Source organism: Streptococcus sp. HMSC073A12, from assembly GCF_001812815.1.
In the GTDB taxonomy this organism is placed as follows: Bacteria; Bacillota; Bacilli; order Lactobacillales; family Streptococcaceae; genus Streptococcus; species Streptococcus vaginalis.
Map to the genome: position 1 here is coordinate 3,877 of NZ_KV810564.1, position 57,671 is coordinate 61,547.

At 38.1% G+C, this 57,671-nt stretch carries 58 protein-coding genes, 1 tRNA gene, 2 pseudogenes and 1 riboswitch (1 of these 62 running past the window's edge); of the genes and pseudogenes, 12 read left to right on the top strand and 49 right to left on the bottom strand.

Translation table 11 applies throughout. The features are described from left to right. Positions 1-63: 63 nt before the first annotated feature. Entirely contained in the window at positions 64-1,959 is a 1,896-nt protein-coding gene (locus tag HMPREF2876_RS08540) for a M13 family metallopeptidase (RefSeq protein ID WP_070584688.1), read from the bottom strand. A gap of 176 nt (positions 1,960-2,135) precedes the next feature. On the opposite strand from HMPREF2876_RS08540, the gene HMPREF2876_RS08545 reads away from it, so the two are divergent. The 4 genes from HMPREF2876_RS08545 to HMPREF2876_RS08560 all read left to right on the top strand — a co-directional run bounded on the left by HMPREF2876_RS08545 (position 2,136) and on the right by HMPREF2876_RS08560 (position 5,492). Beyond that, entirely contained in the window at positions 2,136-2,855 is a 720-nt protein-coding gene (locus HMPREF2876_RS08545) for a metal ABC transporter ATP-binding protein (RefSeq protein WP_070584691.1), read from the top strand. A gap of 1 nt (position 2,856) precedes the next feature. Beyond that, positions 2,857-3,705, top strand: coding sequence for a metal ABC transporter permease (locus HMPREF2876_RS08550; RefSeq protein WP_024052641.1), 849 nt, complete (start codon positions 2,857-2,859; stop codon positions 3,703-3,705). Between the two features lie 34 nt (positions 3,706-3,739). After that, positions 3,740-4,672 carry a metal ABC transporter substrate-binding protein gene (locus HMPREF2876_RS08555; protein ID WP_024052640.1) on the top strand — a complete coding sequence of 311 codons (933 nt, stop codon included), beginning with the start codon at positions 3,740-3,742 and terminating at the stop codon, positions 4,670-4,672. A 154-nt stretch (positions 4,673-4,826) separates the two neighbouring features. Beyond that, positions 4,827-5,492 carry a metal-dependent transcriptional regulator gene (locus tag HMPREF2876_RS08560; protein ID WP_024052639.1) on the top strand — a complete coding sequence of 222 codons (666 nt, stop codon included), beginning with the start codon at positions 4,827-4,829 and terminating at the stop codon, positions 5,490-5,492. 105 nt (positions 5,493-5,597) lie between these two features. Here the strand turns inward: HMPREF2876_RS08560 and dtd are convergent, their stop codons facing one another. From dtd to HMPREF2876_RS08595, 8 genes are all read right to left on the bottom strand, one after another. After that, on the bottom strand, positions 5,598-6,041 hold the full coding sequence (dtd, locus tag HMPREF2876_RS08565; protein WP_024052638.1) for a D-aminoacyl-tRNA deacylase: 444 nt from the start codon (positions 6,039-6,041) through the stop codon (positions 5,598-5,600). Positions 6,042-6,129: 88 nt separating this feature from the next. Further along, positions 6,130-8,346, bottom strand: a complete 2,217-nt coding sequence (locus HMPREF2876_RS08570; protein WP_070584693.1) for a RelA/SpoT family protein — start codon at positions 8,344-8,346, stop codon at positions 6,130-6,132. Between the two features lie 173 nt (positions 8,347-8,519). Next, positions 8,520-8,666 carry a hypothetical protein gene (locus tag HMPREF2876_RS10675; protein WP_003070706.1) on the bottom strand — a complete coding sequence of 49 codons (147 nt, stop codon included), beginning with the start codon at positions 8,664-8,666 and terminating at the stop codon, positions 8,520-8,522. A gap of 164 nt (positions 8,667-8,830) precedes the next feature. After that, positions 8,831-9,574, bottom strand: coding sequence for a 16S rRNA (uracil(1498)-N(3))-methyltransferase (locus HMPREF2876_RS08575; RefSeq protein WP_024052636.1), 744 nt, complete (start codon positions 9,572-9,574; stop codon positions 8,831-8,833). After that, positions 9,575-10,528: a 50S ribosomal protein L11 methyltransferase gene (gene prmA, locus HMPREF2876_RS08580; protein ID WP_024052635.1), complete on the bottom strand. Its 954-nt coding sequence runs from the start codon at positions 10,526-10,528 to the stop codon at positions 9,575-9,577. It lies immediately after the preceding gene. A 3-nt stretch (positions 10,529-10,531) separates the two neighbouring features. After that, positions 10,532-11,011 carry a GNAT family N-acetyltransferase gene (locus HMPREF2876_RS08585; protein ID WP_024052634.1) on the bottom strand — a complete coding sequence of 160 codons (480 nt, stop codon included), beginning with the start codon at positions 11,009-11,011 and terminating at the stop codon, positions 10,532-10,534. Continuing rightward, entirely contained in the window at positions 11,008-11,451 is a 444-nt protein-coding gene (locus HMPREF2876_RS08590; protein ID WP_024052633.1) for an NUDIX hydrolase, read from the bottom strand. The genes HMPREF2876_RS08585 and HMPREF2876_RS08590 overlap by 4 nt, the downstream gene beginning before the upstream one ends. A gap of 50 nt (positions 11,452-11,501) precedes the next feature. Beyond that, entirely contained in the window at positions 11,502-11,972 is a 471-nt protein-coding gene (locus HMPREF2876_RS08595) for a DUF3013 family protein (RefSeq protein WP_070241525.1), read from the bottom strand. 101 nt (positions 11,973-12,073) lie between these two features. Between HMPREF2876_RS08595 and HMPREF2876_RS08600 the strand changes: the two genes are divergently transcribed. After that, the gene (locus HMPREF2876_RS08600; protein ID WP_070241524.1) at positions 12,074-13,345 is read left to right on the top strand and encodes a replication-associated recombination protein A; all 1,272 of its coding nucleotides are present in this window, start codon (positions 12,074-12,076) and stop codon (positions 13,343-13,345) included. Between the two features lie 272 nt (positions 13,346-13,617). Continuing rightward, positions 13,618-13,690, top strand: a tRNA-Lys gene (locus HMPREF2876_RS08605). A gap of 86 nt (positions 13,691-13,776) precedes the next feature. Here HMPREF2876_RS08605 and HMPREF2876_RS08610 read toward each other — a convergent pair. The 4 genes from HMPREF2876_RS08610 to HMPREF2876_RS10680 are packed head-to-tail and all read right to left on the bottom strand — an operon-like array spanning position 13,777 to position 16,323. Further along, a complete protein-coding gene (locus tag HMPREF2876_RS08610) occupies positions 13,777-14,916 on the bottom strand; it encodes a site-specific integrase (RefSeq protein ID WP_024052630.1) in 1,140 nt (379 codons plus the stop codon). 1 nt (position 14,917) lies between these two features. Beyond that, positions 14,918-15,106, bottom strand: coding sequence for a DUF3173 domain-containing protein (locus HMPREF2876_RS08615; protein WP_000369785.1), 189 nt, complete (start codon positions 15,104-15,106; stop codon positions 14,918-14,920). Between the two features lie 11 nt (positions 15,107-15,117). Continuing rightward, positions 15,118-16,095, bottom strand: coding sequence for a replication initiator protein (locus HMPREF2876_RS08620; protein ID WP_024052629.1), 978 nt, complete (start codon positions 16,093-16,095; stop codon positions 15,118-15,120). A gap of 45 nt (positions 16,096-16,140) precedes the next feature. Beyond that, the gene (locus HMPREF2876_RS10680; RefSeq protein ID WP_082901105.1) at positions 16,141-16,323 is read right to left on the bottom strand and encodes a hypothetical protein; all 183 of its coding nucleotides are present in this window, start codon (positions 16,321-16,323) and stop codon (positions 16,141-16,143) included. A gap of 207 nt (positions 16,324-16,530) precedes the next feature. Between HMPREF2876_RS10680 and HMPREF2876_RS08625 the strand changes: the two genes are divergently transcribed. From HMPREF2876_RS08625 to HMPREF2876_RS10970, 3 genes and pseudogenes are all read left to right on the top strand, one after another. Next, positions 16,531-17,040, top strand: coding sequence for a helix-turn-helix domain-containing protein (locus HMPREF2876_RS08625; protein WP_005591592.1), 510 nt, complete (start codon positions 16,531-16,533; stop codon positions 17,038-17,040). 312 nt (positions 17,041-17,352) lie between these two features. After that, positions 17,353-18,498, top strand: coding sequence for a low temperature requirement protein A (locus tag HMPREF2876_RS08635; RefSeq protein WP_070241521.1), 1,146 nt, complete (start codon positions 17,353-17,355; stop codon positions 18,496-18,498). Between the two features lie 686 nt (positions 18,499-19,184). Next, positions 19,185-19,693 (top strand): annotated as a pseudogene (locus HMPREF2876_RS10970) (DUF308 domain-containing protein). A gap of 71 nt (positions 19,694-19,764) precedes the next feature. Here HMPREF2876_RS10970 and HMPREF2876_RS08645 read toward each other — a convergent pair. The 3 genes from HMPREF2876_RS08645 to HMPREF2876_RS08655 all read right to left on the bottom strand — a co-directional run bounded on the left by HMPREF2876_RS08645 (position 19,765) and on the right by HMPREF2876_RS08655 (position 22,079). Next, positions 19,765-20,424, bottom strand: coding sequence for an HD domain-containing protein (locus HMPREF2876_RS08645; protein ID WP_024052625.1), 660 nt, complete (start codon positions 20,422-20,424; stop codon positions 19,765-19,767). Between the two features lie 64 nt (positions 20,425-20,488). Beyond that, on the bottom strand, positions 20,489-21,127 hold the full coding sequence (locus HMPREF2876_RS08650) for a deoxynucleoside kinase (protein ID WP_024052624.1): 639 nt from the start codon (positions 21,125-21,127) through the stop codon (positions 20,489-20,491). Positions 21,128-21,311: 184 nt separating this feature from the next. Then, positions 21,312-22,079: an epoxyqueuosine reductase QueH gene (locus HMPREF2876_RS08655; protein ID WP_024052623.1), complete on the bottom strand. Its 768-nt coding sequence runs from the start codon at positions 22,077-22,079 to the stop codon at positions 21,312-21,314. A 462-nt stretch (positions 22,080-22,541) separates the two neighbouring features. On the opposite strand from HMPREF2876_RS08655, the pseudogene HMPREF2876_RS10975 reads away from it, so the two are divergent. Further along, positions 22,542-22,711: pseudogene (locus HMPREF2876_RS10975) on the top strand (site-specific integrase); the annotation flags it as partial. 89 nt (positions 22,712-22,800) lie between these two features. Here the strand turns inward: HMPREF2876_RS10975 and groL are convergent. The 16 genes from groL to HMPREF2876_RS08740 form a co-directional block, all read right to left on the bottom strand. Then, a complete protein-coding gene (gene groL, locus HMPREF2876_RS08665; protein WP_024052620.1) occupies positions 22,801-24,423 on the bottom strand; it encodes a chaperonin GroEL in 1,623 nt (540 codons plus the stop codon). 31 nt (positions 24,424-24,454) lie between these two features. Beyond that, the gene (gene groES, locus HMPREF2876_RS08670) at positions 24,455-24,736 is read right to left on the bottom strand and encodes a co-chaperone GroES (protein WP_024052619.1); all 282 of its coding nucleotides are present in this window, start codon (positions 24,734-24,736) and stop codon (positions 24,455-24,457) included. 144 nt (positions 24,737-24,880) lie between these two features. Next, positions 24,881-25,171, bottom strand: coding sequence for a hypothetical protein (locus tag HMPREF2876_RS08675; RefSeq protein WP_024052618.1), 291 nt, complete (start codon positions 25,169-25,171; stop codon positions 24,881-24,883). 13 nt (positions 25,172-25,184) lie between these two features. After that, positions 25,185-26,015 carry a PTS system mannose/fructose/sorbose family transporter subunit IID gene (locus HMPREF2876_RS08680; protein WP_022525277.1) on the bottom strand — a complete coding sequence of 277 codons (831 nt, stop codon included), beginning with the start codon at positions 26,013-26,015 and terminating at the stop codon, positions 25,185-25,187. A 1-nt stretch (position 26,016) separates the two neighbouring features. Next, entirely contained in the window at positions 26,017-26,865 is an 849-nt protein-coding gene (locus tag HMPREF2876_RS08685) for a PTS mannose/fructose/sorbose/N-acetylgalactosamine transporter subunit IIC (protein WP_070584695.1), read from the bottom strand. A 32-nt stretch (positions 26,866-26,897) separates the two neighbouring features. After that, complete coding sequence (locus tag HMPREF2876_RS08690) at positions 26,898-27,392, bottom strand: PTS sugar transporter subunit IIB (RefSeq protein ID WP_070241519.1); 495 nt, start codon at positions 27,390-27,392, stop codon at positions 26,898-26,900. A 25-nt stretch (positions 27,393-27,417) separates the two neighbouring features. Next, positions 27,418-27,852 carry a PTS sugar transporter subunit IIA gene (locus HMPREF2876_RS08695; RefSeq protein WP_042754111.1) on the bottom strand — a complete coding sequence of 145 codons (435 nt, stop codon included), beginning with the start codon at positions 27,850-27,852 and terminating at the stop codon, positions 27,418-27,420. A gap of 200 nt (positions 27,853-28,052) precedes the next feature. Then, on the bottom strand, positions 28,053-29,339 hold the full coding sequence (locus HMPREF2876_RS08700) for an ABC transporter substrate-binding protein (protein WP_070584697.1): 1,287 nt from the start codon (positions 29,337-29,339) through the stop codon (positions 28,053-28,055). Continuing rightward, positions 29,336-30,019 (bottom strand): response regulator transcription factor, encoded by a 684-nt coding sequence (locus HMPREF2876_RS08705; protein WP_070584699.1) that lies wholly within the window; start codon positions 30,017-30,019, stop codon positions 29,336-29,338. Before HMPREF2876_RS08705 ends, HMPREF2876_RS08700 begins: the two co-directional genes overlap by 4 nt. Continuing rightward, positions 30,012-31,325 (bottom strand): sensor histidine kinase, encoded by a 1,314-nt coding sequence (locus tag HMPREF2876_RS08710; RefSeq protein ID WP_024052612.1) that lies wholly within the window; start codon positions 31,323-31,325, stop codon positions 30,012-30,014. The genes HMPREF2876_RS08705 and HMPREF2876_RS08710 overlap by 8 nt, the downstream gene beginning before the upstream one ends. Next, positions 31,325-32,311 carry a substrate-binding domain-containing protein gene (locus HMPREF2876_RS08715; RefSeq protein ID WP_070241517.1) on the bottom strand — a complete coding sequence of 329 codons (987 nt, stop codon included), beginning with the start codon at positions 32,309-32,311 and terminating at the stop codon, positions 31,325-31,327. Before HMPREF2876_RS08715 ends, HMPREF2876_RS08710 begins: the two co-directional genes overlap by 1 nt. Before the next feature lie 474 nt (positions 32,312-32,785). Further along, entirely contained in the window at positions 32,786-34,012 is a 1,227-nt protein-coding gene (locus tag HMPREF2876_RS11150; protein WP_083307006.1) for a carbohydrate-binding module family 20 domain-containing protein, read from the bottom strand. Positions 34,013-34,080: 68 nt separating this feature from the next. After that, complete coding sequence (locus HMPREF2876_RS08725; protein WP_070241515.1) at positions 34,081-34,908, bottom strand: sugar ABC transporter permease; 828 nt, start codon at positions 34,906-34,908, stop codon at positions 34,081-34,083. Beyond that, a complete protein-coding gene (locus HMPREF2876_RS08730) occupies positions 34,905-36,215 on the bottom strand; it encodes a carbohydrate ABC transporter permease (RefSeq protein ID WP_024052608.1) in 1,311 nt (436 codons plus the stop codon). Before HMPREF2876_RS08730 ends, HMPREF2876_RS08725 begins: the two co-directional genes overlap by 4 nt. A 9-nt stretch (positions 36,216-36,224) precedes the next feature. Then, a complete protein-coding gene (locus tag HMPREF2876_RS08735; RefSeq protein ID WP_070584704.1) occupies positions 36,225-37,670 on the bottom strand; it encodes a sugar ABC transporter substrate-binding protein in 1,446 nt (481 codons plus the stop codon). A 9-nt stretch (positions 37,671-37,679) separates the two neighbouring features. Next, positions 37,680-39,383, bottom strand: coding sequence for a glycoside hydrolase family 13 protein (locus HMPREF2876_RS08740; protein WP_024052606.1), 1,704 nt, complete (start codon positions 39,381-39,383; stop codon positions 37,680-37,682). 61 nt (positions 39,384-39,444) lie between these two features. On the opposite strand from HMPREF2876_RS08740, the gene HMPREF2876_RS08745 reads away from it, so the two are divergent. Continuing rightward, positions 39,445-40,245, top strand: coding sequence for a LacI family DNA-binding transcriptional regulator (locus HMPREF2876_RS08745; RefSeq protein ID WP_024052605.1), 801 nt, complete (start codon positions 39,445-39,447; stop codon positions 40,243-40,245). Between the two features lie 37 nt (positions 40,246-40,282). On the opposite strand, the gene HMPREF2876_RS08750 is transcribed toward HMPREF2876_RS08745, so the two are convergent. The 5 genes from HMPREF2876_RS08750 to HMPREF2876_RS08770 form a co-directional block, all read right to left on the bottom strand. Continuing rightward, the gene (locus HMPREF2876_RS08750) at positions 40,283-41,062 is read right to left on the bottom strand and encodes an InlB B-repeat-containing protein (RefSeq protein WP_024052604.1); all 780 of its coding nucleotides are present in this window, start codon (positions 41,060-41,062) and stop codon (positions 40,283-40,285) included. A 416-nt stretch (positions 41,063-41,478) separates the two neighbouring features. Continuing rightward, the gene (locus HMPREF2876_RS08755) at positions 41,479-41,874 is read right to left on the bottom strand and encodes a single-stranded DNA-binding protein (RefSeq protein ID WP_003070740.1); all 396 of its coding nucleotides are present in this window, start codon (positions 41,872-41,874) and stop codon (positions 41,479-41,481) included. A 71-nt stretch (positions 41,875-41,945) separates the two neighbouring features. Then, positions 41,946-42,572 carry a YtpR family tRNA-binding protein gene (ytpR, locus tag HMPREF2876_RS08760; protein WP_024052603.1) on the bottom strand — a complete coding sequence of 209 codons (627 nt, stop codon included), beginning with the start codon at positions 42,570-42,572 and terminating at the stop codon, positions 41,946-41,948. A 16-nt stretch (positions 42,573-42,588) separates the two neighbouring features. Then, entirely contained in the window at positions 42,589-42,906 is a 318-nt protein-coding gene (locus HMPREF2876_RS08765) for a thioredoxin family protein (protein WP_024052602.1), read from the bottom strand. Continuing rightward, positions 42,903-43,190, bottom strand: a complete 288-nt coding sequence (locus HMPREF2876_RS08770; protein ID WP_024052601.1) for a DUF4651 domain-containing protein — start codon at positions 43,188-43,190, stop codon at positions 42,903-42,905. The genes HMPREF2876_RS08765 and HMPREF2876_RS08770 overlap by 4 nt, the downstream gene beginning before the upstream one ends. Before the next feature lie 119 nt (positions 43,191-43,309). On the opposite strand from HMPREF2876_RS08770, the gene pepA reads away from it, so the two are divergent. After that, complete coding sequence (pepA, locus tag HMPREF2876_RS08775) at positions 43,310-44,374, top strand: glutamyl aminopeptidase (RefSeq protein ID WP_042754108.1); 1,065 nt, start codon at positions 43,310-43,312, stop codon at positions 44,372-44,374. A 62-nt stretch (positions 44,375-44,436) separates the two neighbouring features. Here pepA and HMPREF2876_RS08780 read toward each other — a convergent pair whose 3' ends face one another. The 12 genes from HMPREF2876_RS08780 to HMPREF2876_RS08835 all read right to left on the bottom strand — a co-directional run. After that, positions 44,437-44,997 (bottom strand): folate family ECF transporter S component, encoded by a 561-nt coding sequence (locus HMPREF2876_RS08780; protein WP_024052599.1) that lies wholly within the window; start codon positions 44,995-44,997, stop codon positions 44,437-44,439. 33 nt (positions 44,998-45,030) lie between these two features. Continuing rightward, a riboswitch (THF riboswitch) is annotated at positions 45,031-45,120 on the bottom strand. 54 nt (positions 45,121-45,174) lie between these two features. Beyond that, on the bottom strand, positions 45,175-46,479 hold the full coding sequence (locus HMPREF2876_RS08785) for a bifunctional folylpolyglutamate synthase/dihydrofolate synthase (RefSeq protein ID WP_024052598.1): 1,305 nt from the start codon (positions 46,477-46,479) through the stop codon (positions 45,175-45,177). A gap of 66 nt (positions 46,480-46,545) precedes the next feature. Next, positions 46,546-47,184: a hypothetical protein gene (locus tag HMPREF2876_RS08790; RefSeq protein ID WP_024052597.1), complete on the bottom strand. Its 639-nt coding sequence runs from the start codon at positions 47,182-47,184 to the stop codon at positions 46,546-46,548. Positions 47,185-47,449: 265 nt separating this feature from the next. After that, complete coding sequence (locus HMPREF2876_RS08795) at positions 47,450-49,309, bottom strand: proline--tRNA ligase (RefSeq protein WP_024052596.1); 1,860 nt, start codon at positions 49,307-49,309, stop codon at positions 47,450-47,452. Between the two features lie 37 nt (positions 49,310-49,346). Next, positions 49,347-50,618 (bottom strand): M50 family metallopeptidase, encoded by a 1,272-nt coding sequence (locus HMPREF2876_RS08800; RefSeq protein ID WP_070241512.1) that lies wholly within the window; start codon positions 50,616-50,618, stop codon positions 49,347-49,349. Between the two features lie 438 nt (positions 50,619-51,056). Further along, entirely contained in the window at positions 51,057-51,860 is an 804-nt protein-coding gene (locus HMPREF2876_RS08805; RefSeq protein ID WP_024052594.1) for a phosphatidate cytidylyltransferase, read from the bottom strand. Positions 51,861-51,868: 8 nt separating this feature from the next. Beyond that, a complete protein-coding gene (locus HMPREF2876_RS08810) occupies positions 51,869-52,618 on the bottom strand; it encodes an isoprenyl transferase (protein ID WP_024052593.1) in 750 nt (249 codons plus the stop codon). 342 nt (positions 52,619-52,960) lie between these two features. Continuing rightward, a complete protein-coding gene (gene yajC, locus HMPREF2876_RS08815; RefSeq protein ID WP_003026971.1) occupies positions 52,961-53,299 on the bottom strand; it encodes a preprotein translocase subunit YajC in 339 nt (112 codons plus the stop codon). 108 nt (positions 53,300-53,407) lie between these two features. Continuing rightward, positions 53,408-53,896: a prolyl-tRNA synthetase associated domain-containing protein gene (locus HMPREF2876_RS08820; protein ID WP_070584706.1), complete on the bottom strand. Its 489-nt coding sequence runs from the start codon at positions 53,894-53,896 to the stop codon at positions 53,408-53,410. 95 nt (positions 53,897-53,991) lie between these two features. Beyond that, positions 53,992-55,968, bottom strand: coding sequence for a transketolase (tkt, locus tag HMPREF2876_RS08825; RefSeq protein WP_024052590.1), 1,977 nt, complete (start codon positions 55,966-55,968; stop codon positions 53,992-53,994). 110 nt (positions 55,969-56,078) lie between these two features. Next, on the bottom strand, positions 56,079-57,170 hold the full coding sequence (gene ulaG / locus HMPREF2876_RS08830; protein WP_024052589.1) for an L-ascorbate 6-phosphate lactonase: 1,092 nt from the start codon (positions 57,168-57,170) through the stop codon (positions 56,079-56,081). Positions 57,171-57,331: 161 nt separating this feature from the next. Beyond that, a protein-coding gene (locus HMPREF2876_RS08835; RefSeq protein ID WP_070584709.1) for a BglG family transcription antiterminator crosses the window boundary here: on the bottom strand, positions 57,332-57,671 show its 3' portion. Its footprint extends 1,331 nt past the window's final position; 340 of the gene's 1,671 nt are visible here — the last part of the coding sequence; its start codon lies off the right edge, out of view — the gene reads right to left on this strand; it ends in the stop codon at positions 57,332-57,334.

Below are 57,671 nucleotides of genomic sequence, written 5' to 3' on the forward strand. Positions count from 1 at the left end.
TTTTTCTTGTGTCTCATTTTATGGGGCTAGTGCCTTCCAACTGGTTTTAAGTAAAGTGAACCATTACCAAATAATCACGCGGTCTTCTGGTTTGCGCCACATGCCATCGCCTTCTTTAACATCAAAAGTCGTAAAGAAATCATCAAAGTTTGGCAATTGAACATTTGCCCGAAGTTTTCCAGGAGCATGCACGTCCACGCTGGCTAGCATCTGCATGAACTCTGGCCGAGCTTTCATGCGCCAGATACGGGCAAAGTTAGTAAAGAATTCTTCTGCAGAGAAGTCTGCTTCTTTCTTAGCGGCTTCCAGTGCTGCCGCAATACCACCAAGGTCTGCAATATTTTCTGAAACAGTTAGTTTCCCATTGACTTTAGCACCGTAAGAATCCTGTCCGTCAAATTGCTCAATCACCTTTTGAGTACGTGCTTGAAAGGCCTCGTAATCTTCTGACTTCCACCAATTGTTCAAACTTCCGTGTTCGTCAAATGAAGCTCCATTTGAGTCAAAGGCATGAGAAATTTCATGAGCAATCACCGCACCGATTCCACCATAGTTAGCTGATGAAGATTGATGTAAATCATAAAATGGCGCTTGGAGAATGGCTGCTGGGAACACAATTTGATTTTGCTGTGGGTCATAATACGCGTTGACCATATGGGCTGGCATGTGCCATTCACTGCGATCCACTTCCTTGTTCCACTTGCTCCATGTATGCGCAATAGAAATTTTTGCTAAATTTTGAGCATTCTCCACCAAACTCAAATTCTCATCAATCACTTTTTTCGCATAGGTTTCTGGCAATTTCTCTGGATAGCCGATATGCGGTGTGATGACATTGAGTTTGACAATCGCTTTGTCACGTGTTTCCTTAGCGAGCCAATCCGCCTTTTCCAGACGCGACTTATAAACATCAATCATAGCAGCAACTTTGTGCTCTACATCTGCTTTTGCTTCAGGTGAGAATTTTTCTCGCGCATACCACAAACCAAGTGCTTGGTTATACGGACCTTGCGCTAGCTGGTAAGCTGCCTTTTCTTTTGGACGTGGTTCTGGGACACCTGAGATAGCGCGTGCATAGGTACCTGAAAGGACACGAATTTCTTCAGTGAGCAAAGAAGTCCATGCTCCAGTAGAGAATAACTTCAGTGCCGCATGCAAATGCTCCCAATTCTTTTCTGAATAACATTCTGCTGCAAAGTCTTTCCAGAAACGCTCTTGAGGAACAATCACTTTGTCTGGGACTTGTCCCAAAATCTCTGTAAAAATCGCGTCAAGCGGCAATTCTGGAGCTAGCTTCGTAAAATCTGCCCAATCGTAAGGATGATACAATTTCACATATTCTGAACTTTCTTCATTTGACAGGACATACTTGGCTAATTTAGCATCCAATTCCAGATATTTATCCAAAATATCTTTTGTTTCCTCTGCCGAAAAGCCAAATTTAGTCAACAATTCTTCCTGCATTTTCCGCCAGATTGCCAGCAATTCCTTGCCTTTTTCATTTCCTTCTTCATAGTAGGTTGTATCTGGCAAAATGATTCCAGGCGCATCGGCCCAGAGAACATTCATTTGCGCATTCATAAAGTCTGGAGCAACATCAAAAGTAAAGAAATTTGGCTTTCCAGCCATTTCATATTCAGCAATCTTATCTGCAAATTCCTTAAAAGAGCCAAGCGCTTTATATTCTTCCACAAGCGGCATCGCTGGAGCAACTCCTGCTTGTTCCCGTCCGTCAAAATCTGCCACCAAACGATGGTATTTCACAAAATTTTGCAAAATTGGATCATCCGGCACATCTTGACCTGCTAACCATTTATCAGTTGTAGCCAGCATCAATTTTTCAATATCTTGATCCAGATCCATAAATCCACCTGTCACAGGCTTATCATCAGGAATAACTGCTGTTTTTTCCCATTCACCATTGACATAGTCAAAAAAATCATCTTGTAAACGTGTCATCTTGTTCTCGCTTTCATTGTTTTATCTTAATCCTATCAAAAAAGTTCTGAATAATCAAACTTTAATCAAAAGAGATTTTCTGTCAAACTTTACTTCTGATTTTTCTTAAAAATTCTAAAAATTAACTTGACTTAATTTTTATTTTAATGTATATTAACAGCAGAGGGGGTATAAAAATGATACGTATCGAAAATTTAAGTGTCTCTTATCAGGAAACACTTGCTCTCAATCAGATTTCTTTGGAAATCCAAGACCCAACTATCATGGGAGTTATTGGCCCCAACGGAGCTGGTAAATCCACTCTTTTAAAAGGAATGTTGGGTATCATTGACCACGCTGGACAAACTTATCTTGATGATAAAGAATTCTCAAAAGTGCTCAGTCACGTAGCTTATGTGGAACAAAAAATTCACATTGACTACAACTTTCCTATCAAAGTAAAAGAATGTGTATCGCTTGGACTGTATCCAAAAGTGAAATTGTTTCACAGACTAAAAAGCACAGACTGGGACAAGGTGACAAATGCGCTGCGCATTGTCGGCTTAGAGGATTATGCTGAACGCCAAATCAGCCAGTTGTCAGGAGGGCAATTTCAACGGGTCTTGATTGCGCGCTGTCTGGTACAAGAAGCAGACTGTATCTTTCTGGACGAACCGTTTGTCGGGATTGATTCGATCAGCGAAGAAATTATCATGACAACGCTACGCAATCTAAAAGAACAAGGAAAAACGATTCTCATCGTCCACCATGACTTAGGAAAAGTCCCGCATTATTTTGATCAAGTTTTAATTTTGAATAAAGAACTCATTGCCATTGGGGAAACTTCATCAACTTTCACAGAAGAAAACTTGAAAAAAGCTTACGGCTCTCAGCTTTTTGTGAATGGAGGTCTTTAATATGTTTTCAGAATTTCTTGATGGACTACAAAATTTCCATTTTTTACAAAATGCACTGATTACGGCCATTGTCATCGGGATTGTTGCTGGAGCAGTTGGTTGCTTCATTATCCTAAGAGGCATGTCCTTGATGGGCGATGCCATTTCACACGCAGTCTTGCCAGGAGTTGCACTCTCCTTTATTTTAGGAATCAACTTCTTTATCGGAGCCATTGTTTTTGGGCTTTTAGCTTCGGTCATTATTACTTATATTAAAGGAAATTCAATTATCAAAAGTGATACTGCCATTGGAATAACTTTTAGTTCCTTTTTAGCTCTTGGAGTCATTTTGATTGGAGTTGCGAATAGTTCAACCGACCTTTTCCATATTCTTTTTGGAAATATCTTAGCTGTGCAAGACATTGATATGTGGATTACAATTGGTGTAGGAATCGCTGTTCTAATTATTATTGGACTATTCTTCAAAGAATTATTGATTACATCTTTCGATCCACTTCTGGCAAAAGCGATGGGGATGCCAGTCAATTTTTATCATTATCTCTTGATGATTCTCTTGACGCTAGTTGCAGTTACAGCTATGCAAAGCGTGGGAACGATTTTGATTGTTGCCATGCTGATTACACCTGCTGCTACTGCTTATCTTCACGCTAACAGTCTTAAAACGATGATTATCTTGTCTTCTAGCTTGGGGGCAATTGCATCTGTCTTAGGACTTTTCATTGGCTATACCTTTAATGTTGCGGCTGGCTCAAGCATTGTACTGACATCCGCCATTATCTTTGCCATTAGTTTCTTTATCGCTCCAAAACAACGATTTAACAAACTAAAAAATAAACCCAAGCTAAAATAAAATTAGTATTTCATTTATTAAAGGAGAACCTTATATGAAAAAATTAGGTTTTATCGCCGTTCTGTTTTTAGCCATCATCGGGCTTGCTGCCTGCGCTGGTCAAAAAGGAACTTCTGCCAACAAATCTTCAAAATTGAATGTTGTTGCTACCAACTCGATCATCGCTGATATTACCAAAAATATCGCTGGTGATAAAATCAATCTGCACAGTATCGTTCCTGTCGGAAAAGATCCACATGAATACGAACCATTACCAGAGGATGTGAAAAAAACATCAAAAGCTGATTTGATTTTCTACAATGGTATCAATTTGGAAACCGGCGGAAATGCTTGGTTTACAAAATTGGTCAAAAATGCGAAAAAGACTGAGAACAAAGATTACTATGCTGTAAGTAACGGAGTGGATGTTATCTATCTGGAAGGTCAAAATGAAAAAGGGAAAGAAGATCCTCATGCTTGGCTCAATCTAGAAAACGGAATTATTTATGCTAAAAACATTGCAAAACGTTTGATTGAAAAAGATCCTAAAAACAAAGAAACTTATGAAAAGAATCTGAAAGCTTATACTGCAAAACTTGAAACATTGGACAAGGAAGCAAAAGCAAAATTCAATAATATTCCTGCTGAAAAGAAAATGATTGTTACAAGCGAAGGTTGCTTCAAGTACTTCTCTAAAGCTTATGGTGTCCCATCTGCTTATATTTGGGAAATCAACACTGAAGAAGAAGGAACTCCAGATCAAATCAAAACATTGGTTGAAAAACTTCGTAAAACAAAAGTACCATCACTCTTTGTTGAAAGTAGTGTTGATGACCGTCCAATGAAGACTGTTTCAAAAGATACAAAAATTCCAATTTATGCCAAGATTTTCACTGATTCAATCGCTGAAAAAGGAGAAAAAGGCGATAGCTACTACGACATGATGAAATGGAATTTAGATAAAATTGCCGAAGGTCTTAGTAAATAAGAAATATAAAAGGAGCCGGAAATGATTACCAGTTCCTTTTTACTTGAAATCCTTCTTGAATAAATAAGCCTTTCATTCTCTGAAACAAGCGGTTATCGGCTGTATTCTTAAGTTATTTTTGATATACTAGTATGATAAGGAGTAAAAGGACAATATGACCCCAAACAAAGAAGATTACCTCAAATGTATTTATGAGATTGGTACGCATACTAAAAAAATTACAAATAAAGAAATTGCCGCCCAGATGCAGGTGTCTCCCCCAGCTGTCACAGAAATGATTAAAAAGATGAAAGCCGAAAAATTGATTGTAAAAGATAAAACAAGCGGTTATTTACTGACAGATCTTGGTTTACATCTTGTTTCTGAGCTATATCGCAAGCACCGTTTAATCGAGGCTTTCCTCGTACATGATTTGGGATATACGACTGATCAAATCCATGAAGAAGCGGAAGTCTTAGAACACACCGTTTCAGAATTATTTGTCGAGCGCTTAGAAAAAATGCTGGATTTCCCAGAAACCTGTCCCCACGGCGGAACCATTCCTGCAAAAGGTGAATTATTGGTCGAAAAATACCAATTGACTTTAGATCAAGTTGAAAATGCTGGGACCTATCGTTTAACACGAGTTCACGATGAATTTGAATTATTAAAATATTTGGAAAAACACGATTTACATCTGGGAGATACGCTGATTCTGGAGCAATACGATCCTTACGCTCAACTGTATGCGCTCAAGGTCAATGGAAAAGAGCTGCAAGTCAACTCTGCTATCGCTCAACAGCTTTATGTGGAAAAAAATATAAAAGGAAGTCGAAACTGATAACATTAACACATTGGAGACTGCTCAATGCGTATTGAGTTTTATCCTAGAAAGCAAACAAGTCTGGAACAGTTTTGTCCAGACTCGTTTTTATTTATCATTTTCTCAACGATTCTTCGTATCTAACACAATCGTCACCGGTCCGTCATTGACTAACTCAACCTGCATATCAGCTGCGAAAACACCTGTTTTAACAGGTATTTCTCGACCTAGCAATTCGTTAAAATCATCATACAATTGACTAGCCAAGTCTGGTTGAGCAGCGCCTATAAAAGCTGGGCGATTACCTTTTTTTGTATCTGCGTAAAGGGTAAATTGAGAAATAGAAAGAATTTCTCCATTTACGTCTTTGACGGACAAGTTCATCTTGTCTTCATCATCTGAAAAAATCCGCATATTGGCAATTTTTCTCGCTGCATATGCCACATCTTCTTGAGCATCATCTGGAGCAACACCGACTAGCAACAGTAGTCCTTGCTGAATTTGATTATAAAGTTCGTTATCAATCGATACCGAAGCTCGCTTCACACGCTGAATCACTATTTTCATTGTTGAACTTCCTAATTTTCGTTACATTTTGTGAATTAATTCACAAAAACGCAATTTTAGCAAAACATTTCCGCTCTGCTGTCCTCACCTAGCCATTTGTCCGTTTGACAGAATAAACTTCTGGCACGCTCTTAATCTTATCTACAACTGTTGTGAGCATGGATAAATTAGCGATTCCGAAAGAAACATGAATGTTGGCAAATTTCATATCCTTAGTTGGTTGTGCATTCACAGTGGAGATATTTTTTGTTGTATTAGACAAAACTTGCAGCACATCGTTCAAAAGACCTGCTCGATTCAAACCATAAATATCAATGTGCGCTGTGTATTCTTTCGTAGAGGTATTTTCTTCCCATTCGACCTCAATCAAGCGCTGCTCATAATTTTCCTGCGCTCGTAGATTCATACAGTCCTTACGATGAATGGCAACCCCGCGCCCCTTTGTAATGTACCCGACAATCTCATCACCAGGAACTGGATTACAACATTTGGCAATCCGTATCAAAAGCCCTGACGCACCTTGGATAATGACGCCGCCCTCATGTTTGACCTTGAGGGTGTCCTTGTTTTCAACCTTGACTTCACCGCCCTTAACAAGCTCTTCTGCTTCAGCTCTTGCTTTAGCACGCTCTTCTTCACGGCGTTCTCTTTCTGTCAAACGATTAAAAATCGAAACAGCACTAACTTCACCAAACCCAATCGCCGCAAAAAGAGTTTCCTCTGTTTTGTAGCTCGTTTTTTGCAGAACTTCTTCCATGTGTCTTTTGTCCATGTATTTGTTAGCCACATAGCCATTTTCTTGAAATTGTGCTTGCAGAAGTTCTCGACCTTTAGAAATGGATAATTCCTTGTCTTGATTTTTGAAAAATTGACGAATTTTATTGCGTGCCTTGCTAGTCTTAACAAGGTTAATCCAGTCACGACTCGGTCCAAAGGAATTGGAACTGGTAATAATCTCAACTTGGTCCCCAGTTTTTAACTTCGTAGTCAAGGGCACCATGCGACCATTTACCTTTGCACCAACCGCTTTTTCACCCACTTTTGTATGGATTTCATAAGCAAAATCAATCGGTCCTGAGTCTTTTGGCAGCGAACGAACAGCACCATCCGGCGTGAAGACATAGATTTCTTCAGCAAGGTAATTTTCCTTGACGGAATCCACAAAATCCTGTGCATCATTGGACTGGTCTTGGAGTTCCATCATCTCCTTAATCCAATTCATCCCAATCGCCGATTCTTTGCTATCAACCTGCCCTTTAATACCTTTTTTATAGGCCCAGTGTGCAGCAACCCCGTATTCTGCCACTTCGTGCATTTCTTTGGTCCGAATTTGAAACTCAATCGGTCCCTTAGGCCCATAGACGGTCGTATGGATTGACTGGTAACCATTTGCCTTGCGATTAGCAATATAATCTTTAAAACGTCCGGGCATTGGTCGCCAGAGTTCATGAATGTAGCCCAACATAGCATACACATCACTTTGCGTATCTAAAATGCAACGAATAGCGATCAAGTCATAAATCTCATCAAAACGCTTTTTCTTGTCCTGCATTTTCCGATAAATGGAGTAAATATGTTTAGGACGACCGTAAATTTCCCCATGAAGATTACGCTCAGACGCATAGGTTTCAATCTTATGAACCACTTCGTCCACTAACTCCTCACGTTCCCGACGTTTTTCTTTCATCAGGTGGGAAATCTTATAAAACTCTGTCGGATTCAAATATCGAAAAGCTAAATCTTCCAATTCCCATTTGACGCTCGAAATCCCCAAGCGATGAGCCAACGGAGCATAAATTTCCATGGTTTCACATGAGATGCGTTCCTGCTTGTCTTTGCGCAGATGCTTGAGCGTTCGCATATTGTGCAAACGGTCTGCCAGCTTGACCAAAATGACACGAATATCCTTAGACATCGCCATTAGCATTTTTCGGTGGTTTTCAGCCAACTGCTCCTCGTGAGACATGTACTTGACTTTACCAAGTTTGGTCACACCATCGACAATCACGCGCACATCATGTCCAAACTCGCCTTCCAAATCGTCCAAAGTTGCAGCTGTGTCTTCTACAACATCATGTAAAAAACCGCAAGCGACACTGACCGCATCCAACTTTAGCTTAGCTAAAATCCCTGCCACTTGAATCGGATGGATGATATATGGCTCACCTGATTGGCGAAATTGCCCCCGATGCCGACCTACTGCATAAACCAAAGCTTTTTGAACAAAGGCAACATCTTCTGATGATAAATACTTTCTAGTAAGAGCGACCACTTGATCGCCCGTCAAATTCACTTCTTTTGGCATTTTCTCTCTCCAGTTCTTCCTACCATTTTATCATTTTTAGACCGATATGAAAACAAGGAAATACAGAAGAAAGCAATAGAATCATAAGAAATACCTAAAAGCTGCAGATTCAATACCATTTCCCCAATACTAGGAAAAAGAACATGGCACCATTTCAGGTAAAAAGCCCGCCTTTAAATAGGCGGGTTGTGATGGAAGAAGTGATGTTTTTCAGTATGCAACATATCTCCGATAAATTCAACATAAGCATAAATGAGATAGCAAGCTGATACAACGCCTAGCATAGCAATCAACAACTCAAATAAGGTAGATAAAGACATGATTGAACCTCCTCTCCTTATCAAGCAAAAGCATTTTTCGTCATCTAGCTAGCAAATTTGTTCCTGTACTTCCATCCTTTCTAGCTAAGCTAGATATTTCACTTATATTATACCAAAGTCAGGAGTTAAGGACAATAGAAATTAGCTTTCCCAATGATTTTTCCCTATTGCAGTAGCTCTGTCAGTACACTGACTGCACTGAGTGCGTAAAGCGGAGCTGTCTCTGTCCGCAAGATACGTGGACCCAGCCCTGCAAGTATAGCTCCCATCTCTTCCAATGTGGCAATTTCTGCTGGAGACAGGCCACCTTCTGGACCAAAAATAAATAAAATCCGACTTCCTTTTTTGAGTTCTGTCACAGCCTTGACCAAAGCAGCAGACTCTCCCCCTTTGGCAGATTCCTCATAAGCTACAATGACGCGGTCAAACTGGCTCAAACAATCTAAAAAATCAATTTTCTTCTCGAAAAGTCGAACTTCTGGTACCCAATTGCGTTTGCTCTGCTCTGCTGCTCCCAAAACAATCTTCTCTAGTTTGTCTGCTTTCTTAGCAAGTTTCTTACCGTCCCACTTGGCAACAGACCAGTCGGCCTGAAAGGCCCAGATAGCAGCTGCACCCAGTTCCGTCGTTTTCTGAGCTACCCATTCTAGCTTGTCTCCCTTGGGAAAGCCAGAAGCAACCGTCACATGAAGTGGCAGCTCCGCGTTTTCTGGCAATTCTTCTACCAGATTCAGCACATGGCGCTCTCTATCTGCAACTCTTGCTAGACGTTTAATACCATCCTCAAAAACCAGTACTACCTCATCATCTTCTACCAAACGCATAACAGAAAACATATGCTTGAGGGTATCTTTATCTCTGATAATGACAGGATTTTCAACCTGTCCTTTCACAAAATACTGCTGCATCTAACCTCCTATCACTCCTGAAATCTCCTTGGTTTTCTTAAAGACACAGGCATTCCACTCGCCCTGAATCATGTGGGTCTCAAGGAAAAATCCAGCAGCTTCTGCTGACTCCCGCACCAGATTCCATTTCTCAGAGATAATTCCGCTCATAATCAGGTAGCCCTCATCCTTAAGCAAACGGTAAGCATCATCCGTTAGATTTACCAAAATATCCGCCAGAATATTGGCTACAATGACATCAGCCTCAATATCAATGCCTTTGAGAAGGTCGCCAGCTGCCACATGAATATTTTCAGTCCCAGCATTCAGCGCAATATTTTCCTGAGCAACACGGACAGCCACATCGTCTAGGTCATAGGCGAAAATCTCCTTGGCACCCAAGAGAGAGCTGGCAATGGAGAGAACCCCACTGCCTGTACCCACATCCAGCACCGTTTCTCCGCCCCGCAGGACCTGCTCCAGAGCAAAGAGGCTCATCTTGGTCGTCGGGTGAGTGCCCGTACCAAAGGCCATGCCAGGATCCAGCTTGATAATCTTCTCACCAGTGGTCACCTCATAGTCCGTCCAGGACGGCACGATGGTCAAGTCATGGGTGATTCGAGCCGGTTCAAAATATTTTTTCCAATTGTCCGCCCAATCTTCCTCTGCCAGCTGCTGAGTGGTTAACTGGGTTTCTCCAATCTCCAAACCAAAATCTCTAAGCTGTACCAAACGCTCTTTCACTTCTTGACGAATCATTTCAAGATTCGCTGTTTCTGGGTAATAAGCCGTAATGGCAACCATATTCAGCTGCTCTACCTGAGGCAGCACCTCCCCAAAAGGACCAGCTTCCCCCAGATAATCCGCACTGTCATCAATCGCCACACCTTGACTGCCTAGGTCAATCAGAATATTACTGACCGCTTCTTCCGCCTCACGGCTGACCATGATAGTTAGTTCTTGCCAAGTGTTCATGTGTCATTCCTTTCTTTTAATACTCTTCGTCATATAAACCATATCCATGCCCTCTTGCTCTGGTTCAGTATGCGTTTGATGATAGCCGCATTTTTCATAAAATTTGACCATAGGCTCATCTTGGAAAACCGTACACAAATCCCACTGAGTAATCGTAGGAAATCTTTTCTCTAGCAGGCGAATCCCTTCGTAGCCATAGCTTTTTCGCTGATATTGAGGCAAAATCGCAGCTGTACCAAGCCAACCTTTTGTTCGCTCATCGTTGGTTTGCAAGCGAAGAAAGCCAACAATTTCCTCATCATCTTTGACAAAATAGTAAAAACTATTAAGACGTTCCACCAACTTCCACTTAATCCGCTCCCTATCTTCCAGATAAGGATCATACTGGTCATGATATTTTTCGTAGACAGCTTTAAAACTAGCACGTTGAATACCGATAATGGTTTCTAAATCTGTAGCTTCTGCTTGTTCTATATGAATCATCTCTGCACCTCCAAATAATCTCCCAATCTACTTTTCAACTGCGGGATGACGTTTTCATCCGCTAATAATTCTTCTATATTTACTAATTTGTAGCCCTGTCCTTCGTCACCAAAGACAATCTGATCTATTAGTTCTTGACAGATAGAAGCCACCATGAAAACAGAAACTTTCTCAGGATGAACAAATCCCTGATAACATTTGACCCAAGCAATGGAATCCTCCATCAGTTCAATGCCCAGCTCCTCAAAGACTTCTCTTTTAATGCACTCAAAAGGCGTCTCGTCCTTTTCTCTCCCACCGCCAGGAAAATCCCACATATTAGGATAAGGAATAGTCGAAATATCGTCTCTTAAAATGGTTAAAATTGTATCACCATGCAGCAAAGCAATTTTACAGCCTGAGAAATCAAACGTTTGATGCAAAACAGTCATATCGCTCATTCTTACTTTCTTCCGCACAATTAGTCGTCTTCTTGGGACACCCTTGTGTTTTAGTATCTCGGATAGGGATAAAAGTCCGTCTCTTGCAAATCTGCTCTGGCTTTTTCAAAAGCTTTATTATTCCAGACAATTTCAAATTCCTCTGCCGCTGGATCTGCCAGAAAATCCATGAGAGCATCTAATCCCTCTTCGGCTGTCTGCTTCAAAAAATCCACAAAGTAGGTCAAGAATTCACGAGACAAACCTTTTTTTGGCTCGTAAGGAACAACTGTTAGATAATCCTCTGTTTCAAAGTGAGACTTAGCAGGATTATAAAAGAGAACGCTTTCTTCAAAGAAAATGTCTTCTGTGCTACTTTCTCCATCCACATCTAACAGTTCGATGCCATTTGCATTTTGTACTTCTAAGAGAAAGGACACTTCTACGGCATGATTCTTCTTATCCCAGTTTATCTCATAGTCAAATGGAAAGCATTGCCCCATTTCTTCATTTAATATATCCAAAAATCCATATTTAACCATAGCCAGCCTCTCTCCAATCCTTTAAAATGTGTTAAAATAGATATAACTATAGTAACATAAATCAGAACAGTTGAAAAGAATACCAGTAAGGAGGAAAACGTATGCCAGACAATTTAGCGATTCGCATGCGGCCTAAAAATATCAATCAGGTCATCGGTCAGAAACATCTGGTCGGTGAAGGAAAAATCATTCGTCGCATGGTGGAAGCCAATCGCCTGTCTTCCATGATTCTCTATGGTCCGCCCGGCATCGGTAAGACTTCCATTGCTTCTGCCATCGCTGGTACTACAAAATTTGCTTTTCGGACCTTTAATGCTACCGTTGATAGTAAGAAGCGTCTGCAAGAGATTGCGGAAGAAGCCAAGTTCTCTGGTGGTTTGGTGCTACTTTTAGATGAGATTCACCGCTTGGATAAGACAAAGCAGGACTTCCTCCTCCCTCTGTTAGAAAACGGTCTAATCATCATGATTGGTGCCACAACAGAAAATCCTTTTTTCTCCGTCACTCCTGCTATTCGCAGCAGGGTACAGATTTTCGAGCTGGAGCCTCTGACAAATGACGATATTAAACAAGCTATTCAAACAGCCCTGACGGACACCGAACGAGGCTTTGACTTTCCTGTCCAGCTAGATGATGACGCTCTGGATTTCATTGCCACTTCCACGAACGGAGACTTGCGCTCAGCCTTTAATTCTCTAGATTTAGCAGTTCTCTCTACTCAAGCAGATAATACATGCGTTCGCCATATCACTCTGGATATTATGGAAAACAGCCTGCAAAAGAGCTACATCACTATGGACAAGGACGGAGACGGGCACTATGACGTTCTGTCCGCCTTACAGAAGTCTATTCGCGGGTCTGATGTCAATGCCAGTCTCCATTATGCAGCTCGCTTGATTGAAGCTGGAGACCTTCCCAGTCTCGCACGACGTCTGACGGTCATCGCTTATGAGGACATTGGTCTGGCAAACCCCGATGCTCAGATTCATACAGTGACCGCACTTGAAGCTGCTCAAAAAATTGGGTTCCCAGAAGCTCGCATCCTCATTGCCAACATTGTCATTGACCTAGCACTTTCTCCTAAGTCCAACTCTGCCATAGTAGCTATAGATAAAGCTCTTTCGGATTTGCGACAAAATGGAAACTTCCCTATCCCCCGCCATCTACGAGACGGTCACTACGCTGGTAGCAAGGAGCTGGGAAACGCACAAGATTACAAATATCCACATAACTATCCTGGTAATTGGGTGCAGCAAGACTACCTTCCTGAAAAAATTAAAAATGCCGATTATTTCACTCCGAACGAAAACGGGAAGTACGAACGAGCCCTTGGCATGACTAAAAATAAGATTGAACAACTCAAAAACCACTAAAAAATCGTGGTATCGTTTGCAAAAAATCAATTTTTTCTCTTGAATTTTTCAAAAATTGTGGTATCATAATTATAGAAACGCTGTGGTGTACGACTTCACACTTAAGTGTTGACCGACTATTTTTTGTATTATTAGGGAAACAAAAGACTTCTAACAGCTTGCAGGCCGTCTCACGCGGAAGCAGCTTCAGTTAGAGCGAGTTGCCCACCTGCTTAATTGCGCGGGTTCAATACAAATCGTGAAGGTCCGGCACCAATACAGCTTTTTCTGTTGCCTCCTTAGCTCAGTTGGTAGAGCAGTGGACTCTTAATCCATGGGTCACAGGTTCGAGCCCTGTAGGGGGCATCAAACTTCAACAGTAAAAGCCTTGATAACCAAGGCTTTTTTGCTTGTCTTAAGAGCATTTGCCCCATCATTTGCCCCACATTTTTTTATGAGCAATCTTTCCAGATATCTCTGATTTGATTAAATTCCTCAAAAATTTTCTCTTCTAAAGTGTGTCCATATACTTCTACCAACATTGAAATATCTCTATGCCCTAGAATTTTTGCAATAACTCCAAGGTCAAAACCTTTGTGCCAGAGGTAGCTTCCATAGGTGTGACGTGCTCCTTTTGTCGTGATAATTGGATAAATGTCCAACTCATTTAAGAGAACACTCAAAGCTTTATTGACGCTTGCAATATCTGGAACTGAATGAATATATCCAAAATGTTGAAAGATCATTCGATATCGATTTTTGATTCCTAACTCCATGTTTGATCTTTCTTGCTCCGTTTGTAAAAGGCGCAAAATTTTGATACACTCTTCGTCTATCGGAACCATCCGAATAGACGTTTTATTTTTTGGTGGAACAAACTTATGAGAGAGAGTATTATACCTCCTGTATGTTTTTAACAATCCTCTGTCAAAATCAACCTCATTCCAAGTTAACGCTACTAACTCTCCAAACCTCATGCCTGTTTTTAATAGAAAATAGACGATATAAGGAACAATTGAACGTTGGTAATCGAATTTTCTCTTTACTGCTAAAAGTAAATCCAGATAGTCCTTTTCTGTATGTAAATATTTCTCTTCTGTCATCTGTTGTTCTTTGGATGAAAACAACTCGACATGTTGTGTAAAATCATCTATTAGAACTTTGTCAGCAATTGCCATTTGGATGCTCTGATGAATTCCAGTATTCAATCTACCAAGAAAATTTCTACCAACTGTTTGTCCATACTTATTCATAATTCTTTGGTATTCACTCGCACGAATTTGAGTGACTTTTTTATTTCCAAATAATCTTTCAATTGTGTTTTTACGGAGAAGATATTTTTTCTTTGTCTCTTCCGACCTACTACTCGGTAGAATTTTTAGTTCAAGCCATTCTTGATATAGATCGACAAGAGAAATATCTCTAGAAATTCTTTTCCCTAAACGAAGTTCTTGCAGAATCGGTTCAGCTTCTGACTCTGCAAGTTTTTTTGTTTTAAAACCGCTATTATGAACAACTGTTTTCCCTTCGCTACGAATTTCATAGGTCCATAAATTACTATCTCCTCGCTTTCGATAACGAACACTTGCCATATTACGCCACCTCAGTTCCTAGAATCTCATTTACAACACTTTTGGGAACAACCATCAAACGTTTGCGATTATAAAACGTATAGCCTCGTGATACAAGTAATTCTCTCGCCTGATGAATGATATCATTCGCTGTATGAGGGCGATAGCCCATTTCAATTAATTCTTTGTTACTAATTAAATTATTGTCCATAGTTATCCTCCTTATTTATTTTCTAAATTCAGAAACTCACCTACAAGTAGTTGTAATTCTGTATTTAATTTAGGGAGATTCTGTATTAATACTTCTTTTAATTCTTCCGCAAATTGGTTCGTTTCTTCTCTCAATAGTTTGCGGACTCTTGTTTTTTTCTTTTTGATGCTGTCTGATTTTAAATTTGGAAAAGCCAATGATAACAGTTCAGGATTGTTGAGAAAGATAATTGTAAATGCTCTTTGCTCCACTCGAATATGTTCTAGCTTATAAAATCCGAAATTATCAAGTCGATTCATAACATCTTGGACCATCTCCTCACCAATCGCTTTGGTTCTAAGTTGGAATTCCAGTCTCCACCAAAACGGATTTACAGCCAAATCTAGCTTCTCATCGCGCTTGTGAGCAATGATTTCTTTATTCTTATCATATAACCTAACTTGTACATTACTACCGCTAGAACCCCAATATTTCGTCTCTAATTCACCCCCTCGACCATAGAAGACCTTATGGGTAACACCACCTTTAATATGTTGCAAATTAACGATCTCAGGCCTGTTGAAAATGTCAAATGCCAAATCAAAACGAGACAAACGTACCGTCAATGAATTCAATCTAGCAAAGTACATTAATTGCCTCCATACTTTCATTCCATCAAATTCTTTTAAAGTGTTAGGATTGAAATCAATCCGAATCAATTGTTCATTTCCATAAATGGCTAATTGGAAGAATATAATATTGATTGAATCATACTCATTAAAAACTTTAGCTAAAGTAAAGACATCATCTCGAACATTATCATATATTTCAAATGAATCAACTCTTGTACTTATTGCCTGTTTCAGATTTTTGAAAATCCGTCTTAGAGAACCAGTGTCTGTATCCCAGATAACCGTTAGTCTATCGATACTGACATCTAACCTCTGTACTAATTCTCCTACATCACATCGTTCTTGAATGCTTCTTAAATCTTGTATAGAAACCAACAAAATTGTCCCCCCTTCTTTTAGATTTTTTAGGCCTCAGAAACACCGTCAAATCAACGTTTGCTCGTTCCGTCGTTCTTTGGACGTTGTCCTAAGTGTCCCTTTTTGCTGGCTGTTAGAATAGCCAGCTTTTGCTTGGCTAGAAATTGTATGGACGACAGTCTGCAGGACTTCGCCTGACTTCCCGTCAGGCTCGTCCCTTGACCTTGTCCACACAATTTCTAGCTCCAAGGCTTCGAATAGTCATAAGTCATAGTCTCGCCCTCAACTTCCTCCTCACTCACTGTCCTTAAACTTACGAACCATTTTGTATAGTTTATAACTTGTTTATAAGTTATAAATATATTTTATAAAAATTATTTTGGATAGTCAACTAAAAACTTGATTTGTAAGTTTATAGGTGATAAAATAAGTTAAAAATAAAATTAGGAGTTTCCCATGACCTTTATTATTCAAAATTTTGGACCCAATTTGGCACGCCTACGCATAGAAAAAGGAGTAAGTCAAACTCAACTTGCGGAAGATTTAGGAATCGGTAAACAATCCATCTCTGACTACGAAAAACAAAAAAGCTATCCTACCTTTGCAAATTTGGATAAGATAGCGGAATATTTTAATGCAACTCCAACCCAACTCTTTGGAACGAGTAAAGAGATTGAGTTAGAAAAGAGTGTTCTTGAATCTAATGAATACTCTGATAAAGTAAGTGAAATCTTAAAAGCTGTCAAATACATCGAGCATTTCCTACATACTGATGGACAGTACTTAGAGGATTTACTTTACCTAACAAGAGGCAACCAACTATACACAGAAGATGGAAAAGAGTTGTATATTGATCCAACTTCTCAGAAAAGAACACTTCATACCCAATATGAACCTGGTTTTATTGAAGCAAGAGATAAATCTCCACTAGAACTCTTAATTGAAAATAAGGAGCTATTAGATTAAATAAAAAAGCGAGTTTTAGGCTCGCTTTTTCTATTGTATAATCTTATTCTTCAGTTCTTCCGGTTGCTTAGTTGCATTGAACTCAACTCGTTTTGTTGTTCCATCTTTCTCAGTATGATAATAACTTGAATGTTTCAACACCCATTCTTTATTACCAATCATCAAACACTCTGCCTGTGAGTTGGTACATGAGGTAAATGTGTCCAAGGTTTTTACAATTCGCGCCACATAAAGTTATTTAAGCATCTCCTTTTCTCTCATTACCATTTTCTGTTATAATAAATTGTACTTCTAGAATAGAAAGGACTTAAGATGACAACTCTTATTAAACATAAACGTGTAGAATTTTCAGAACTTTTTTATGACCTAGTTTTTGTTTTTGCAATTTCAAAAGTAACTACTTTAATTGAGCATCTTCATAACGGTATTTTGACTTGGAATTCTTTCCTTGATTTTTTCATGGCTGTCTTGGTTCTCACTGATTCATGGATGATTCAAACCGTTTATACCAATCGCTATGGAAAGAACTCTTTATTTAACATGGTAATCATGTTTATCAAAATGGGACTTTTACTCTTTATAGCCAATATGATTGGACCTGATTGGCAACAATATTTTCATTATCTTTGTTGGGCTGTTGGTACATTAACCTTTACCTTATTTTTACAATATTTGGTTGAATTTTTTAGAAAATCAACCGATAATGTTGAACGGGAAAGTATCAAAGGTTTTCTATGGATAACAGGTCTAGGAAGTTTAGGAGTCTATCTAGCAGCTCTTCTTCCTATTTACGTTGGAGTCTCTGTCTTATTTGCTAGTATTCTGCTAACATTTATTATGCCAATTATCTTGCTTAGTAAAGATAAGCATTACCAGGTAAATCTCCCCCATTTAATCGAGCGCATCTCCCTTCTTGTCATTATTACGTTTGGAGAGATGATTATGGAGCTAGCTAACTTCTTTACAATCGAGAATTTCTCGATTTATTCGGTTCTTTATTTCATTATTATGCTTTCTCTGTTCTTGTTTTATTTTGGTCAATTCGACCATGCTATTGATGAAAAATCTAATCAAAAGGGACTATTTCTAATTTACAGTCACTATCCTATTTTCATTGGACTTATTATGATGACCGTTTCGATGAGTTTTCTTCTGAATCCTGAAGCTAATCTTCTCTTTGCAACCAGCTTCTCTTATATCGGATTTGGCCTCTTTCAAGCTGCTGTCCTAGTAAATGGGCCCTATAACAAACACTATCTTCGCTATTCGAAAAGTTACTACTGTGTCCAAGCGACACTCTATCTGGCTGCCTTGATTCTCTCTTTAATCTTTGCTTCTAATCCTATAATAGTAGTGAGTATAACAACCATTTTAGCTCTAGCTATAGCCATTCATTTTATTTATTTTTATATGACACAGAATAAAAAATATTCCAAATCTAACTGGGGGTTCTTTTAATGAGTTTATAACATAAAAAAAGCTTTGGAAACCAAGGATTTAATTTTTTCATTAATTTGTTTTTCCATTTTATCCTCCGATTTGAACTCGCACTGACATTTATTTATAACAACACTATATATCTAGTATGGCATAATCATTAGGTATTATAGGTTTTCAAACCAAATGTGAGTCATTCGTTTTTGCCCCACTTTTGCCCCATTTTTAAATCCTGACATTGAAAATACCTAAATGCATCTTCCAAAAATCATTTGTTTTTCAACATTTTTGATTACTTTCAATATAAAAATTTCTTACACATCCATGTAGGGGGCATAATAAAATTTAAGTAGAAAGAGTTTGGGACAAAAAGATTTCAATTTTTAAAAATCTTAATTATTAAGCCCTTCAAATCTATAATTAAATGCGAAAAGCGAACAAAGCAGAATTCTGATTACCAGAAAACTAGTTTTGTTCGCTTTTTATATTTGAGGTCGGATTTTTGTCCCATCCTCTTTTTTGTTGTTCCCACTTATAATCTTCTAACCTTGTTATAGTTACAAAAAATAATAAAACAGCCTTTTTTGTTCCACAAAAAGCCATACTAAAATTCTCAAACTATCTATTTCCTTTCTTGATATCTCCCATCAAAAGAGTTAAAATGCTTTCATTCTCAAACTATACTATATAGGGGGTATTGAAATGAAATTTCTAATCGTTTATTGCTATTCCTTGCAGGAGTTGTTTTTATCCTTTTAGCACTTTTTCTATTTACAAACCCAGTAGCTAATCTTGTTGCTTACAGCTGGTGGATTGCATTTGGTTTACTGGTTGCTTCTATAGCAGCTATTTTAGGCTATTTCTCTGTACCAAAAGAGCTTCGCTCACCAGTTTATCTTTTCCAAGGGATTGTTAATCTTCTCTTAGCTCTCTACCTCGTTGCCTATGGATTGTGACCTTACCTGTCATCATTCCAACCATTTTAGGAATTTAGTTAATTGTAGAAGCCATTATTGCTTTCTTTAAAGGTAATTGTCTAGGACTGATTTTCCCTGCTATTGGCAATCACATCATGTGGGTGGCGCTACTTGTATTTCTGCTTAGATTAGTCATTTTGTTCAATCCAACAGCTACAAGCGTCTTTGTCATTTATGCCGTTGCTTTTGCATTTTTAATTGCTGGTTTTACCTATATCGTTGATGCCTTTCGTAAATAATCTAGCTACCATTTTGGGCATATTAAAATAGCTGGGAAGTTATATTCTCAGCTTTTTCGTATCTTTAATTGTCACTTTTTCGCATCCCATTCTGCATAGAATTGCTCTAGGTATTCTTCCAAAAAGTGGTGGCGACCTATCGCTAATTGCTTAGCATAGTCTGTATTCATCAAGTCTTTTAATTTGAGTAATTTCTCATAGAAATGCATGATAGCTGAACTCTTCCCAGCGCGATATTCTTCCAATGTCATGTTTTCTCTCGGCTGCAAATCTGGATCGTGAATCGGTCTCCCTATATGACCTGAATAAGCCATAGCTCGCGCTATTCCAATCGCTCCAATCGCATCCAAACGGTCAGCGTCTTGAACAATTTGCCCCTCCAAAGTGCTGACATTCTTCTGTTGATGACCACCTTTAAATGACATCGTTGAAATAATATCCAGCACATGAGCTATTTCCGCATCTGAAGCCTGATGATTCTGTAGCCATTGCTCAACCTTTTGCAAGCCCACCTCTTCATTCTCATTTAATTTCCCGTCAGCTATATCATGCAGCAAGGCAGCTAGCTCGCAAATAAAAACATCTGCTTGTTCTTGTGTAGCAATTTCTACAGCATTGTTCGTGACACGCACAATATGCCACCAGTCATGCCCGCTCATCTCGTCTTTCAGTTCAGCATAAACAAAATCTCTCGCTTCTTGAAGAATTTTCGCTTGTCTATCCGTTATCATCTGTCACCCTTTTTATTTATATACACAAAAATCTCGAAGCGATTTTGAGATTTTTTGATTGAACTCACTTTTGAAGGCCAATCGTTTTCATTTTTTGTTGAATTTGTTGATACACGTGATTCCAGTCATTTGGATTTGCAATATCTAAATCATCCGTTGCAATTCTCATTTTAGGACTATAATTGTAATCTTCATACCAATTTTGATAATGCTTGTAAAGCAGCTGATAGTAGTCAGCGAGCCCATTTTCTTCATTTGGTTGCTCATAATCGCGACCACGTTTTTTGATATTGTTCATAATATGATCGAAACTTCCGTCTAAATAAATCAACAAATCTGGCGCCTTCTTAGGTAAACCTTGGATTTCTTCCATCATATTGTCCAAAAGTTCCAAGTAGATATTGTACTCTTGCTCACTAATGCTGCCTTTGAGGGTATTGATGTAAGTAAACAGAGCATCTTCATAAATAGAACGATCTAGAATGTTATTGTCATCATGATAGGCCGCTTTAATCATTTTAAAGCGTTTGTTTAGAAAGTAAATCTGCAAAGCAAAACCATACTTATCAGGGTCTTCATAATACTTATCCAAAATAGGGTTTTCTTCTACAGGTTCAAAAAAAGGCTGCGTTCCTAATTCCTCGGCTAGTCGATAAGTGTAGGTCGTCTTGCCTACCCCAATCATGCCCGCTAAAATAATCACTATCTTCCTGCACCTCCCAAATCTATCCAATATCAGGTCATCAGTCTCAGTTGAACTACCATATATTGTGCCAAAGAAAATGATAACACAATATATTGATGACGTCAAGATATAAAACTTCTAAATGTACAAACAAAAATAACCTTGTATAAAGAAGCGCAATCAACTCCATACAAGCGTTATTTTAGGATTCTCCATTCGTGACAGTAAATTTGATATGCGAATAATCTTTTTCTAAATCTTTTCCTTTCAAAAAAGCCGTCGCATCTTTTTTAATCTGAACGAGGTCAATTCCTTGCGCCTGTGCTGCAAATACACAACCACAATAACATTGGCGGTAAATGTCGTACTCCTCGCACATTTCGACTGAGCGCTTATAGCCTTGATTTTTCTTGAAATCACTAGGAAGATACTGCGTTGCATAAACTTTCTGTACTTCAATTCCAACGCTATTGATTGTCTGCGAATTTTTATGAGGGCTGATTGTCAAGGCACTTCCAAAATAGTCAAATCCCAAATCAACCGCCACTTGTGCCGTTTTATCCAAGCGATAATCATAGCAAACTTTACAACGATCGCCACCTTCCGGCTCTTCTTCCAAACCGTGTACTGTCCGGAAAAATTCCTGAGGCTCATAGGGAGCTTCTAAATATTGAACATGATTACCAGTATTTTCATTAAAATCGTGAACAAATTTTTGAGTAACATAGGCACGGCGTTGGTATTCTGCTTTGGGGTGAATATTTGAATTGGCAAAATAAACCGTCACGTCCGCATACTGGGTCAAATACTCCAGCGTATAAGTTGAGCAAGGTGCACAGCAGGTGTGCATCAAAATCGTAGGACGCTTCTGGTCTGCTTTCCAAACTTTGACCATTTTTTGCATCACGCGGTCGTAATTGATCTTTTGATTGGGATTCATTTTACTCAGAATTTCTTCAACATCAATCATTGTTTTCTCCTTAGAAATGTATCACTATTTTACCACAGAAAAGGAGCAGAGACAAATAGACAAAAGAGAATGGCTTTGTCAAGTGGTACTAATTTATTAAGTAACAGCAATAAATTCCTAATATTCATCGAACATTTTTGGAACTTCTATTTTTACTTTGTATCCTTTTTGTCTTCTATATGAAATCAAGCTAAAAAAGAGGTTGAGACAAAAGTTCCCAACCTCATGCATTTTATAGTTTGGCTTGCAATACACAGTGGTTGGTTGGATAACCTTATCCCTTGTTATACCGGTGATAGCGGCTATCCTAACCAACTGTGCAAAGGTAAAAGTCAAAACAGTCCTGTGGACTATTTTAGGTCAGCAACTAGAAATTGGGACTTGCTGAAAAATCAAATTCTTCGAATGATTGATTTCTGTCCCACTCTCAAAATTGAACATGGGTAAGAGCTGCATTTCAAAAAGTATTTAACTAGCCACATATTCAGACATTCCCACATCTCTTTATTGTCCCACTTAAGGTAATTATGGAGCGAGTAGGACACTCTGACCCTGAAACTACTCTAGCTATTTATAATCACGTCACAAAAAACGCAAGAAAAAAAGCTATAGACGCTCTAAACAAGTTATAATCTTTTGCCCCTTTTTTGCCCCTCCTTGCCTTTAATCGTGTTTCAGAAAATAGTAAAACCCTTGATATTACAAGGGTTTTAGTTATATATTACATCATGCCGCCCATCATACTTGGATCCATTGCTGGAGTTGGACTGGCTGGTTCTGGTTGGTTAGCAACAACTGCTTCAGTTGTTAAGATGAGGCTCGCTACTGAAGCTGCATTTTGAAGGGCAGAACGAGTAACCTTGACTGGGTCAATAATCCCAGCATCAATCATGTTCACCCATTCACCTGTAGCAGCATTAAAACCAGTTCCAGCTTTCGAATTTTTCAAGCGGTCAATGACGATAGAACCTTCAAATCCTGCATTCAAAGCGATTTGGCGAACAGGTTCTTCTAACGCACGAAGAACGATGTTGCGACCAGTTGCTTCGTCACCTGACAACTCTAGCGCTTCAACGGCACTTAAAACATTGACAAAGGCTGTTCCACCACCTGAGACAATTCCTTCTTCAACAGCGGCGCGAGTTGCATTGAGGGCATCTTCGATGCGGAGTTTCATTTCTTTGAGTTCTGTTTCTGTTGCAGCACCAACTTTGATGACAGCCACACCGCCTGACAATTTCGCTAAGCGTTCTTGGAGCTTTTCACGGTCAAAGTCAGACGTAGAACTTTCGATTTGGGATTTAATAACACCCACACGGTTAGCAATCGCTTCGGAATCACCAGAGCCTTCAACGATAACAGTGCTATCTTTGTCCACAGTCACTTTTGAGGCTTGTCCAAGCGCTTCAATCGTTGCATCTTTCAATTCCAGACCAAGATCTTCTGTAATTACTGTACCACCAGTCAAAATCGCAATATCTTCTAACATAGCCTTACGACGGTCTCCGAATCCTGGCGCTTTCACAGCGACTACATTGAAAGTACCGCGGATTTTATTTAACACAAGAGTTGGAAGAGCTTCACCGTCTACATCATCTGCGATAATCAATAATGGACGACTAGTCTTCAAGATATTTTCCAACAAAGGAAGAATTTCTTGGATATTAGAAATCTTCTTATCTGTAATCAAGATATATGGATTATCTAAATCAGCAACCATTTTTTCATTATCTGTTACCATGTATTGAGAAAGATAGCCACGGTCAAACTGCATACCTTCCACAACATCTAGCTCTGTTTCCATTCCTTTTGATTCTTCAATAGTGATGACACCGTCGTTGCCAACTTTTTCCATAGCTTCAGAGATGTATTCTCCGACTTTTTCACTGCGTGATGATACGGCTGCAACTTGCGCAATGGCTTCTTTATTAGAAACCGGAACAGAATTTGCTTTTAAGGCTTCAACAGCTGTTGCAACAGCTGTTTCAATACCACGACGAATGCCGATTGGGTTTGCACCAGCAGTTACATTTTTGATTCCTTCACGGACAATTGCTTGCGTCAACACAGTCGCAGTAGTTGTTCCGTCACCAGCGATATCATTGGTTTTTGATGCAACTTCTGACACCAACTTAGCTCCCATATTTTCAAAATGATCTTCGAGTTCGATTTCTTTTGCAATGGTGACACCGTCATTTGTGATGAGTGGTGAGCCAAATGATTTTTCAAGAACGACATTGCGCCCTTTAGGGCCTAAGGTTACTTTAACGGTATCTGCCAAAATATCAACACCACGCACCATGGCGCTTCTTGCATCTGCTGAAAATTTAATATCTTTTGCCATTTTTACAATTCCTCTTTCTATAAATTTTTATTTATTCAACAATCGCTAGAATATTTGCTTCATTGACAACGAGGTACTTTTCTTCGCCGTCTTTGACTTCAATTCCTGCGTGGCTTTCAACGAGAACAGTATCATCGACCTTCACGCTTGGAGCAACGAGTTCACCGTTGAGCGTACGAATTCCTTCCCCGACAGCTATAACTTTTGCCGTCTTCGTTGCATCTTGTCCTGCGCCTGCAATGACAAAGCCACCAACTTTTTGTTCTCTTTCTTCTACTTTTAGGACCACACGGTCGCCTAATGGTTTAAGCATTTGTTTACCTCCAATATCTTGTTTTAGCACTCTATATACACGAGTGCTAATATTTACATTTTCTATTGTATCACTTGGTCAGAAATAGTCAAGAAAAAAACTCTGTCAAACGACAAAGTTTTTAGGGGGAAAGCAAATAAGTTTTTATTGGATCAATCTTAATTTTTCTTCAAAATCGTCAATAACTTTTTTAATATTCAATCGTCCTTTATAAATACCATAACCAAAGACAAGCATTGCTAGAATCCCTAGGACCGCTAGGATCGTTCCAGCAATGAAGCTAATAAAATTGGTCTGACGGAAGAAATAAACCAGAACAAGACCGATACTAGTAATAGTAAAGAAGAGACTAAACCAACGCCCTAGATTTTCAATCATGTGTTTTTGGTATTGAATTTCCGTTTCATATCCTTGAATCAATTCTTGTTCTGTCATATTTTTCTCCTATTTAGTATTTCAATCCTGGATTGAAGAAGCCAACCAATACACCAAGAAAGGCCACTACAACGAGAAGCAACATTACTTTGATTGGTGAGAGATTTTTCTTCGCCATCAACCACCAGCAAAAGACGATAAACAAAGCTGTCAATAAACCTGGATAAACACCGTCTAATTGGCTTTGTAAAACCAAGAAGGCTTTCCCTGAAGAATCTTTCAATTTGAAAGCTGTCTTAACAGGTACCCATGTCGCTGCAACCGCACCGATGACCATACCACCAATGATAGACACCGACTTACGGATAGCTTGTCCTTGAGGGCCTACAAGAAATTCAACTGCTTTATCTCCTAGTTCGTACCCTTTAAAGTAGGCGAATTTCATACCAAAGTAGGCGAGCAAGTTCCAAACCACGATATAGAAAATCGCACCAAGTGGTGAACCACCGTTTGACAAACCGAGAGCAATACCTAGTATAATCGGAATCAAAGTACCAACAATCAGTGAATCACCAATTCCTGCAACAGGTCCCATGAGACCAGCACGAAGACCGTTGATTGTTTCATCATCTACTCCATCAGCCCCATTCGCGCGCGCTTCTTCTAAACCTGCTGTAATCCCTACAATCAATGCACCTAATTGCGGCTCCGTGTTAAAGAATGCGGTGTAGGTGTGCATTGCTTTTGCTTGATCTTCTTTTTTAGAATATAATTCTTCCACAATTGGTAACATTGAAGCCAGATATCCAAAGGTTTGCATGTGTTCTTGTGAGAAGCAAGTTAAGTTCCCATAATACCAATGATGAAAAGATTTTCCTAATGTTTTTTTCGTTAATTTAACCATTTTAAATATCCTCCTCATCGTCATCATCAAAACTTGCACTGGCAGCCGCTTGTGCTCTTACATTTTTCGCCATTTGAATTTCATAGAATAATACTGCAAAGATTAATGAAATGACTGCACAAGATACAAGGTTAAGTCCTAATGAAGCTGCTAAAGTAAATCCAACAAAGAATGGAATGAAATCAACAGCTTTTTCAACGATTTGTTTTAAGAGGATGGCAATTCCGACACATGGAAGGAGAGAGCCGACCGTAAAGAGGGTTTTCATTGGAATACCATCTAATGGAAGAGCTGTTTTTAAAGCAGCAACCGCATCAGCACCTAATTTACACATAATAAGCGTTGGCAAGAATGAGAATACTAAGTGTGAAATCCAAGGAAAGCCCCAGTCTACCATGTACAGGCGTTTAAATTCACCTTTTTCAACAGCTTTCCAACCAATATGTTGCCAAAGTAGATTCATAGTAGCTGTACCATAGAAAAGAACTGTACCGACTGTACCAACGAGTGTTCCCATTGATTTAGCCAAGTTAGCAGCGTCTGCAGAGTCAAGTGATAGTCCTTGTGATTGAATAGCAACCATTGCCAGAGGAATCCCAATATAAGAAACCGCACGAACGTCAGCTGAAACAGTACCGCCAGGTGTTACCAAAGCGATGTAAACAAGTTGCATCGCAACCCCACAGATGATACCTAATTTCACATCTCCTAAGATCAGTCCTGAAACAAGACCACCTACAAGTGGGCGCCCAAGAGTATAGTTACCAATGGAAGTACCACCTAGACCAGGCATAGATGATAGACAGGCAAATAACCCTAGTAAAGCGGCTTGAAACCACGAAATTGTCATAATAAAGCCTCCTTAATGCTTATTATATTTTGTTAAAAACCAAATTTAGATTTGAAATCGTCCCAGTAGCCAATAGACACATCTGGCAAGAGTTGGAATTTCACTTTATAGCCAGCTTTTTGAATCGCTTCAAGTGCTTCCGCTTCCTCTTGTGTGATGGATTGGTTGTTTCCTAATTTAATAGCTCCTGGACGGTCATTGGCTGGACCAACGATGATTTCTTTGATATCACCAGGCACAAAACCTTGATCAACTAGTATTTCTTTCATATCAATTGAATTTTTAGTAATCAAGAAATAGCGACTATCGGAATCCAATACCTTTTGTGATTTTTCTTTCCATGCTTCGTTTGTCCAAACGAATGTTTTTTTATCAGAAGCTGCTTTGTAGGCTTGTTTCAAAACTGCATTTCCTGCTGCAGCATTATTGACAGCAACTAAGCCGTCACAAGGATATTCCTTTGCCCAGCGAGTTACTGTTTGACCGTGAATCATACGGTCATCAATACGTACAAATGAAATTGTCATGATAAATCTCCTTTTTAATCTTTTTTTAAATATCGTCTTCATCCTCTTCGTCACTAGCAACTACATCAAATTCTTGCAGCGCTACGGATGCTTCTGAGAGAATGGCTTGTGCCAATTCTTTTCCTTCCAACATATCTTTCATCACTAAGCCTGTGAGTGCCATTGTCAAATTGAGACCACCAAGTACGACTGCAGTGTTTAACTTGCCAAGTTCTGATAAAACATTGCAAGCTGTCGTCAAAGGACTTCCTCCGACAATGTCTGCCAACACCAAAACCGTATCTTCTGTTCCCAGATTTGCTAACGCTTGACGAAAGTCAAGAGCGAAATCTTCAACAGACTTGCCTTCTTTTAGGCCTACTGCAACGACTTGGTCGGTCTTATCCCCAGCGAACATCCTCAAAGAGCTTTGCACACCTTCTGCTAGTCCACCATGACTGACCAGTACTAGATATTTCATGTTCTTTCCTCCTTCATTTCCTAGCCTTATTTTACCAAACATGGAACCGATTTCATATTGTCGAATGTCACTTTGTAAAGATGACATTTGTTAGTTAAAATATGACAAATGTCATATAGTTTTTCAAAAAGAAAAATAGCCAGCTTTGAGTTCAAAAATCTCTCATCTGACTATTTTGATATTTATTCTTCGTTAAACCTCTATTTGCCTGTTTCTTCCATTTCCCTTTGAATACTTGGCAAGCGACTGTCGATTTCATTGTTCTTGAGAGCATTTTCGAGTAAGTGATCAATGCGTTCCAGAGAGTGATAATCCACATCTCGACTAATATCTAAGACAGAATGTTTCATCATATGATCCAATCTTTGAGAAGTCAATGAATTCAGCCCAAAATCATCTGCTTGTAAAATCTTTTTCGTCTGACTGCTTTTAACAACTGATAGCAAGACAGATGTTCCTTGCGACTTTTCAAATAAATTCTGTTGAGTTTTTTGATTTTGACACAATAATTTCATAAATTCCCAAGCTAATTTGTCCTGTTTTGTCTTTGAAGACATGGCAAAAAGGGACGTTTTCACTTGTGTTGCAGGAATTCCTGCTTTAGCAGCTGGCATGGGAATACAAGTCCAAGAAAATCTAGAATATTTTGCCACATGGTAGGGATAGGGTTTGTAGGTTCGATATTGAGCCAAACTCATTGGATAAAAGGCGACCTTACCTTCATCAAAATCATTTGACGTTACCTTGTACCGTTGATTTAATGAATCCAATTTACTGATAAAGGAGAGTGCCTGATGCATTTCGACACTATCAACATTAACACCATTTTGATTTCTTAAATGCCCGTTATACGCCACCAAGGCTTGCTTCCAAGTATAATCCGTAATGCCATACTGGTCAATCAGACTGTCACCATCTGTATCCTTTGTTACTTTTTGACAAATCGCATATAAATCCTCTAAAGTCCAATTAGAGTTAGGAATTGAAATGCCTTCTTTTTCCAGCAAATCCTTATTGACACACATCATGACAGGGTTACTTTCAATCGGCAAAGCATAACTGCGCCCCTGATACTGTCCAGCTTGGTAGGCAACTGAATAGTAAGCCGCGGCTTCTTCCTTACTAATCAAAGAATCCAAAGATTTGAATGCTCCAGAAGATGCCAACATTGAAAAATCATTTTCAGGCACCATAAATACATCTGCCTGCTCACCTTTTAGAATCTTTTCTGCTAGCCAATTGTCATAGTCCTTTTTAGGAATTCCACTCTCATAAACGACCTTGACATTGGGATGTGACTTTTCAAATTGGCGAATAATATTGTCTAACACTCTATTCTCACGACTATTCGGAACGTCCCAGCTGCTGCCTGCATACACTTCAATTCGCAAAATCTTTTTTTGATTGGAAGTCCATAAAACAAAGCTAAGGGTCACTAAAAGGAGAGCCGAGACGAACATCGTCAAATACCTCATCCGCCACTTCATTTGTCATTGTCCTTACTAAAATCACGTTGGGTAACACCTGTCTGCACAGCCCAAATAGCTAATTGCGTGCGATCTCGCAAATTTAATTTCGTCAGAATACCTGACAAGTAATTCCGCACTGTCCCTTCAGACAAGAACAACTTCGCTGCAATTTCCTTGTTTGAAACTCCAAAACCAATTTGTTGGATAATCTTCCACTCAGTCTGACTCATATCTTCTACATTTTCTTCCGCAACAGAAATGGCAAAATTCGACTGCGCCATTTGTGAAAAGATTTTAAACACTTTGCTAGCAATGTTCGGATTAATCATAGCTCCGCCTTTGTGAACCGTTTGAATAGCTTGATACAATTCTTCAGTAGAGACTCCTTTTAAGATATAACCAGAAGCACCATATTTTAAAGCAGAAAAAATGAAATCATCGTCATCAAAAGTTGTTAGAATAATAATTTTGATATCTGGATAGTGTTCTTTGACTGCCTTTGTATAGAGAACACCGTCCATAACAGGCATTCGAATGTCCATTAAAATCACATCAGGGTGTACATGATGCAGTTTGTCAAGCACTTCTTTGCCATCTCCGACTATTCCCACTACTTCAATATCTGGATGTGCCGATAAAACAATCTGTAAAGACTCACGAATCAAGGCTTGATCATCTGCTATTAAAACTTTAATCATTTTTTCCTCCTATTTTCGGAATTTCAATATGAGTATAGAAACCGTTGCGATTTTCAAAATGAACATTCCCACCAATAATCGCCAAACGCTCCTGCATTTGTTTGAGACCATAACCATAGTAAAGCTCATCAAAGCCGACTCCATCGTCTTGAATGGTCATGATATAATTCTCTTCTTCTAATAACTCAATCCAAACCGTTTTGGCATGCCCATGCCGTACCGAATTGGTAATGGACTCTTGAATCACCCGAAAGACAATATCTTCTTTTGCAATATCTAAATCAATTGTGGCCCATTCATAGCGAAAATGAATTTCCAAATTAGAAATGGCTTCATATTCTCGAATAATTTTGAACAACGCTTCCTTTAAGCTATTATTTTCTAAAGCACCAGGTCGCATTTTATTGAGTGAACCTCGCACATCACGGATACCGTCTCGCACAACCACAGAAACATTTTCTAACTGTTCCTTAGCACGATTTTTGTCAATATCCACCAATACTTTAACTGCATCAATCCCCGCAGAAATCCCTGTCAAAGCATGCCCTAGCGTATCATGAATTTCTCTAGCGATTCGCTTTCTTTCACGGTCTTCTGCGATTTTTTCAGATAAGGCTAAATAACTATTCAACTCGCGATTGGCTTGTGCGGCCATGCGTAGCTCTTCTTCAATATGATGTTTTTCGGTCATCGCAGATAAAATATAAAATAGTAGAGAAATCATAAAGACAACTAGATTCAGTGAAAAGAGAAAATTCTTTCCAAAAAGGAGAGCCATGCGAATGGATTCTGGACAAAAGCGAATGTAGGTATCTAACGAAGGCAATTTAACAAAAAGTGACATCAAATCATAGTTGGATAAGAGCAACATAGTAAAGCTCAAAATGATAAAGGAAAACCAATATTTCCGATCTTTTGAAGTGTTGAACTCCTTAGAACCGTAAAAAATATCCGCAAAAACCAAGAGAATCAGACCATTATAAGAAGAATGCAGGACAGAAAAGATAACTAACATCAGCAAAATCTCAATAATAGTTACTTTATCATAAACGGATAGCTGATTTGGGTGTTTCTCGCGGTAATAAAATACTAATAGCAAGCAAGCATAAAAGATAATAGCTAACCAAAAACTAAAGCTCGGCGAGCCTGGGATAGCATCCAAACGCCCCAATAGTGAATGAGCATAACCTCTTGCGACCACGTAATTCGTCGCAAAAAGATAAATAGAGGCATTATAAACAATGGCAATAAAATTGATGACCATTAAAGCAATTTTGCTATAAAAAATACTTTTATTTCGTCTCATTATTGCCACCCTGTAATTGTATATTGCCCGATGTTATCTTTATTCACCAAATGAACAGGAATCAGGTACTCCTTTTTGTAAGATTGATGCTTCATCATGCGCTCAATCACTTCTGTCACCTTTCCGCCCATTTGAATCGGAGACTGGGCAACCGTTCCTTGAATATCATTGGTGTTGGCAAGGAAATTCTTAATATCAGGCGAGCCATCTACGACATAAATTGCAATATTGTCTGTCACACCTTGATCTTTTATGGCTGCGAGAGCTCCGATTGCAGCACGATCATTTAAAGACATGACCACATTAAATTGCATTCCTTCGTTCAATGCCTTTTTTACTTGAGGCATACTTTCTTCCGTCTGCCCCAATGTTTCCCGCTTAGAAACCACCTGATAAGCAGGATGCCCTTTAATCGTATCTAAAAATCCTTGAATCCGATCCATCGCAGACACAGCGTTATGATGTTCCAATAGTAAAACCTTCGCACTTGACAATCGTTTCATCATATCGTTTGCTATCAACACACCGGCTTGATAATTGTCTGACACAATAGTAGTATCAACTTTAGCATCTTTGCTAACAGGTGCATCCACAACAATAATCTTGATTCCCGCTTTTCTGGCTTTATTTAAAGAAGTCAGAATCTTTGGACTGTCACTCTTAACTGGGTTTATAACAATCACATTTACTCTTTCTTGAACAAAATAATCAATCTGCTGACTTTGCTTGTCTTCGTCTAATTCTGGGTCCCGCACATAAAGCCGATTGCCCTGTTGATTCGTTTTTTTCTCAATCTCCGCATTTAAAGTTTTATAAAAATCATTATTCATCGTCATATAGGTTGCTCCTATCTTGACCTGTTTACTATCTGATGAAATTCCCTTTACATAGAGAAAAACTAAGCCCGTCAAAACAAAAACTAATAGAGAAAATAATAGATATTTACGACAATTGCGATATTGCTTTTTTCCTTTACCTGCTCTCATTTTTTCTCCTTATCAACAGCAATCTTAAACAGAAAACTCTGGTTTAGCTAGGTTTATTATATTATATTTATACAAAAAAACAAAATTTAATATGAATATGAAAGAGCAGAAATGGCTGATTGTAGATACAAACAATCACTACTTTCCATTTTATATAATAAATAAACAAAACCACTCAAAAACTTGAAATTTAATGTCTGAACTCATTCCTTCAGCATATTCCAATATAACAAACACAAAGGCGATGGAACCACGAAAAGACGAACAAAAGTCCAATTAGCTACCGCATCAAGAGGCTATTTCTACCAAAAAACGAGACCGGGACTCTTTTGTCCCAGCCTCAAATCTTTCCTAATTTACTACAAAATTTGTATTATATAGGTGTAAAGACAGATTACAAACTTGCTTACAATTTTGAAATCTATTTTTGACATTGTAAAGAAGTTCTATTATTTCTTCTTAGTATCAAGTCATTTAGTTTTGCCAACTTGCTCTTTTGGTTTGTGCTTCTTCACTACTTGTTATCTTATGATTTTCTCCACTTTCCCAAATAATTTGTCCATCTTTATTTTTCTTAATAAACTTATATTCTATGTTTTTATTTTTGGGTAAATTGATATCATAAAACCATGAAGGGTACTGTGCAATCGATGCCGTTGCATTAAACATAGGACCTATAGCTTTATTGGCATCCCAATTTCCCAATTCACTAACATTTCCGACAACGTATAAATTTTCACCCGGCAACGTTTGAGCGTTGTCTGCAATTAATCTTACAGGAATTTGCTTTCCTGTTAAAACCTCAAAGTCTGAATAGGTCCCCTTTTCTCCTCTTAAATTTGAAACGTGAATTGCATATTTACCAGCTGCTACTTCAGGTATTAAGACTTTTATCAAAGTATCAGACCAACTCAACACCTTCGCATTAGTATCTCCAAATTTAACTTGACCTTCCTTGTTTCCAAAACCTTCTCCAGTAATTGCTATTTCATTGCCAACACTGCCTATTGATGGATCTATATCCCCCACAGATAACTTCGTTGTTTGAGAATTATCATAAGTCCATACCCCAACACTGCCTGCTTTTAATTCAAAAGGAGTAACCGAATTATCTGAACGAACTTGTATGTTTCCTGCAGCCATCATAGAAGCTAGTTTATCTACATAATCTCCTTTAGGTAAATGGGGCTTTAAATTATCTATATGATAACTTTTATCTCCTTTATTGACAGCTACTATTGCAACACTATTCCCAAAGTGCCGCTCAAAAATTAACACATCCTGATTAATCCATCGCTCAACTGTTTGACCATATGCTAGTGCTTTATTCGATTTTCTCAATTTTGAAAGTTTGCTAATAATTTGATAGGCATCTGTTGTTTGATTAAATGAAGTAATATCAGAACGATTATATGGGGCACTCTCACCTTTATCATATTGCTCACTACCGTAATAAATAGTTGGAACTCCACGAGAAGTCAGTAATAGAGCATAAGCTTGATTGACAGCAGTCCGATTGCCATTAACTATCGTTGAAAATCGGCTCATATCATGATTATCTATGAAAGTGACTTGATCATTTACTTCTTTGTAATCGGATTCCGTTTCTTTTATGACATTATAAAAGTCTTGCATAGTATAGGAAGGATTCGTAAATAAACTACGAACTGAATTTGCAAATCTAAAATCTAATAAGCTCATCCCGCTATTATTAGCAAAATATAATGATTAAACATCTATTTAATTTTCTATTTTTCATTATTTTACCCTCATTTTACTGCCCCTGCAGTTAAACCTTTTACCATATTTTTGATTAATAAGAAATATAAAAGTACAATTGGAACTGCTATAAAAACGCTTCCTGCCGCAAATCTTGCAAATTCAGTCTCGTCAAGATTCATCAACCCGACTGCAACTGTATAAAGATTTTTTTCTTTTAATAACAATTTAGGAAGAATAAAATCACTCCAAGGCCAAGCAAAAGCTGTTAAAGCTGTGTAAGTAATAATTGGTCTAGATAAAGGTAAATGAACATGCCAAAAGATTTGGAAACTAGTTGCTCCATCTATTCTAGCAGCTTCATCAATACTATGAGGAATTGTATCAAAAAATCCTTTTTGTGTTAAATATCCTAGTGGTGCAGCAGCACTATAAATCAAAACTAAGCCCCACAATTGATTAATGAGGTTAAATTGTGTCATTAAGAGATAAACTGCAATCATTCCCATAAATGAAGGAAACATTCCCAATACCATTGTTATCTTCATCAACGATTTTTTACTTTTAAAATCAAATCGGGACATAGAATAAGCTGTTAAGATAGTTAACACAGACCCCAAAAGACAACTACTTCCTGAAATAAAAAGAGTATTCAAAAACCATCTAGGATAGTTATATAGCTTTGTATCATTGAATAAAGTTATAAAACTGTGCAGACTATAAGATTTTGGAAAAAAACCTTTAAAGGAATAAATTGTTCCTGAACGAGAAAACGAAGCCAATATCAACCAAATACAAGGAAACAGAAATATTAAACTGACTAATAATATTAGAACATACAAGCTAGAACTTTCAATAAACCTTTTCATTCTTCTCATGAAAACCTTCCTCCCTCCTTGTAAGATGATGTACGCACATAGACCGTCAATGAAATAGCTGAGGTAATCAAAAAGATAATCAAACTAATGCTAGCACCAATACTATAATAATTATTATCTATTGATAAGTTATACAGCCAATTAATTAATAAATCTGTATCGCTTGCAAGGAAGTAATTTTTAAGATATAAGCTTCCTCTTAAGAAATAAAAAATACCAAAATTATTAAAATTACCAACAAATTGTCCAATTAAAACCGGAGTTGTTGCTGTTAAAATATAAGGTAAAGTAATCTTCCTAAATTGCATCCATTTATTTGCACCATCTATTCGAGATGCTTCATACAAGCTTTCATCTCGGTTCGCTAACATCCCTGTCACTAATAGCATAATGGAAGGTATTCCTATCCAAGCATTAACAAGGAGTCCAATGAATCTTGCAGACCATTTTGCATCTACATCCAAAAAACCAATAGCTTTATGACCGAATTGCTGAATAAGCTGATTTATAGGACCACCGTAAGAAAACATGAACTTAAAAGCCAGTAAACTGATAAAACCAGGAATAGCATAAGCTAAAATTGGAAAAGCTCGCCATAAAGTCTGACCTTTTACACGCTTATTGGTAAAAAGAAGCGCTAAACCAATTCCACCAAAATAATTTAAGAAAGTCGATAGAACACCCCAAATAACATTCCAAGATAAAATTTTAAAAAACGTCGGAGCAAATTGAGAAAGAGAAATAATTTTTACAAAATTAGCCAGACCCACCCAATCAACTAACATCGGAGGAACAACTTTGCCTCCATAGTTCGTAAAAGCAATTAAAATCATAAATAAGATAGGTAAAACACTGAATAACAAAACTCCTAACACAGGTAAAAATAATACAAATGCCGGAAAGTTTTTATCAGTCAGTATAGCTAATTCTTCTCGAAAGTTGGGAAGTTTTTTACCTTTCTTTACCATTCTTTCTATCTGTAAACAATCTTTTACATTTAAGATGTAGAGGCATATAAATACAGACAGAAACAAAAAACTCAAAATCCCCATTAAGAGAATAATAATAGAGTTGTCTCCTTGAATGCCAAGCCAAGTATCTGTTTCCTCTGTTCCTAAAGTAAAGAAATCTGTTATGTCTTTCCAACCTCGGCTAATGAAATAAAATAAATACAACAGTTCTATGAGGAAAAAGAGACATCCCTTTATTTTTTGACCATAAAGAAACTGTCCTACTCCCATACAAATAAAGGAGAGTTTAGTTTTGAAAGTAGATTCCTTGAAACTTTTGAGATTTTTCTCCCACATACTACACTCCTATTCTAGTGTGTGAATAGCATCACTAATTTGTTTGCTTACATTTGAGAGTCCGTCCTTTAAGTCCTTGTTGCTTTTATATTTCTTTTCATTTTTCGGACGAAAGACATCTTTCGTAATGTCTGCAAAATAAGTCTGAGTCGGTGTCCAAATTTGTGATACAGCAGATATTGAAGGCATTAAGATAATATTATTTTTTTCAAGATTTGAATATAAATCTTTAGAAATACCTCCTAATTTATCTACTACATCTTTGCGAGTTGGGACAATTCCTAGTTTTTCATAACGTTTAACAATCATTTTATAGCGTGTTGCAAAATTGATAAAGGCTAGGCTTGCATTTGGAGCTTTGGTATAAGCGCTAATAGCGTAACCATTCACTCCACCCATTGATTTGGTAGGGATTAATGTTGACTTAGTATCTGTCAAATCACCACTTTTTAGCAGCTGAGGCAGAGTTGTCATCACAAGGTTTGCCTTAGCATTTTTCTCGGCTTCTTGCGAAGATTGTCCTTGTGATTCATAATTCTTTTTCAGTTCATCTAAGAAAGTTGAATAAACATCTGGCGTTGACATTGTTGCAAAATAAGTTCCATTCCCTAACTTACTATAAGCACTTGTTTTAATAGTATCATCAATACTTTCTTCATTCATAACAGCAGCTAACTGTTGAATAATTTTTGCTCCTTTTTCAGCTTCGCCCTTAGCAAAGCCAATATCTTTAGTATCTGTGTTCTTTTTACCAAATATATATCCACCATAGGAAAACAGATAACCACTTGAAAAATAAGTGTCATAAAGAGATTCCATATAACCATATTGTGAAGAATTTGCCATATGACGTTCTTTTGAAAACTTAACCAAATCAGACCAAGTTTCAGTCATATCTGGAATACCGTTTTTATTTTTATCCCATCTTTCTTTCCAGTCAGCTGGCAATAAATCTTTTCGATAATACAACATAGAAGATTGGACATTTACAGGAACACCGCAAATGTAGGTCTTTCCATATTTTTGTATTTCAAAAGCAGACCATGCTTTTTCTGATGTCGTTTTGTAGGCATCTAATGTTTTGATAGGCAACGGATAAACATGTTTTTTCTCAACATATTTCATAATCACATCGTTAGCCTGATATAATACATCTGGTCCATAACCATAAGGCCCGTCATTTGCTAAGTCTACATGCTGATCAGTATTGGCATCTACTGCTTTAATTCCTTTATCTGCATATTCCTCATTAAATGCTTTGATTAACTCGCTAAAATAACCTTTGGAAATTGCCGTATCATTTTCTAAGACTTTAATAGTCACATTTTTTTCTAATTTCCCATTAAAAATTCGATTTCCATTAGCAGACTTGTTTTTAGTGGAACGACCACAAGCAATAAGACATAATCCTATAATTGCAAGGATACTTATCTTTCCAATTACTTTTAATTTCATATCATCCTCCTATCTTTTTGATATTCTATAACCATAAGGAACTAGCACATTATGATAACGTACTCCATTTTCAATTAAAGATTGCGAGATATCTTCATCAAGGTTTTGTTCTTGATTGCTGAGATTCAGTTCAACTATTAAGCAAGTGTCATTATATTTTCTCTCAATTACCAGAATCGCCCCTTTAAAGAAAATTCGAACTTCACCTTCTTGCACAATTTTTTCTTTCTTTAAAGCAATTAATTCTTTTATTTTTGCCATTATTTGCAAATCCCAATGCTCCATATTCCAATCAAAGGTACGTCTTGAGTCAGGATCATAACCTCCCTCCATGCAAATTTCAGTTCCGTAATAAAGACAAGGCACTCCCGGAAACATAAACATTAAAGCTAGAGCGGCTAATAATTTTTCTTTTGAACACCCTACTTGTGTAAAAATTCTATGTACGTCATGCGAATCTAATAAATTCAAATTCATTTGGTTTACTTGGCTTACATTTCTCATTAAAATATGATTTAATTGTTCTGCCATATCCTGAGCAGAATAACGATTAAAAGCAAAGCAATCCAGACAAGCCTTTGTGAAAGCATAATTCATGATACTATCATACTGATCCCCCATAAGATAGGGATAAGCATCATGCCAATTTTCACCAATCAATACACAATCTACTTTTTGCTGTTTGATTGCCAAACGGAATTGGCGCCAAAATTGGTGAGAAACTTCATCAGATACATCTAAACGCCAACCATCTATGTCAAATTCTCGCACCCAATAAAGTCCAATTTGAATTAAATGTTTTTGAACTTCCGGATTTGAAGTATTCCATTTTGGCATATAATAACAAGCAGCAAAGCTTTCGTAATTTTGTTCCTTTATATCAGGAAAATCACCTTGTATAAGAAACCAACTGTAATATTTTGACTCCTTTCCTTTTCGGATTACATCCATAAATTCTTTAGACCTATAACTGCAATGATTAAAGACTGCATCTAAAATCACTCTCATGCCTTTTTGGTGAGCTACCTCAATTAATTGTTTCAAATCTTTCTTAGAGCCAAATTGCTCATCAATCGTATAGTAATCAATAATATCGTATTTATGATTAGACGGAGAAGTAAAAATAGGACTCAAATAGATTGCATTAATCCCTAAGTCGGATAAATAGTCTAATTTTGCAAGAATCCCTTGCAAATCTCCTCCCGCAAAATTTGTCGGTGTAGGCTTCTCTCCCCAATTCATCGTTATATAAGATTGATTTTTTTGCTCATTCCCTTTACAAAACCGATCCACAAAAATTTGATAAAATACTGCTTCTTTCATCCATGGAACACAAGGAAATAAATCCGCTTGATTTATATATGGCATTTGAAAGAAATTATAAAAAGCATTTGAAAAATCATAATCTTGTGTGACTCCATCTTCACTAAAGTAATATAGTTCATTTTCTTTTTCTAGTCGAAAAATATAGGCGAATCGTGTATCATCTAAGTGTAATTTAACTTCAAAATAAACGAATAGTTTATCTTCATAGCAAATAAAAATTTCCTTTTCTTTTCGCTTTGTCTGGTAATCATATTTCATTCCATATAAAAGAAATACTTTTACATCTCGATCTTCTTTAGCTAGTCGAAAACGGATGACAAGTTCATTTTCATTAATAGCAAAGCAATATCTTGAATCAGGTATGTGTAATATGCCTGCTTCATTCATCCTCAATCTCCCTTCTTTTTTATCAGTTGACTTTTACTTTCTTTTTTTATATAACAAGAATATGAAAAATAAAGTAACTATAAAAGATATTGCTCGAGAAGCAGGTGTATCTGTTGCAACTGTATCCTATGTTATCAACAATCGCGAAGATCAAAAAATTAGCGATAAAACTAAAAATAAAATATGGCAAATTATCAATCTTTTAGATTATACTCCTAATCAAGCAGCTAAATCTCTTATCACAAAGAAATTACAAACAGTAGCAATCTACTGTCAGCAATCTTCATCATTAATCAAAAATGCTGAGCAATTTTACTTTATAAATCAGTTCTCAAAGTTTCTCCACTCTAAACAATACAATTTATTTTATTTAAATGAGCAGTGTATTGAAAAATACGATAATGTAGATGCTGTTATTACATTAGATATAGATAACGAAACTTTCTATAAAATTGGAAATATCAATTTTTCCCCTCTAATTGCCTTAGATAGTTTCATTGATAATCCTGTATTTTTTCAGATAAATACAGATTACTCTCGCATCCATCGTACAGCTCAAACTTACTTTAATAATGAGCCTTTTACCTTACTTACTCTCCCTATACGAAACGAAGAACGGTTAACAAAAATTCAGAATACTTTTAAAGATATTTTTATTTTCACTGAAAATACGATTGATTTAGAATATTTTGCAGCTAAAAATATTTTAGTGATTGATGAAAGTATCCATCAACTCACGTCTAATCTTAAAAAGAAACTTTACCTACCAAATATATTTGAAGAAAAATTTCAACATTTATTTCAAAGCATTGAATGGGCTATACAACGTAAGAAAATTCAAAATCATGATATTCTGGTTTAAATCTATATCTGATCGTATAATGAGTGGACTTTCTCACTCATTTTTTTGTATAGTCCCAAAAAATTGTATCAAAAGGATTCATGTTGAAAGCCTCCTTTTTTAGTTCAGTGTATTTTTCGTTTTTCGTATCATAAGTATCCTCAGCTGGATGTGTCACTAAAGTAAAGGTATAAGTCCCTGGTTTGACAACTTTTATATTAGCACGTTTACTTGAAACTTCACCTATACCTCCTGAGTTCTCGAAATAACTAACACCATCTTTTTTAGTTGTTTGAAGATAACCAAATCCTCTTTGATTTTCCCATTTATTATTAATGGCAAATTGAAATTCATCTCCTGCTTCTAAATCAACAGTAATTTTATAAATATTACTATTTGCTTGCTCCTCTTTTTTCATCTTGTGTGTATCATTTACTACCGCACCCCAATTAGATGTTTTTAATGTCGGACTTTTCCCTTTGCCCAGAATAATAAACTCTCTCTTATCTGCTTTATAGGTTGAAAAACCTGCATACAAGGATAACACTGATTTCACCTCCATTTTATCCGTAAATTTTCGCGAATAATCTGGTTTTACATACCAACCTTCAAAATTCTTTCCCTGCTTTTCAGGCTTAAACTTCAAAATATCTTTAATAGAATTAACTTTTTCATTTTTTAATAAAGTTTTCCCATCTGTATCATAGTAATTAACTTTTATCTCCTTACGGTTTGTCTCACTTGTATTCGTTACAGATGAGTTCTTTGTGGTTTGTCCACAAGCCATTAGACTAAAACAGCTTCCTGCTAACACTAAATAAGAAAAGACTTTTTTCATTGTAAAACTCCTTTGAGAAAATTAATTTTTAACTTAAACGTTTAAGTCGATTTTACTGCAACCGCTCCCATTTGTCAACTATTTATTGTTAATTTTTTTCATACACATCAACTTCTCTTTTAAAATTATCAATCACTCAAGTCGTTGAATTTTGCCTGTCATAATAATTTTTAAAGCTAAACAGTTTCCTTTAGATTCATATTGAGTCACAAAAGATATTCAAATAGATAAAAATCCCAGAAATAGTAAAAAAGCTTAAAAGCAAGTTATCAAAAACGTTGATTTTAAGCTTTTCTGTTATTAATGACTGAACTTTGATTAGGAACTGTATTTTTCTCATTTTTTAATCACATCAAGATAAATTTCAGCTTCAATATCCTAATATTTTTAAATATTTTAATCGGAAATTTCTATTCCTAAAATGGCAATTCCTCTTCTTCTAGAACCAAATCTGCCAAGTCTGCACCTGTATTATTCTCACGAAGAGCTCGTTGGGCACGACTTTCTAATAACTGGAAGCCGTTGCAAAGCACTTCTGTTACATAATGTGTCACACCGTCTTTCTCATAACGACGGGTACGAAGTTCTCCATCAAGAGAAATTAAGCTTCCTTTTGTTGCATAACTTGCTAAAGTTTCGGCTAATTTGCCCCAAACAATGACGTTTACAAAATCCGCTTCTCGCTCGCCATTTTGTCCTTTATATCGGCGATTAACAGCAAGCGTTGCACGCGCCACAGATTTATCATTAGCTGTTTTATTTAACTCTGGTGTATTAACCAAGCGACCAATTAAAATTACTTTATTATACATTTTCTTTTCCTCCTAACTATTTATTCGTAAGAAAAAAGAAAAAATCGTGAAAATCCACGATTAATTTGTACTTATTCTTGCCAATGTTTGATTGGATCAAAAGCTGTTCCTACTACTTCTGAGCTTGCTAATTCAATAATTCCGCGCTTTTGTGGGGCATTTGGCAGTTGCAACTCACGAGGACTGCACATCATACCAAAACTCTTTTCTCCACGCAGCTCACTAGGAAAAATCAAGTTTCCCTTTGGCATCATAGCACCCGGAAGCACCACAATCGTCTTGAGACCTACTTTAGCATTAGGCGCACCGGCTACGATTTGAACCACTTTATCTGCTGCTACTTTTACTTGACAAATATTAAGGTGGTCACTATCTGGATGAGCTACCATTTCCACAATTTCACCAACTACAAATTTCGGCTCAAGGTCATTGACCAATTCTGGTTCAAAACCTGCTTGGCTCAATTCTTGATTCAGAATTGAAATTTCTTCATCTGTCAGAAAAACTTGCCCACGTTCGGTAATATTAAAAAGATTAGAAACCTGAAAAATATTCCAAGCAACTGTTTCTCCATTGTCCAAACGATAAATACGCGCTACGTTTCCCTTGCGCTCAGCAGCTAACTTAACTCCTTGACCGTCTGCAACAATCACCATCAGCACGTCTCCAACGTGCTCTTTATTATATGTAAAAATCATTATTTCTCCTATATGTTCAGTTTAACTGGGCTAAAAATTCATTGATTTGCGTCTTCGTTTTTCGCTCGCGATTAACAAAACGACCAATTTCTTGTCCATTTTCTAGGACTACTAGGCTAGGAATCCCATACACATCCCACTTTTTGGCAACTTCCATATAATCGTCACGATTGACCTCAACAAAGGTAAAATCAGGATTTTCTGCTTCAATCTCAGGCAAAAAAGGTTTAATAAAACGACAATCTCCACACCACTCGGCTGTGAAAAAGAACACAATCTTTCCTTCGCGTTTCACAAATGATGCCAATTCTTCTATATTTTCTGGAATAATCATTGTTCTTCCTCATAGGTCAATTCACCGTTTTCATACACAAATGTGATGTGTCGATTATCTTCATACACCACACCACCAACCAATCGATGCTCATCTGACTTGTATAATTGCACATATAGTGTGGCAATATCGCCTAGATCAGACAAACTTTTCCGAATTTCAGCAACTAATTGCTCACGCCACTCAGCTTCTTTTCGTTCGTCCAACGTTTTTTTAGTCGCATAAGCTGCAATCCCTACTCCCGCAAGTGCAGCCGTTGTTAATAGAATCTTTTTAGCTTTCATGACAATATTTTAACACAAAAGATAAATTGGGACAAATCGAAACACTACTGTTTTTTATCTTTGAATGCTACCCAACTATGATAGAAAATGATAAAATAAGAACAGAAAGAAGGTTAATGATGTCAGAATTATTTTCAAAAATCAAAGAAGTAACAGAAATTGCTGCCGTTTCAGGGCATGAAGCGCCTGTTCGCAATTATTTGCGTAAAAAAATCACTCCTCATGTAGACGAAGTCATAACCGACGGCTTAGGTGGTATTTTCGGAGTAAAACATTCAGAAGCTACTAATGCACCACGTGTCTTGGTAGCTGCCCACATGGATGAAGTTGGCTTCATGGTGAGTGAAATCAAACCCGACGGAACGTTTCGTGTGGTACAAATTGGTGGCTGGAATCCACTCGTCGTTAGCAGTCAACGGTTTAAATTATCTAATCGTACAGGAGATGAAATTCCTGTTATTTCAGGATCTGTTCCTCCACATTTGACTCGTGGAACAGGTGGACCAAGTCTACCAAGGATTGAAGATATTGTTTTTGACGGTGGATTTGCTGATAAAGCAGAAGCTGAAAGCTACGGCATTCGTCCAGGCGATACGATTGTACCAGACAGCTCTGCTATTCTCACAGCTAATGGGAAAAACGTTATCTCAAAAGCTTGGGACAATCGTTACGGTGTCCTCATGGTGAGTGAACTGGTTCAAGCTCTGGCTGGACAAAAGCTTAACAACGAACTTTATGTTGGAGCCAATGTCCAAGAAGAAGTCGGATTGCGTGGAGCCCATGTTTCAACGACTAAGTTTGACCCAGAAGTTTTCTTGGCAGTAGACTGTTCGCCTGCTGGCGACATTTACGGAGATCAAGGAGCTATCGGAGAAGGGACTCTGATTCGTTTCTTTGACCCAGGTCACCTCATGTTGCCAAATATGAAAGATTTCCTTCTAACAACGGCAGAAGAAGCAGGCATCAAGTATCAATACTACTGTGGCAAAGGCGGAACCGATGCAGGCGCTGCTCATCTCAAAAACGGTGGTGTGCCTTCTACAACTATTGGTGTTTGTGCACGTTACATTCATTCTCATCAAACACTCTACGCAATGGACGACTTTCTACAAGCTCAAGCTTTCTTACAAGCTCTTGTTAAGAAATTGGATCGTTCAACCGTTGATTTGATAAAAAACTATTAAAAAATGCATATTTGAAAAGGCTGTAGACAGTGATGTCTCAGCCTTTTTCTGCTCTCGTTTTTTCACTTATTGTTTAATCCCATTAACTTACGTAATTCGGGGATTCGTTGCAACTGTGGGACAATGAGCATTGTCACAAATACTCGTAAAGGAATTTCAAAAACAGACCATGCCCTAGTAGCGTATAGTGCAACAAAGGGTACTCCATATTGTAAATGGAGAGCTAAGGGCGTTAAGGTAAAGGTCCCCACTCCCATAACAGCGACAGTTGCTAGTGTCACCCAAAGCCAGTCTTTCTTCCGTTCAAATCGTAATTCTTTGCCATAAAAGAAATAACCATAGAGAATACCTTGCAAGGCTTCAATCAATGTAAACCAGATAATGAATGGTTGCCCCTGACTCAAAAAGAAAAAGGAAAGCATATCATATACGGCAGAAACCAGACCAGATAAAATCGGACCAGCGACACTTCCCATAAGGGTATAACCAATGAAAGCTGGGCTCAGCTTCAACAAACGAGGGATGACAAAGATTGAAAACCTCTCTAAGACAAAGCAGAGAGCTACAATCATAGAAAGGGCAACTAAAAGTTGCACCGACAACTTAGGCGAGTTTTTTCTCATATTCGCTCCTTTTCTTTCGGGAGCTGTCAAAATGACAGCGGATGCAATGGTCTACCGCACAAATGTTTCGTTGTATGGCAACATCCCATCCATACACACTTAACGCAGACCACTTACTCTGTGCAAACGAATTGCTCTTTTATTCTATCACATTTGAACTATTTAGAAAACCCCCTTTTACCTATCGCTCATTAGATATTTTCTCACATCTGCAAGGAAATAGAGAGAGCCTGTGATGAGCAGTAGCTCTTTCTCTCCATGTTTGACTTTTTTGTATTGCTCCAAATAAGGCAACCACTCTACATATTTTAACTTTTCACGCTTTGCCAAACCTTGCATTTCTTCTGTTGAAAAACTCTTCGAATCTTCAAATGTAGTGAGAAATAACTGAGATTTGGAAACAGTTTTTAACAAAGCAACCATTTCATCCAACGCCTTAGTTTGAATACATGTAAATAAAATCGTTTTTTGATAATCTGGAAAATAGCTTTCTAAGGAAGCAATCAGGGCTTTCATTGCATGAGGATTGTGTGCACCATCTAGCAAAATCAATGGTGCATTTGAAATTTTCTCCAAGCGAGCAGGCCAATACGTTCTTTTTAATGCCCGTCTTACCTCATTTTCACTCAACAATGGTAAACCTTTCAAGTAGCAATATTGATCGCATAATTCAAGTGCAAGTCCTGCATTCTCAACTTGATGAACGCCCAAAAGAACACTTTGATAGTCTTCTTTCTGCCGAAATGCATTTGAAAAACGAAATTTTTCTCCTTCTGCCAAGCGTTGCACAGACTCTACCTGATAATCTTTCCCATAGCGGACATGAGAAGCCTGACGTTGCTGAGCAATAGTGTGAATAACTGCCAGTGCTTCTGAAGAAATCTTGCCTGTCACTACTGGTACCCTCTCTTTGATAATACCTGCCTTTTGCACTGCAATGTCTGCCAGTGTGGTACCTAAAATAGCCATGTGATCTAGTCCGATTGTCGTAATAGCTGTCAAATCCGGTCGACACACATTAGTACTGTCCAATAAACCACCCAGACCTACTTCCATTATGACCACATCTACCTCTTGCTGGCAGAAATAATCATAAGCCAACGCCGTGATAATCTCAAACTCTGTTATTGCCTGCAATACCGTATCATCTACCTGCTTTTTTAATAACTCTTGATAAGATTGCAACAAAGAATAAAAGTCTTCGTCTGAAATAGGTAAACCATTGATTGCAATTTGCTCATTATAGTTAAGAAGATAAGGCGATGTAAACGTTCCAATACACAACTTCTTTACTTGCAATAGCTGACGTAAATGCGCAATCGTTGATCCTTTTCCATTGGTACCTGCAATGTGAATGACCGAGATTTGTAAATGCGGATTACCTCGCAATGCTAATAGTCGTCTCACTCGTTCTAAGCCTAAATGCGGCTCTTTTGTTTGGTGTTGGTGCAACCATTCTAACTGTTCTTCCTTTTGTATCATTGTCCTTCTCATCCAATCTATAATGCTCTCATTTTATCATAGAAGTGAGATTTCTACAAAAGGAATTTACCAAAAAATGAGCAAGAAAAGAAGAGAAAAGCTATTGCGCAACAAATGACTGAAAATGGAGAACTCCAAACGAGGAAGTGGCTTGGGAATAAAGAGCGAAAACAGAAATCCTAAGCCCGTATAAACGATAAAACAACTGATATCAGCTGGATTTCGTAAAAGGATAAAAAACAAACTCCCTATCACAAAACTCATTCTTGCTTGATCTTTTGAAACAAAAAGATGAATAATAAATGACCGTACTTCAGGCACCAGAGCTATCACATCAACACCCAGCAAAAAAAGAGAGGAGTGGATGAACAGGCTCATAAATAATTGTTGACTTTCTGAAACAGCAGCCGTCCCTTCTAAAATCATCAGATAAACTCCTATAGCATTGATAAATACCATCATGAGATAGGATAATCGCAGGAGAGGCCAGTAACGAGCCGTTAAGATTTCTGATTTAAAATCTGTTAACTCTCTGGAAAAATAGCGAAAATAAAGCAAGCCACAAGAAAATAGAATGAACAAAAATACAAAACTTGACTGCTGAAAGGTCAATGATTTGGACAATGGCGTCGTCAGCAATACCAAAGCAATCTGTGTCAGAACGATTAGCAAACTCATTTGAAGAATATTTTTTATCTTTCTCATTTCAACTCCTTTTTCTACCTTTTTAGTATAAAATATTTCAAAGGTTTCCTCAGAAGATGCCCTAAAAATTTATTTTTTATCTTCAAATAGTAAAAAATGAAAGCAAAGTAAAACACATTTCCCTCAACAGTCCTTCTTTGTCCCACGCCAACAAGTCGACGCAAAGTATCAACTCAAAAAAACAGGCAAAATCTCTTTCGGATTGTCTCCAATTAAGATTTTTCCTGTTTTTTGAATGATAATTTAGATCTTGTTTTAGACCTATTTATTCATTTTTCTTCGTTAAGATTGCAAGTGTTTCAAGAAGGTTGTCAACATGCACTTCAATGGTATCACCTGTCGCTTTGATTTTGACTTCAACGATGCGGTCAGCTGCTTTTTTCCCGATCGTCACACGGATTGGTAGGCCAATCAAGTCACTATCGCTGAATTTCACACCTGCGCGTTCATTGCGGTCATCTGTCAAAACTTCGTAGCCAGCTTTGAGCAGCTTTGCTTCTAGTTGTTCTGTCAATGAAAGAGCTTCCTCGTCTTTGACATTTACAGGGATTAGATGCACATCAAACGGTGCCAATTCTTTTGGAAAATTGATTCCCCAAGCATAGCGATAGTCTCCCTTTGGCGTTTTATTGACAAAGAGGCGTGCATGTTGCTCCATAACAGCTGATAAGAGGCGACTGACACCAATACCATAGCAGCCCATTACGACAGGAACTGCACGACCATTTTCATCTAAAACAGTCGCATTCATACTTTCTGAATAACGAGTTCCTAATTTAAAAATATGTCCAATTTCAATGCCACGTGCAAATTTCAAGACGCCTTGTCCGTCTGGTGAAATTTCTCCTTCACGCACCTCGCGAATATCTACATATTCTGCTGTGAAGTCTCGCCCTGGATTGACACCGGTCAAATGATAACCGTCTTCATTGGCACCAACCACCGCATTTCGAACGTCCTCTACTTTGCGATCAGCGATAATTTGAACATCTTCTGGAAGATGAACAGGTCCAAGAGAACCAAAGTTTGCTCCAAATAATTCACGAACTTCTTTTTCACTTGCTGGTTCAAAAAAATCAGCACCTAAATAATTTTTCAGCTTGACTTCATTCAGTTGATCATTCCCAACAAGAAGCGCTACAATCGGTTTCTCATCAGCAATATAAACCAACGTTTTAATTGTTTGGCTTTCATCAACATGAAGAAAAGCAGCGACTTCATCAATTGACTTGCAATCTGGGGTCTCTATACGAGTCAATTCCTCTTTTGCCACGACACGATTGCTTGGTTTGTATTCATTCGTTGCCATTTCCAAATTTGCAGCATAGTTTGACTCGCTTGAATACACAACAGTATCTTCACCAGACACCAACCAACTTGTCAATTCAGCTTTAATGGCTTCTTGCACATCAGCTGGAATTTCATCAAAGCTAGCGACTGACTTGTCCAAGACAACCCAACGGCTGAGGTCTGTCCGTTCAGGTGTAATGGCCATAAATTCTTGACTATCCTTTCCACCCATGGCACCACCGTCACCGATAATACCTTTAAATTCAATCTCACTACGAATAAAAATATTTTCATAAGCCGTCTTGTATTCATCATAAGTCACGTCTAGGCTATCGTAATTGGCATGGAAGCTATAACCGTCTTTCATGATAAACTCACGTGTCCGCAATAAGCCATTTCGAGGACGCTTTTCATCACGGTATTTAGCCTGAATCTGATAAAGATTAAGCGGTAATTGCTTATAAGATTTTACAGAATCCCGTACAATTGCGGTGAATGTTTCTTCATGAGTGGGCCCTAAGATAAAATCTGAACCTTCGCGATTTTTTAATTTATAAAGATCTTCACCGTAGGTATCATAACGACCTGATTCACGCCAAAGGTCGGCACTAAGGAGGGCTGGAGCTAACATTTCGACCGCACCGATTTTTTCAAATTCTTCTCGCATGATTTTTTTTACTTTTTCAATCACGCGATTAGCCAATGGTAAGTAAGAGTAAACACCTGCTGAAATTTGGCGGACATAGCCCGCACGCAGCATAAGTGCATGGCTGATGACTTGTGCATCACTAGGCATTTCACGTAGTGTTGGGATTAACATTTTACTTTGTTTCATAAATTCTTCCTTTTATTTATTATTTAGAATTCACCTTTTAAAAGAAGGTTCTCATAATATCATTCCAGGTCACCACAATCATTAGGAGTACCATAACAGCGACACCTGCCAACGTGACATAGGTTTCTGTTTCCTGTTTCAATGGCTTGCGACGAATGGCTTCAAGAAGATTGAGCACAATCTTTCCACCGTCAAGCGCTGGGATAGGAATGAGATTAAAAATACCAATATTTAGAGATAGCATAGCTAATAAAGCGATAACACTTTCAATTCCGCCTTTAGCAGCGTCACTACTGGCTTTGTAAATCGCCACAGGACCGCCTAGTTTATTGATGTCTGGGTGGAAAATTAAATTTTTTAAAGCGTCAAAGATGCGGAAACTAGCGTTCCAAGCCATGCTAAACCCACCCGCGATCATAGACGGAAAATCTGATTTCAAGCCCGGCATCACTCCTAATAGATATCTTCCTTGCTCTTTTTTAGGCTTAACTGTCAGCTCTTGAACTTTATTTCCGCTTTTAACAGTCACATTTAGTTCTGACTGCCCTTTACTGTTTTTCGTCTCAGACTGAACAGCTTGGGTCAAATCCGACCAATTCTTGATTTCTGCTTGACCAACTTTTAAAATCTGGTTGTTATTTTTTACACCAGCTTGTGCCAAGGCACCGTCCTGTAAGACACGAATATGATTTGTATTGGGATTGGCAACGCCACCCTGCATGAAAATCAACAACAGAAAAGCTACAATCCCCAAAATGAAATTGTTCATCGGTCCTGCAAAGTTGGTAATGAGGCGCCCGCCTAAACTAGCATTTTGATACTGCACATCAAGCGGAGCAATCCGAACCTCTGTGCCGTCTTCTTCTACGATTGTTGCGTCATGGTCAACCGCATAGGTCTTTTGTTCATCTAGTACCAAACCAGTGATTTCCAGCTTGTCTTCCAAATCAAAGCCCGTCACATTCATCGGCAAAGCGGTTTGATCAATTTTCTTGCCCGAAAGGTTGATTCGGACGACCTTACCTGCTTCATTTAAAGTCAAACTAGCAGGTGTTCCGGTTTTAATCTCGGTCGAATCTTCGCCCCAACCAGCCATACGAACATAGCCACCCAGCGGTAACATCCGAATGGTATACGCCGTACCGTCTTTTCCGATATGAGCAAAAATTTTCGGGCCCATTCCAATAGCAAACTCCCGCACCAAAATGCCCGATTTTTTCGCAAAATAGAAATGTCCAAACTCATGAACAACTACAATAATTCCAAAAACAATGATAAAGGTGATAATTCCTATAATACCAGACTGCATTACACCAACCTTTCTACTTTCTGACATGATCATCTTACTGAATTGCACCCAGCAAATCAAGATTACTTCACTCGGCTTAAGATTTCCTTATAAAGTTCATTCACAAAGAGGCTGGAAGGAACGTTTCCCAGACTCTTACAATAATTATTTTTACAACAAAACGCAGTAATGAGAAACTCTGTTGACTTTAGTCAATTTAGAGTTCCTATGCACAATTGATTAGGTACTTTAGTGCCAATCAATCACTGTCGAGTGGTAGTTCTAATCCCTTACTAGGGAAAGAACAACAACTATCCTAGTCAACTGTGCAGAGGGGAGTAACAAAATAAACTTCTTGCGAAATATTGATTTTTTATCTCATCTTCTCAGATTTCATTTTTCTGTGAGTGATTACAAAACAATCACGTTAGTCTGTCCCACTTCATTTTACCATTCTCATTAGAACAATCCAAAGAAATGCATCAAGGGAAAGACAAACAGCATGCTGTCAAAACGATCTAACACACCACCATGTCCGGGTATAAATTTACCAGAATCTTTGACTCCAAAATGGCGCTTAATTGCACTTTCTACCAAGTCCCCAAACTGACCTGCAATACTAAAGAATACTGTGGAAAGAAGCATGACAAACATATGATGAGGTGCGGCAACGTTTCTATCAAACAACATAAAAATAAATGTTACAAGGACTGCTGAAGCAATGCCTCCTAGGCTGCCCTCAACAGTTTTATTTGGTGAAACATGAGGAGCTAAGCGACGTACGCCATATCTCCGTCCGACCAAGTAAGCTCCGCTATCCGTTGCCCAGACGATAAACAAGGCTAAGAGCACTTTGTCAAAACCAGCCACCCGTGCATCTAGCAAAGCATTGAAGCCAATTCCCACGTAAAAACTCGCAGCGATTGGATAAGCCGCATCTTCAAAACTGTAATTTTTCCCTAGAACAGTTGAGCCTAATAGAAGAAAAACAACTAAACTATAGGCCACAACATTTCCGTCTACCGACAAAAATTTCAAATAGTTTTCGAGTGGAATCGTCAGCACAAAACCTGCTAACATAGCTAAGACACCTTCTAGTGTGGTACTTCTCAGCCCTTTCATTTGTAGCAATTCATGAACACCCAACATGGCTAGAAGCCCCATTCCAATTTGCAGAAGAGCGCCTCCTATCATCAAAACTGGAATGAAGATAGCAAGTGCCACTCCGCCAAAAATAACACGTCTTTGTAAATCCTTATCCATAAATTCTCCTACACGCCGCCAAATCGACGATTTCGTTTACTATATTCTTCAATAGCTGCTTTCAAAGCTTTCTCATCAAAATCCGGCCATAAAATGTCTGTAAAATACAGCTCACTATATGCACTTTGCCAAGGTAAGAAATTACTCAAACGCAATTCTCCGCTCGTTCGAATGACCAAATCCGGATTGCGCAATAATCGAGGTAGACTGCTGGTTTGTAGATAATTGGCAATCATCTCTTCATCAATCTCGCCCGGACTGAACTTGGCATCTAACACATCTTGAGCAATCATTTTAACTGCCTGAACAATCTCAGCACGACCACCATAATTCAAGGCAAAATTCAGAATCAAGCCTGTGTTGAGTCGCGTTAATTCTTCTGCTTTGCAAAGCGCATCATACGTTGTCTTAGGCAGCCGCTCTGTATCTCCAATCATTTGAATTTTTACGTTATTTCTATGCAACTCAGGCACATAACGGTCGTAAAATTCAACCGGCAAGTTCATGATAAAGCTGACTTCTTTTTCAGGACGCGACCAATTTTCTGTGGAGAACGCGTAGACTGTCAATACTTGGACACCCAACTCTTTAGCTGCAATGGTAACATTTTGCAAAGTTTCCATTCCAGACTTATGCCCGAAAACGCGCGGCTGCATTCTCTTTTTAGCCCAACGACCATTCCCGTCCATAATAATACCGATATGTTTTGGTATTTGTAACGGAACTTCAATTTTTTCTTTTTTCTTAAAACTAAACATCTGCTTGTTTTCCTAATAAAGTTTTACATTTCATTATATCATAAATCCTCTAAAAATGGGATTTATGATAAATTTCAGATAAAAAAGAAGCCGAAACATAGAAATTTTTGGCTCCAATTTCTTTTTCACATTATTTTACGATAAAATTAAATGCTTTATCTTTTTAAAATTCCTATTCTGCTAAGGGAATATTTGTTACTTGGTTGGGCTTTGGCATCAAAATAGCTAATTGGCGACGTCAAAGTAGAAAAAGAATTATTCTTATAAATTGTAAAAGAAACCTTTCAAGCAAAAATAAAAGAACTGGAGAAACTCCAATCCCTTTTTTAGCTTAAAACACTACTATTCTTCTTCAATAGCTGTATCTTCTGACATATCAACACTTCCGTCTGCACCAGCAACTGCTGTGATTCCCTCTGTGAGAGGCAATACGGTCTTAATAGCTGTTAATTCAAATGTCAAGTAAACACCATCTACATCGAGAACAACCGTTTTCTTTTCAGTATCAACTTCATCAACCGTACCATACAAGCCACCAATCGTAATGACTTCATATCCTTTTTGTAGTTTGTTCAAGCTTTCCATCCGTTTGTCTGCTTGTTTCTTTTGAGAACGTTGCATGAAGAACATCAAGCCCATCATCACAACCAACATGATTAAAATTGAAAAACCGTTACCCATTTTCATTTTAGTCTCCTTTAGATTTCATATATTATCTACTATAGCAGATTCCTAAAGAATTTACAAGGAAGAGCTGAAATTTCTAAAAGGATTCCTCCTTAAGTCTGACTAGCAGCGAATTCTTTTGACAGTATGCTCTGCTTTTTCCAAAAAGCGTAAAAAGTCCGCATAAGCGATATTGAGCGTTGTTGTATTGACAAAAGGATGAAAACCCACGGTCAAGTTCGGATCAACCTCCTCGTCCACAATCAGTTGGACTTTCTTTTCCTTATCAAAAAGCAGCCCAAAGGGTGTAACCGCACCTGGCTCTACCTGTAAAAGCTCCTCCAGCTCCTTATCATTGGCAAATGATAATCGTTTTTCATCAAGGATTTCTGCCAAATGCTTGATATCTGCCGTTTTTTCGTCCCGCAAAATGACCAAATAAAATTGACGTCCCTTTTTATTTTTCAAAAGGAGATTTTTGACCTGTTGCCCCGGTAAGACAATTCCTTTTTCAGCTGCCTCAATAACGGAAGAAATTGGTTCATGATCCAGACGATCATAAGAAATTTTCAATTCATCCAACAGCTGATAAATCATACTTTCCTTTGTCATCTTCACACCTCCGAGATAAAATTTCCTATTTTCATTATAGCATTTCTAGTTAGAAAAACCGAAGCAAAGCAAGCCTCGGTTCTTCTTGATAGTTACTATTTCAAATTTTTCACAACTTCTACGACATGAGCAACGGTGAAGCCATATTCTTCCATTACCTTAGCAGCTGGGGCAGAAGCACCGAATTTGTCAATACCGATAACAGCTCCGTCAAGTCCGACATATTTATACCAAGACTGGGTTGCAGCCATTTCGATAGCAACACGGCGACGAACTGCATTTGGTAAAATTTCTTCTTTGTAAGCAGCGTCTTGTGCATCAAAGATGTCTGTTGATGGTACGCTGACAACACGAACCTTTTCTCCTTGTACTTCCAACTCTTTAGCAGTTGCAACAGCTAAGTTAACTTCAGAACCAGATGCCAGAAGAATTGTATCAAAACCATTTGCTGTTTCATATACAACATAAGCTCCTTTCGCCACCTTGTCAAAGTCAGTTCTAGCTTCAACTGTCAAGTTTTGACGTGTGAGAACCAAAGCTGTTGGAGTTGTTTGACTCTTGAGTGCCAAGTACCAAGCAGCCTGTGTTTCACGTGCATCTGCTGGGCGCAAGACATTGAGGTTTGGAATTGCACGAAGACCTGCTAAGTGCTCAATTGGTTCATGAGTTGGACCATCCTCACCAACTGCAATTGAGTCATGCGTAAAGACATAAGTCACAGGTAAGCCTTGAAGGGCTGATAAGCGAACAGCCGCTTTAACATAGTCTGAGAAGACAAAGAACGTACCGCCATAAACACGAAGTCCTCCGTGAAGCGCCATACCATTCAAAATAGTACCCATAGCAAATTCACGCACACCAAATTGAATATTGCGGTTAAGACGGTGGGCATCATCTTGCAAGCCATCTTCTTTGATGTAAGTCATATTAGAATGAGCGAGGTCAGCAGAGCCACCAAGGAAAGTTGGGAGAACTTTTGCGGCAGCATTCAAAGCATCTTGGCTAGAATTACGAGTAGCTTGTGAAAGACCTGTTTCTTTTACTGGAAAATCTTCTGGTTTGATCTCAACTGGATCTTTTCCAGCAATAATGGCAGAAACTTCATCAGCTAAGTCAGGATAGGCTTGTTTGTATTCTTCAACGAGTTTTTCCCAAGCATCATAGGCAGCTTTGCCGCGTTCTGCAACATTAACTCGATAATCTTCGTAGACTTCTTCTGGAATTTCAAATGGTGCGTAATCCCAAGTAAGGGCTTTGCGAGTAGCCGCTGCTTCTTCCGCACCAAGAGGCGCTCCATGAACAGCATTTGTCCCTTGTTTATTTGGTGAGCCATAACCAATCACCGTTTTGACTTCAATCAAGGAAGGTTTGCCAGAAACTTTTGCGGTTTCAATCGCCGTATCGATTGCTTCTAAGTCTGTTCCATCTTTGACCAAAGCTGTGTGCCAGCCGTAAGCATTGTAACGGTCACGAACACTTTCTGTAAAGGAATCTTTCGTTTCTCCGTCCAAATTGATGTCGTTTGAATCATAGAGAACGATGAGCTTATCTAGCTTTTGCAGTCCAGCATAAGAAGCCGCTTCAGCAGACACACCTTCCATTAAGTCCCCGTCACCACAGATGACATAGGTATAGTGGTCAAAGATATTATAGCCTTCACGGTTGTACTTAGCAGCTAGGAAACGTTCTGCTTGCGCAAAACCAGTTGCCATCGAAATTCCTTGACCGAGGGGTCCAGTTGTCGCATCTACACCAGCCGTATGTCCAAATTCTGGATGTCCAGGCGTTTTAGAACCCCATTGACGGAAGTGCTTGATTTCGTCCATAGTGACATCTTGAAAACCAGACAAGTGAAGAAGTGCATAGAGCAGCATAGAGCCGTGGCCTGCTGATAAAACAAAACGATCGCGATTGACCCAATTTGGTACTTCTGGATTCACACGCATTTGCTTGGTAAATAAGTCATAAGCCATCGGTGCTGCGCCCATGACAACACCTGGATGCCCAGATTTTGATTTTTCAATAGCATCAATTCCCAAAAAACGAATGGCATTGACAGATAAATTTGACATTGAATTCTCCTTTTATAATACTACCTTTTCAGTAGCAATTATTCTACACTATCATTATAAGAAAATTATCCGCATATCGCAATGTATACGGATAATTCCCACTTAATTTTTTATAGTAAAGCCTTAAATTGAATGTTTGAATCATGCTCAAAGCAATCATCAAAGCCACGTGGGTGATGATATTCAATCCTGTCTTTGTCTTGCGGATAGGTATATTTACCACCGACTTCCCAGATGAATGGATGGAATTGATATTGGAGGCGCTCTTTACGCATCTTCCACAAGGCTAAAATCTCGTCCGTTGAAGCCATGAAGTTAGACCAAATATCATAATGAACTGGAATAATAACTTTGGCACGAAGGTTTTCAGCCATACGAAGCAAATCAATTGAAGTCATCTTGTCTTGAATACCGATTGGATTATCACCGTAGTTGTTAATCGCTACATCAATATTGAAATCTTTTCCGTGTTTGGCAAAATAGTTTGAGAAGTGCGAATCTGCACCATGATAAATTGTACCACCTGGCGTTTCAAAGATGTAATTGACTGCTTTACGCGCCATTTCTTCATCTGTTACAGGCAGACCTTTCAGTTCACCATCTTGGGCATCAGCACCATCAACCGGAAGTGTTACCAAGCAAGTTCGGTCGAAAGATTCCACAGCTGATACTTTAATATCTTTAAACTCAAAACTTTCGCCGGGTTTAATCACGATGATACGTTCTTCTGGGACACCCCATTTTTTCCAGATTTCGCCACATTCATAAGGTCCGACAAATTTAACATGATTCAATTTCGGATTGTTGACAATCGCTGCTGCAGTATTGATATCAATATGGTCACTGTGAAAATGCGATACCAGATAATAGTCCAACTCATTAATCATAAATGGATCAATCACCATTGGCTGCACGCGCAAATTTGGCTGTAATTTACGTACGCCTGCCATATTTGCCATTTGATGTCCCCGCACCATATCTTTGACCTTTTTAGTTGATTTTCCGCGGTTAGACCAAAGATCCATAACCACATTAGCTCCGCCTGGCGTCTTAATCCAAACACCACAATTCCCTAACCACCACATAGCAAAGTTACCTTCAGGCACTACTTCTGCTTCAATTTCTTCGTTAAGCCAAGTGCCCCATTCTGGGAAAGTACTTAAAATCCAAGATTCCCGAGTAATTTCGTTTACGTTTAGCATGATCATTCCTCCTCAAGATAATATTATATTTCTATCTTTAGTATAAGCTGCTCTAAGAGAGAAAAAAAGACCAAATAAAGCACAAGGCTGTGTTCAAGATTGGACTATTTTTAGTACCTAAAAAAGCCGGGAATTCTATCCCTAGCTAGTCATCCATTCTTTCAGTCTTCTGTTGAAGTTGATAATAATTCTTCGTTTACAAGCTTTTGAATTTTATTTTTCAACTCTTGTGTACGAGTTGAATCCTTGAGGTATTGTGACAAAAGTCGTTCTAAATCTTGACTAAATCGCACGCCTTTAGTAGAAAGAGCTTGATCTTTCACAAAAGAAGTAATATTCAATACATCCTCGTAGTCCAAAATAGGCTGAACCTGTATCGTTGGCAAAGTAGTTTCCAACCCGTCATTTGTCGTAATCAATAAGTCCACATCTAAAATGTCTTCAACACTTTTGAATTGCTCTGTCGTAAAAACAGCGCCTAAATTTTCATTTGGCAAATGA

Excerpts from the sequence above, each read along its gene's own strand:
- HMPREF2876_RS08540 (WP_070584688.1), bottom strand. The coding sequence starts at position 1,959 with ATGACACGTTTACAAGATGATTTTTTTGACTATGTCAATGGTGAATGG.
- HMPREF2876_RS08545 (WP_070584691.1), top strand. The coding sequence starts at position 2,136 with ATGATACGTATCGAAAATTTAAGTGTCTCTTATCAGGAAACACTTGCT.
- HMPREF2876_RS08550 (WP_024052641.1), top strand. The coding sequence starts at position 2,857 with ATGTTTTCAGAATTTCTTGATGGACTACAAAATTTCCATTTTTTACAA.
- HMPREF2876_RS08555 (WP_024052640.1), top strand. The coding sequence starts at position 3,740 with ATGAAAAAATTAGGTTTTATCGCCGTTCTGTTTTTAGCCATCATCGGG.
- HMPREF2876_RS08560 (WP_024052639.1), top strand. The coding sequence starts at position 4,827 with ATGACCCCAAACAAAGAAGATTACCTCAAATGTATTTATGAGATTGGT.
- dtd (WP_024052638.1), bottom strand. The coding sequence starts at position 6,041 with ATGAAAATAGTGATTCAGCGTGTGAAGCGAGCTTCGGTATCGATTGAT.
- HMPREF2876_RS08570 (WP_070584693.1), bottom strand. The coding sequence starts at position 8,346 with ATGCCAAAAGAAGTGAATTTGACGGGCGATCAAGTGGTCGCTCTTACT.
- HMPREF2876_RS10675 (WP_003070706.1), bottom strand. The coding sequence starts at position 8,666 with ATGTCTTTATCTACCTTATTTGAGTTGTTGATTGCTATGCTAGGCGTT.
- HMPREF2876_RS08575 (WP_024052636.1), bottom strand. The coding sequence starts at position 9,574 with ATGCAGCAGTATTTTGTGAAAGGACAGGTTGAAAATCCTGTCATTATC.
- prmA (WP_024052635.1), bottom strand. The coding sequence starts at position 10,528 with ATGAACACTTGGCAAGAACTAACTATCATGGTCAGCCGTGAGGCGGAA.
- HMPREF2876_RS08585 (WP_024052634.1), bottom strand. The coding sequence starts at position 11,011 with ATGATTCATATAGAACAAGCAGAAGCTACAGATTTAGAAACCATTATC.
- HMPREF2876_RS08590 (WP_024052633.1), bottom strand. The coding sequence starts at position 11,451 with ATGAGCGATATGACTGTTTTGCATCAAACGTTTGATTTCTCAGGCTGT.
- HMPREF2876_RS08595 (WP_070241525.1), bottom strand. The coding sequence starts at position 11,972 with ATGGTTAAATATGGATTTTTGGATATATTAAATGAAGAAATGGGGCAA.
- HMPREF2876_RS08600 (WP_070241524.1), top strand. The coding sequence starts at position 12,074 with ATGCCAGACAATTTAGCGATTCGCATGCGGCCTAAAAATATCAATCAG.
- HMPREF2876_RS08610 (WP_024052630.1), bottom strand. The coding sequence starts at position 14,916 with ATGGCAAGTGTTCGTTATCGAAAGCGAGGAGATAGTAATTTATGGACC.
- HMPREF2876_RS08615 (WP_000369785.1), bottom strand. The coding sequence starts at position 15,106 with ATGGACAATAATTTAATTAGTAACAAAGAATTAATTGAAATGGGCTAT.
- HMPREF2876_RS08625 (WP_005591592.1), top strand. The coding sequence starts at position 16,531 with ATGACCTTTATTATTCAAAATTTTGGACCCAATTTGGCACGCCTACGC.
- HMPREF2876_RS08635 (WP_070241521.1), top strand. The coding sequence starts at position 17,353 with ATGACAACTCTTATTAAACATAAACGTGTAGAATTTTCAGAACTTTTT.
- HMPREF2876_RS08645 (WP_024052625.1), bottom strand. The coding sequence starts at position 20,424 with ATGATAACGGATAGACAAGCGAAAATTCTTCAAGAAGCGAGAGATTTT.
- HMPREF2876_RS08655 (WP_024052623.1), bottom strand. The coding sequence starts at position 22,079 with ATGATTGATGTTGAAGAAATTCTGAGTAAAATGAATCCCAATCAAAAG.
- groL (WP_024052620.1), bottom strand. The coding sequence starts at position 24,423 with ATGGCAAAAGATATTAAATTTTCAGCAGATGCAAGAAGCGCCATGGTG.
- groES (WP_024052619.1), bottom strand. The coding sequence starts at position 24,736 with ATGCTTAAACCATTAGGCGACCGTGTGGTCCTAAAAGTAGAAGAAAGA.
- HMPREF2876_RS08675 (WP_024052618.1), bottom strand. The coding sequence starts at position 25,171 with ATGACAGAACAAGAATTGATTCAAGGATATGAAACGGAAATTCAATAC.
- HMPREF2876_RS08680 (WP_022525277.1), bottom strand. The coding sequence starts at position 26,015 with ATGGTTAAATTAACGAAAAAAACATTAGGAAAATCTTTTCATCATTGG.
- HMPREF2876_RS08685 (WP_070584695.1), bottom strand. The coding sequence starts at position 26,865 with ATGACAATTTCGTGGTTTCAAGCCGCTTTACTAGGGTTATTTGCCTGT.
- HMPREF2876_RS08690 (WP_070241519.1), bottom strand. The coding sequence starts at position 27,392 with ATGACAATTTCATTTGTACGTATTGATGACCGTATGATTCACGGTCAA.
- HMPREF2876_RS08695 (WP_042754111.1), bottom strand. The coding sequence starts at position 27,852 with ATGAAATATCTAGTACTGGTCAGTCATGGTGGACTAGCAGAAGGTGTG.
- HMPREF2876_RS08700 (WP_070584697.1), bottom strand. The coding sequence starts at position 29,339 with ATGAAGTGGCGGATGAGGTATTTGACGATGTTCGTCTCGGCTCTCCTT.
- HMPREF2876_RS08705 (WP_070584699.1), bottom strand. The coding sequence starts at position 30,019 with ATGATTAAAGTTTTAATAGCAGATGATCAAGCCTTGATTCGTGAGTCT.
- HMPREF2876_RS08710 (WP_024052612.1), bottom strand. The coding sequence starts at position 31,325 with ATGAGACGAAATAAAAGTATTTTTTATAGCAAAATTGCTTTAATGGTC.
- HMPREF2876_RS08715 (WP_070241517.1), bottom strand. The coding sequence starts at position 32,311 with ATGAGAGCAGGTAAAGGAAAAAAGCAATATCGCAATTGTCGTAAATAT.
- HMPREF2876_RS11150 (WP_083307006.1), bottom strand. The coding sequence starts at position 34,012 with ATGAGCTTATTAGATTTTAGATTTGCAAATTCAGTTCGTAGTTTATTT.
- HMPREF2876_RS08725 (WP_070241515.1), bottom strand. The coding sequence starts at position 34,908 with ATGAGAAGAATGAAAAGGTTTATTGAAAGTTCTAGCTTGTATGTTCTA.
- HMPREF2876_RS08730 (WP_024052608.1), bottom strand. The coding sequence starts at position 36,215 with ATGTGGGAGAAAAATCTCAAAAGTTTCAAGGAATCTACTTTCAAAACT.
- HMPREF2876_RS08735 (WP_070584704.1), bottom strand. The coding sequence starts at position 37,670 with ATGAAATTAAAAGTAATTGGAAAGATAAGTATCCTTGCAATTATAGGA.
- HMPREF2876_RS08740 (WP_024052606.1), bottom strand. The coding sequence starts at position 39,383 with ATGAATGAAGCAGGCATATTACACATACCTGATTCAAGATATTGCTTT.
- HMPREF2876_RS08745 (WP_024052605.1), top strand. The coding sequence starts at position 39,445 with ATGAAAAATAAAGTAACTATAAAAGATATTGCTCGAGAAGCAGGTGTA.
- HMPREF2876_RS08750 (WP_024052604.1), bottom strand. The coding sequence starts at position 41,062 with ATGAAAAAAGTCTTTTCTTATTTAGTGTTAGCAGGAAGCTGTTTTAGT.
- HMPREF2876_RS08755 (WP_003070740.1), bottom strand. The coding sequence starts at position 41,874 with ATGTATAATAAAGTAATTTTAATTGGTCGCTTGGTTAATACACCAGAG.
- ytpR (WP_024052603.1), bottom strand. The coding sequence starts at position 42,572 with ATGATTTTTACATATAATAAAGAGCACGTTGGAGACGTGCTGATGGTG.
- HMPREF2876_RS08765 (WP_024052602.1), bottom strand. The coding sequence starts at position 42,906 with ATGATTATTCCAGAAAATATAGAAGAATTGGCATCATTTGTGAAACGC.
- HMPREF2876_RS08770 (WP_024052601.1), bottom strand. The coding sequence starts at position 43,190 with ATGAAAGCTAAAAAGATTCTATTAACAACGGCTGCACTTGCGGGAGTA.
- pepA (WP_042754108.1), top strand. The coding sequence starts at position 43,310 with ATGTCAGAATTATTTTCAAAAATCAAAGAAGTAACAGAAATTGCTGCC.
- HMPREF2876_RS08780 (WP_024052599.1), bottom strand. The coding sequence starts at position 44,997 with ATGAGAAAAAACTCGCCTAAGTTGTCGGTGCAACTTTTAGTTGCCCTT.
- HMPREF2876_RS08785 (WP_024052598.1), bottom strand. The coding sequence starts at position 46,479 with ATGATACAAAAGGAAGAACAGTTAGAATGGTTGCACCAACACCAAACA.
- HMPREF2876_RS08790 (WP_024052597.1), bottom strand. The coding sequence starts at position 47,184 with ATGAGAAAGATAAAAAATATTCTTCAAATGAGTTTGCTAATCGTTCTG.
- HMPREF2876_RS08795 (WP_024052596.1), bottom strand. The coding sequence starts at position 49,309 with ATGAAACAAAGTAAAATGTTAATCCCAACACTACGTGAAATGCCTAGT.
- HMPREF2876_RS08800 (WP_070241512.1), bottom strand. The coding sequence starts at position 50,618 with ATGCAGTCTGGTATTATAGGAATTATCACCTTTATCATTGTTTTTGGA.
- HMPREF2876_RS08805 (WP_024052594.1), bottom strand. The coding sequence starts at position 51,860 with ATGGATAAGGATTTACAAAGACGTGTTATTTTTGGCGGAGTGGCACTT.
- HMPREF2876_RS08810 (WP_024052593.1), bottom strand. The coding sequence starts at position 52,618 with ATGTTTAGTTTTAAGAAAAAAGAAAAAATTGAAGTTCCGTTACAAATA.
- yajC (WP_003026971.1), bottom strand. The coding sequence starts at position 53,299 with ATGGGTAACGGTTTTTCAATTTTAATCATGTTGGTTGTGATGATGGGC.
- HMPREF2876_RS08820 (WP_070584706.1), bottom strand. The coding sequence starts at position 53,896 with ATGACAAAGGAAAGTATGATTTATCAGCTGTTGGATGAATTGAAAATT.
- tkt (WP_024052590.1), bottom strand. The coding sequence starts at position 55,968 with ATGTCAAATTTATCTGTCAATGCCATTCGTTTTTTGGGAATTGATGCT.
- ulaG (WP_024052589.1), bottom strand. The coding sequence starts at position 57,170 with ATGCTAAACGTAAACGAAATTACTCGGGAATCTTGGATTTTAAGTACT.